A 43,750-nucleotide genomic window follows, 5' to 3' on the forward strand; every position below is an offset into this window, starting at 1 on the left:
CGTCGCGGAGGCGGGCGCGACCGGGACGACCACCGGAAGTGTCCAGGTGGCGACCGGGCCGGTGGTGCCGACGCCGGCGGCGCAGTCCAGGGTGGTGGCCGAGGTGCGGTCGCAGTCGGCGTCGGTGCCGGCGTCGAGGGTGCCGAAGGTGGTGCCGGTGGGCGCCCGCACGGTGACCGGCACGTCGAGGCCGGGAACCGCACCGCCGGTGTTGGCGACGATCGCGATCAGGTCGACGGTGTCGCCGCGCAGGGCGTCACCGGCGGCGGGCACCGGCACGGTCACCCCGAGGGCGTACAGCGGCGGGCCGACCTGGGCCAGGATGCCGCTGACCGCGATGCTCCCGCCGCCCGGCCCGGTCACCGTGATCAGGGGTGCCCAGATGCCGCCGGCCGGTGCGTTCAGCGCCATCGTGACCGGCACCGTGAGCACCGCGCCGCCGTCCAGGTCGTCGCAGGTGATCTCGGTGGCGTCGGCGGTGCAGCCGGGCCCGGGGCCAGCCGTGACCCCGGCCGGCAGGCCGGCCAGCGGCACCACCATCCGCATGTCGTTCACCGGCGGTACCGAGGTCAGCACGATGGTGGCGTCGCCGGTGGCGAACACCGGCGCGGTCTGGACCGCGGCCCGGCGGTCGAACGGCATTTCCATCGGTACGGCGAGCGGAACGTCGGTGGCCGTGCAGGTGCCGTCGTCGTCGAGGTCGACGCAGCCGCCGGTGAGCGGGGCGGTCGGGTCGGCGGTGGCGGAGACCAGGATCGGCAGGATCGGACCGGCGACCCCGGTCGCGCCGTCGGGCACGGTGACCGGGCAGGTGGTGCGGCCGGCGACGCCGGTGGAGCAGCCGGCCGGCCGGGTGCCGAAGGTGACGCCGGCCGGCAGGATCACCCCCACCGGGGCGCCGGTGGCGTCCGACGGCCCGGTGTTGGCCAGCGTGAACGTCACCGTCCCGGTGCCACCGGGCAGGATCGGCGTGATCGGGGCGACGACCGCGCCGAGGGCGATCCGGGCCGGGTCGACGGTGGCGAGCGCCCGGTTGACGGTCAGGTCGCCGGTGCTGTCGGCGGCCCGGATACCGGTCGCGGTCCAGGTGGTTCCGGGCACGGCGCCGGCCGGTACGGAGATCGGCAGGGTGATCCGGCCGAGGGAGGTGGCCGCCCAGGTGCAGTCCACCGTGGTGGCGGTGGTGGTGCAGGTGCCGGCGCCGGAGGCGGTCACCGCGCCGAGGGTGAACCCGGCCGGCGGCAGCGGGACCGCGAGCGTCACCCCGGTGAGGTTGGTCCCGGCCACGGTGACCTCGACGTTCTCGGTGGTGCCGGGGGTGATCGCGGCCGGGACGGCGGCGATCGTGGCGCGCCGGTCGAGCGGCACCTCGAGGACGATGTCGCGGATCGGCGTGCAGCCGGGCGTGCCGGCCGCGGCGACGCAGCCGCCGACCAGGGTGACCAGCGGGTCGGCGCTCGCCGGGACCAGCACCGGCAGGCTGAGGGTGGTGCTGGCCCCGAAGGCGAGGGTGACCGGGCAGCTGACGACCACGCTCGGCACCGCGGCGCAGGGGTTGGCGGCGAAGGTGGTCCCGGCCGGGGCGGTCGCGGTCACCGGGCGGCCGGTCGCGTCGGACGGCCCGTCGTTGCGGACGACCACGTCGACGGTGGCGAGGCCGCCGGCCTTGGCGACGCCGTCGGCCGGGCCGTCCGCGGAGACCACGGTGAGCGCGCTCTGCGGTGCGTCCACGGTGGCCAGGTGGCCGAGCGCGGTGGCCGGGTCGGTGCCGTCGGCCACGTCGACGGTGACCGTCCAGGTGGCCGGCGGCGCGGACGGGAGCGCCGCCAGGCCGATGGTGATGCCGGCCGTGGGCAAGTCGACGTGCGAGCAGACGATCGGGACGGTGGTGGTGCAGGTGCCGCCGGCGACGGTCACGCCGGTCACCGCCAGGCCGGCCGGGAGCGCGGTCGGGACGGTGACGGTCAGGTCGTGCTCGGCGGTGGTCGAGGTGAGGTCGATCCTGGCCGTGCCGGTCGTGCCGGGAACGACGGTGTCCGGGTGGGTGGTGACGGTGAGGCGCTGCTGCAGCGGGATCCCGACGTGGATCGCCGGGATGCTTGTGGCACAGACCCCGGCAAGCTGGACGCAGCCGCCGGTCAGCGTGGCGGCCGGGGTGGCGGCCGGGTCTACGATCACCGGGATCGTGTAGGTCACCGGGGCGGCCGCGACGGTCAGACTGAGCGTGCAGGTGACGTGGGTGGGGTCGGTGCGAGTGCAGCCGGCGGGAGCCGTACCGAAGGAGACGTCGGCCGGGGCAACCACGGTGACCACCGCGGCGACCGCATCGGACGGCCCGGTGTTGTCGACCGTGACCTCCACCTGATCCGTCCCGCCGGGCAGGATCTCGCCGGAGGGCGCCACGACCGCGGCGGTCAGCGCGGACCGGGCCGCGTCCAGCCGGGCCAGATCCCGGTCGACGGCGACCGACTCGCCGCCGGAGGTGGCCCGGATCCCGGTCACCGCCCAGGTCACCGTGCCGGTGGCGCCGGGCGGGGCGGCCACGGTCAGGGTGAGGTCGGTGGTAGCGCCGCCACTCAGCGTGAAGCCGGAGCAGGCGGCCTCGCCGGCGGCCACGGCACAGGTGGCGCCGGCCGGTCCGGAGACGCCGGTGACCGTCAGCGCACCGGGCAGCGCGGCGAGCGGGACGGCGATCCGCAGGTTGACCAGGTTGTCACGCAGGGCGGCGACGTGGACCGTGGCCGTGGCGCTGTCGCCCGGGGTGACGTCGGCGGCCGTGACGGAAATGGCGGCCCGGGCGGCGAACGGCACCTTCAGGTTGACCGCCGGGATCGACACGTCGCCGGCGCCGCAGCCGGGCGTGCCGTTCAGGTCGACGCAGGTGGCCGGGATCGGGGTGTCCGGGTCGGCGTTGGCGGCGACGTTCAGCGGCACGGTGAAACGGCCGGTCGAGGCGCCGGCCAGCAGCGATGTCGTGCAGGTAAGGAGAGACGCAGCGGCCGTGCAGGGCGCCGCGACGGTGCCGAAGCTGGTTCCGGCCGGCGCGACCACGGTGAAGACCGCGGCGGGCGCGTCGGACGGCCCGGTGTTGCGCAGGTCGAGTCCGAGGTCGAGGACGCCGCCGGGTTCGATCGTACGGTCGGCCGGCTGGTCCACCGTGGCGCCGAGCCCGGTCGACACCGGGCCGGCCGAGGCCAGGATCCCGGCCGCGCCCGCAGTCTCGCCGCTGCTCGTGACGGTCATGTCCGGGACGGTCCAGACCAGCGGCGGGGTGACGGCCGGCGCGACGGCAATCGTGAGCGAGACGTCCTTCGGGTTGTTGGCGGCCAGCGCGAAGCCGGAGCAGCTCACCGTGGCCGGGCCGACCGAGCAGGTGCCACCGGGCACCGAGGCACCGGTGACGGTGAAGCCGGTCGGCAGGGCGGACTTCGGGATGTCCACCTGCACGCCGGTGCGGGCCGCCAGCGACGTCAGGGTCACCGTCGCCGTCCCGGACTGGCCGGGGGTGATCGTCGCCGGGCCGGTGACCGTGGTGAGCAGCAAGGCCAGCGGGGTGCCGACGTGGATACCCGGGATGGTGGTGGCACAGACCCCGGCGAGTTGGACGCAACCGCCGGTCAAGGTGGACGCGGGGGTCGCGGCCGGGTCGACGACGAACGGGATCGTGTAGGTGACCGGGGCCGCCGCGACGGTCAGATCGAACGTGCAGGTGACGTGGGTGAGGTCGGGGCGGGTGCAGCCGGCGGGGGCCGTACCGAAGGAGGCGCCGAGCGGGGCGACGGCGGTGACCACCGCGGCGACCGCGTCGGACGGTCCGGTGTTGTCGACGGTGACCACCACGTCGTCGGTCCCGCCGGGCAGGATCTCGCCGGTGGGCGCGACCACCATGGCCGTCAGAGCGGCCTGCGGTGCGGCCAGCCGGGCCAGGTCCCGGTCGACGGCCACCGACTCGCCGCCGGAAGTCGCCCGGATGCCGGTCACCGCCCAGGTCACCGTGCCGGTGGCGGCAGGCGGGGCGGCCAGGGTCAGGGCGAGGTCGGCGGTGCCGCCGCCGGCGAGGGTGAAACCGGAGCAGACCGCCTCACCGGCGACCACCCCGCAGGTGGCACCGGCCGGCCCGGTGACGCCGGTGACCGTCAGCGCGCCGGGCAGCGCGGCGAGCGGGACGGCGATCCGCAGCCCCGTGAGGCTGTCCCGCGGCGCGGTGACCCGGACGGTGGCCACGGCGCTGTCACCGGGGGTGACGTCGGCGACCGTGACGGAAAGAACGGCCCGGGCGGCGAACGGCACCTTGAGAGTGACCGCCGGGACCGCCACGTCGCCGGCGCCGCAGCCGGGCGTGCCGTTCAGGTCGACGCAGGTGGCCGGGATCGGGGTGTCCGGATCGGCGTTCGCGGCAACGTTCAACGGCACCGTGAAACGGCCGGTCGAGGCGCCCGCGACCAGGGACTTCGTGCAGGTGAGCAGGGCGGCGGTGGCGGTGCACGGCGCGGGGGCGGCACCGAAGCTGGTGCCGGTCGGCGCGACCACCGTGAAGACCGCCGCCGGGGCGTCGGACGGCCCGGTGTTGCGCAGGTCGAGCCCGAGGTCAAGGACGCCGCCGGGTTCGATCGTGCCGTCCGCCGGCAGGTCCACGGTGGCGCCGAGTCCGGTCGAGACCGGGCCGGCGACCGCGAGCGTGCCGGCGGCGCCCGCGGTCTCGCCACTGCTCGTGACGGTCATGTCCGGGACGGTCCAGACCAGCGGCGGGGTGACGCTCGAGGCCACGGCGACGGTCAGCGAGACATCCTTCGGCGTGTTCGCGGCCAGCGCGAAACCGGAGCAGGTCACCGTGGTCGGGCCTACCGAGCAGGTGCCACCGGGCACCGAGGCCCCGGTGACGGTGAAGCCGGCCGGCAGGGCGCTCTTGGGAATCTCCACCTGCACCCCGGTGCGGGCCACCAGCGACGTCAGGGTGACCGTCGCAGTGCCGGAATGACCAGGGGTGATCGTGGCCGGGCCGGTAACCGTGGTGAGCAGCAGGGACAGCGGGGTCCCGACGTGGATCCCCGGAATCGTGGTGGCGCAGACCCCGGCGAGTTGGACGCAGCCGCCGGTCAGGGTGGACGCGGGCGTCGCGGCCGGGTCGACGATCACCGGGATCGAGTAGGTCACCGGGGCCGCCGCGACGGTCAGATCGAGGGTGCAGGTGAGGTGGGTGGCGTTGGGGCGGGTGCAGCCGGCCGGAGCCGTACCGAAAGAGGCGCTGCCCGGGGCAACCACGGTAAACACCGCGGCGACCGCGTCCGACGGGCCGGTGTTGTCGACCGTGACGTCCACCTGGTCCGTCCCGCCGGGGAGGATATCGCCGCTGGGCGCGACCACCGCCGCGGTGAGTACCGACCGAGCCGCGGCCAGGCGGGCCAGATCCCGGTCGACGGCCACCGACTCGCCGCCGGAGGTGGCCAGGATCCCGGTCACCGCCCAGGTCACCGTGCCGGTGGCACCGGGCGGGGCGGCCACGGTCAGGACCATGTCGGCGGTGCCGCCGCCAGCCAGCGTGAAACCGGAACAGACCGCCTCCCCCGCGACCACCCCGCAGGTGGCTCCGGCCGGCCCGGTCACGCCGGTGACCGTCAGCGCACCGGGCAGCGCGGCAAGCGGAACGGCGATGCGCAGCCCGGGGAGGCTGTCCCGCAGCGCGGTGACCCGGACCGTAGCCGCGGCGCTGTCACCGGGCGTGACGTCGGCGGTCGTGACCGAGAGGACGGCCCGGGCGGTGAACGGCACCTTCAGGTTGACCGCCGGAACCGACACGTCGCCGCCGGTGCAGCCCGGCGTGCCGTCCAGGTCGACGCACGTGGCCGGGATCGGGATGTCCGGGTCGGCGTTCGCGGCGACGTTCAGCGGCACGGCGAAACGGCCGGTCGAGGCGCCGGTCACCAGCGACGTCGTGCATGTGAGCAGCGACGCGGTGGCCGTGCAGGGCGCCGCGACCGCACCGAAGCTGGTACCGGCCGGCGCGGCCACCATGAAAACCGCGCCCGGGGCATCGGACGGGCCGGTGTTACGCAGGTCGAGGCCCAGGACGAGGACACCGCCCGGCTCGATCATGCGGTCCGCCGACTGATCCACGGTGGCGCCGAGTCCGATCGATACCGGGCCGGCCGAGGCCAGAGTCCCGGCCGCGCCGGCGGTCTCGCCACCGGCCGTGACGGTCATGTCCGGGACGGTCCAGACCAGCGGCGGGGTGACGCTCGAAGCCACGGCGACGGTCAGCGAGACGCTCTTCGGGGTGTTGGCGGCCAGCGCGAAACCGGAACAGGTCACCGTTGTCGGACCGACCGAGCAGGTGCCGCCGGGTACCGAGGCACCGGTGACGGTGAAGCCGGTCGGCAGAGCACTCTTCGGGATGTCCACCTGCACCCCGGTCCGGGCCGCCAGCGACGTCAATGCGACCGTCGCCGTACCCGACTGACCGGGAGTGATCGTGGCCGGGCCGGCAACCGTGGTGAGCAGCAAGGCCAACGGAGTACCGACGTGGATCCCCGGAATCGTGGTGGCACAGACCCCGGCGAACTGGACGCAGCCACCGGTCAGCGTGGCCGCCGGGGTGGCGGCGGCGTCGACGATCACCGGGATCGAGTAGGTCACCGGGGCCGCCGCGACGGTCAGGTTCAGCGTGCAGGTGATGTGCGTGGCATCGGGGCGCGTGCAACCGGCCGGGGCCGTACCGAAGGTGGCGCTGCCCGGGGCAACCACGGTGAACACCGAGGCGACCGCGTCGGACGGCCCGGTGTTGTCGATCGTGACCGCCACCTGGTCCGTGCCGCCGGGCAGGATATCGCCGGTGGGCGCCACCACCGCGGCGGTCAGCGTGGACTGCGGTGCGGCCAGCCGGGCCAGGTCCCGGTCGATGGCCACCGACTCGCCGCCGGAGGTGGCCAGGATCCCGGTCACCGCCCAGGTCACCGTGCCGGTGGCGCCGGCCGGCGCCGCGACGGTCAGGACCATGTCGGCGTGAGCGCCGCCGGTCAGCGTGAAACCGGAGCAAACGGCCTCACCGGCGACCACCCCGCAGGTGGCGCCGGCCGGCCCGGTGACGCCGGTGACGCTGAGCGCGCCGGGCAGCGCGGCCAGCGGGACGGCGATCCGCAGGTTGACCAGGTTGTCCCGGGGCGCGGTGACCCGGACCGTGGCCGCCGCGCTGTCGCCCGGGGTGACGTCGGCGGCCGTGACCGCGATGGTGGCCCGGGCGGTGAAGGGCACCTTCAGGTTGGCCGCCGGAACCGACACGTCGCCGCCGGTGCAGCCCGGCGTGCCGTCCAGGTCGACACAGGTGGCCGGGATCGGGGTGTCCGGGTCGGCGTTCGCCGCGACGTTCAACGGCACCGTGAAACGGCCCGTCGAGGCGCCGGCCAGCAGCGCCGTCGTGCAGGTGAGCAGGGACGCGGTAGCCGTGCAGGGCGCCGCGACCGCACCGAAGGTGGTTCCGGTCGGCGCGGCCACCTTGAAGACCGCCGCCGGGGCGTCAGACGGGCCGGTGTTGCGCAGGTCGAGGCCCAGGACGAGGACACCGGCCGGTTCGATCGTGCGGTCCGCCGACTGATCCACGGTGGCGCCCAGCACGATCGACACCGGCCCGGCCGAGGCCAACGTTCCGGCCGCACCCACCGTCTCGCCACTGGCTGTCACGGTCAGGTCCGGGACGGTCCAGACCAGCGGCGGGGTGACGCTCGACGCGACGGCCACGGTCAGCGAGACGCTCTTCGCCGTGTTCGCGACCAGCGCGAAACCGGAACAGGTCACCGTCGTCGGGCCGACCGAGCAGGTCCCACCCGGCACCGAGGCACCGGTCACGGTGAAGCCGGTCGGCAGGGCACTCTTCGGGATGTCCACCTGCACCCCGGTGCGGGCCGCCAGCGACGTCAACGAGACCGTCGCCGTCCCGGACTGACCGGGAGTGATCGTCGCCGGGCCGGTGGTCGTGGTGAGCAGGGACGCCAGCGGGGTGCGCAGCGTGATGGACGGCAGCGTCGCGTCGCACGTGGTGTTGAGGTCGAGATCGGCGCAGCCGCCGGTGATCGCGACGGCCGGATTGGCCAGGGCCGAGATCACCAGCGGGAACGACAACGCCACGGCCGGTCCGCCGGCGGTCAGATCCACGGTGCAGCGGGCGGTGGTCGCCGACTGGGCCACGCACGGGTTGCCGGTGAGCGATCCCCAGGTCGAGTTGGCCGGCGCGAAGACGTCGAACGCCGTCTGCACGGCGTTCGACGGTCCCAGGTTGTCGACGCTGAGCGCCATGGTCGTGGTCTGGCCGGGCAGCACCGTGCCGGCCGACGGGCCGGTCGCGGTCAGATGCAGGGTGGACTGCGGCGCGGCGGTGACCAGGGTCCCGGTCGCCGTGCCGGTCGAGCCGCCCGCGGTCGCGCTGACCTGGCCGGTCCAGTTCGCGGTGACCGCGGCGGACAGGGTGACCGGCACCGACACCGTCACCGACCCGTTCGCCGGCACGGTCACCCCGGTGCAGCCGGTCGCCGTACACGTGCCGCCGCCGGAGGTGGTCACCGTGCCGACGGTGTAGCCGGCCGGCGCGGCCGGGATCGTGATGGTGGTGGGGTTGGCGGCGATGACACCGAAGTTGGCGACCTGGAACGTCGGCGTCACCTGCGCGCCGCCCGGCGTCGCGGTGGCCGGGGTGAGGGTGACGGTCTTCAGGTAGACGTCCGGGTCGCCGATGGTGAGCAGCCGGCCGCTGCCGGACACGACGGTGCCGTTGAGGCTGGCGGTGACCCCGGTCAGGTCCCAGGTGGTGCCGACGGTCGCGCTGACCGGGGCGGTGGCCTGCACGTCCACCGTCGCCGAGCCGGCGGCCGCGACGGTCACGCCGGTGCAGACGATGTCGGTGGCGCCGACCGTGCACGGCGTGCCGCCGGCCGAGGCCGTGACGGTGATGCCGGCCGGTTTGGCGCCGAGCGGGATGGTGACCGTGGCGGCCGCGTCGGACGGCCCGACGTTGGTGACGGTCACGTTCGTGGTGGCAGTTTTCCCGGCGTACAGCATGGTGGGGGTGATCGTGACCGAACCGCCCGTGCTGGACCGAGGCTGGCCGTTGACCAGCGTGCCGGAGCCGGTGATGGTGATGGTCGGGGCGGTGCCGGTGATCGGCGTGCTTGTGACGTTGATGTCGGCGGCCGTGGCGACCCAGTTCGGCGGGGTGCCGGGCAGGCTGGCCGCCACCTTCACCGGCAGCGAGACCTGCACACTTCCGCCGCCCGGCACGGTCACGTCGGAACAGATGACATAGACCGGGTCCGTCGTGCTGCAGGTGCCGCCGCCGGTCACGGTCGGCGCCGGATCCAGGGTGTACGCCGAGGGCGGCTTCGGGACCTTGATGACGGTGCCGGGCGTCGCGATGTCGCCGGTGTTCGTCACGGTGACCACAGGGGTGCCGGATTGGCCGGGCGCGACCGAGACCGGCGTGGTGGTCGCGGTGCCCAGCTTGGCGATCCCGGAACAGGTGGCCTCGCCCGCCACCACGGAGCCGCTGGCCACCACCGCCAGCCCGCTGAGCAGGTCGATGTCGAGGGCCCGCACGGTGTAGTCGAGGCGCCCGGTGGCCGGGTCCCAGGTGGCGGCGCGTTTGTTGACGGTCGCGGTGAGCACGCCCGGGACGCCGACCGCGAGGCTGATGGCGGGGTTGACGATGCTCTGCCCGCCGATCTTGAGGTTGGCCACGGTGACGCTGGTGCTGATCCCGGCCGACGTCATCTGGCAGGACGCGGACAGCGCGTCGACGGCCACCGCGTTGTTGATCAGCTTGAGGCCGGCGACCTGGGAGTCGGCGCTGCCGCCGCCGGTCGCCGGGGCGGCGGTGGCGGTGATCGCCCCGACGTAGACCAGGTTCGGGAGCAGCGGGGGCAGCAGGTCGACGACGGCGGTGGAGGCGGTGCTCGCGCTGCCGCCGGTGGTCCAGGTCCGCCGCAGCGGGAGGGTGAGGTCGATCGGGATGGCGTTGTTGAGCAGGCCGATGTACACCCGCGCGCCGAGCGCGGACGTCGAGATGGTGCCCACGGCCGCGGGGGCCGCCACCGGGAACAGGGCCAGCGACACGGCCACGACGACTGCGACCGCAAAGGTCACGAATCGGGTGGGCACGGCACTCACGTGACGATTCTTCGCTTTTGCGTCCCCCGGGTCAGACGTTTCGCGAAATCAACCGGGTCTGCTAGCTTGACTTTCAACCGATTAGTTGAAAAGAGGATGGCGATGCCGGCCGACACGCTGTCGAAGGTGTTCGCGGCGCTCGCCGACCCGACCCGCCGCGACATGGTGGCCCGGCTGTCGGTCGCCGACGCCACGGTCAACCAGCTGGCTGAGCCGTACGGAATGAGCCTGCAAGCGGTCTACAAGCACCTGCGAGTCCTGGAGGAGGCGGGCGTGGTGAGCCGAGCGACCGGGCCGCAGCCTCGGCCGGTGCACTTCGAGGCCGGCTCACTGGACCGCATGGACGAGTGGATCGAGCGTTACCGCCGCCAGGCCGACGAGCGCTACCAGCGCCTCGACCGGGTCCTGGCCGACATGGACGAGGAGCAGACATGACGACAGTGCAAGCCGACCCGGACGTTCCGATCATCCGCATCAAGCGCGACTTCCAGGCCTCCCCGGCACAGCTCCTGCGGGCGCACACCGACCCCGAGCTGTTCCGCCGGTGGGTCGGCCCCGACGCCCTGCAGACCCGCATCGACGAGTGGGACGCCCGCTCCGGCGGCAGTTACCGGTACGTCTCGATCAGCGGCGGCACCGAACACGCGTTCCGCGGCTGCTTCCACGAGATCCGGCCGGACCGCATCGTGCAGACCTTCAGTTACGAGGGCAGCCCCGACGATGTGTTCCTGGAGACACTCTGGTTCTCCGACCTCGACGACGGCCGCACCCGGCTGCTCACCCAGTCGCTGATCGAGAGCTTCCAGGCTCGCGACCAGTGGCTCAAGAGCGGCATGGAGGTCGGCGTCAACGAGGGCTACGCCAAGCTGGACGGGATGTTGACCGATGGCACTCTCTGACCTCTCCCCCGCCGAACGCCACCGCGTGATCGGCGGCACGTTCGCCGACCGGGTGGCCGGCGCCAAGAACTGGGCCGCCCCGGCGCCGGTCGCCGGCTGGACCGCCCGCGACGTCGTCCGGCATCTGGTCGAATGGTTTCCGGGTTTCCTGGCCGGCGGCACCGGCATCAAGCTGCCCGGCGGCCCGGCCGTCGACGACGACCCGGCCGGCGCCTGGCAGTCCCAGTACACCGCGGTGCAGGCCCTGCTCGACGACCCGGCGACCACGCAGCTGGTGCTGACCAACCCGCACCTGGGCGAGGTCCCGTTGGACCGGGCGATCGACCAGTTCTACACGTCCGACGTCTTCATGCACACCTGGGACCTGGCCCGCGCCACCGGCCAGGACGACCGCCTCGACGAGGCCTTCAGCGCCATCCTGGTCGGCGGCATGGAGCCGATGGAGGAGGTAATTCGCTCCTCCGGCCAGTACGGCCCGCGGGTGCCCGTCCCGGCCGGCGCCGACGCGCAGACCCGCCTGCTCGGTTTTATCGGCCGCGATCCCTTCTGGACGACGCCTTAGGCACCGGGCCGTCCCGTGTGAGATGTTCGTACGCACGGACAATCGAGGACGGTCATGGCCCGGATCTACGTCTCCTCCACGTTCAGCGACCTGAAGGAGTACCGAGCCCAGGTCAGCCTGGCGCTGCGCCGCCTGGGACACGACGACGTCGCGATGGAGTACTACGTCGCGGAAGACATCCGGCCGCTCGACCGCTGCCTCGCCGACGTCGACTCGTGCGACGTCTACGTGGGCATCTTCGCCTGGCGCTACGGCTTCGTCCCGGCCGGCCAGGAACTCTCCATCACCGAACTGGAGTATCAGCAGGCCCGGGACGGCGGCAAGACCTGCCTGGTCTTCATCCTGTCGGACGACGCGCCGTGGCCCCGCAAGCACATCGACCGCGAGCCGGACCGGATCGAACGGTTCCGGGAGGAGCTGGCCGGCGAACATCGCCTGGTAAACACGTTCGAGAACGCCGACGACCTGGCCCGCAAGGTCAACGAAGCGGTGATCGGCTGGGAGAGACGGTCCGGCCTGGTCGGTGCGAGAGACACCGACTGGTACGCCTACCGGCAGGCCGTACTCTCCCGCCACCGCTGGGTACGCCTGCAGGTCATCGCGGGCGCGAGCAAGGAACGCGACCCACTGCGCATCCCGCTGACCGAGGTCTTCGAGCCGCAGCTGGTGGCCCCCGGGGTCTCCGGCACCGAGGTCCCCGACGAGGTACGCCAGTACCAGCAGGAGATCTACGGCAGCCGAGCTACGTCATCGGAGGACAGCGACGAGGAACTCCTGCTGACCGGTAACCCGGAGCAGGTTCTCGACGTGATCGGGAGGGAACGCGCCCAGGTCGTGCTGGGCGGGCCGGGTTCCGGCAAGAGCACCCTTCTCCAGTACGCCATGCTCCGCGTCTGCGAGCCCGGCGACCACGACGCAACCGCGCCCCAGCACCTGCGTGGTGCTCCGATCCCGTTCCTGGTCGAATTGCGCAGCTACGTGCTGCAGAAGGATCCCGACTTCCTGAGCCACATCGTCCGACGCGCCGAGCAGTACTACGCGACGGTGCTGGACGCCCGCGCCCTGGCCGAGCTGCTGGCCGAGGACCAGGGGGCGGTCATCTTCTTCGATGGTCTCGACGAGGTATTCGACCCCGACGAGCGTCGCCGGGTGGTGGATCAATTCCAGACCTTCATCGACCGCTACCAGGGCGCGCGCATCGTCGTCACGTCCCGCATCGCGGGCTATGACCGAACGGGTCTCGGGCTGGCCGGATTCGACCAATACACGCTGATGCCGCTAACCCTCGGCCACGTCCGCACCTTCGCAGAGCGCTGGTACCGGCACTACACCCTCGAGGGCACCGAACGTACCGCCCAGGGACTGGTCCAGCGGATCGTGGAGAGCCCGCGACTACTCGACCTGGCCGGTAACCCGCTGCTGCTCACCATGATGGCGGTGATCTACAAGAACCGCGATCTGCCGAACGAGCGCTGGCGACTCTACGAACGCTGCGGCGAAACCCTGCTCGAGGACTGGGAGCTGAGCAAGGGAATCGAGGACGAAGACTTCAAGCTCAAGGTACCCATCCGCACTGCCCAGAAGTCCGAGATCCTCCAGCAGGTAGCCATGTACATGCTGGAACACAACCAGTCCGGCACCGAACTGAACGCCATCGCGTACGCCCCCTTGCGCGACATCGTGTCCCAATACCTGAAGGAGAAGTACCAGCTCTCCCCCGGCGAGTCCGAGGCGATCGCGGTCGACATCCTCCGTCACCTGATGGAACGCACCTACGTACTGGCCGGCATCGGTGAGCGAGTGTTCGGCTTCGTCCACCGAACCTTCATGGAGTACTTCGCGGCCTGCCGCCGCCTGGCCCAGTTCAACGCCCGCAAGGCGGACTTCGGCTGGCTGACCCGGGAGGTCTTCGGCGCCCGCTGGAACACCCCCGAATGGGAGGAGGTTCTCCTGCTCCTGATCGCCATGCTGCACGACCAGGGCACCCCGATCCACGAGGTGGTGGATTACCTCCGCACCGAGTGCCCGACCTCTCCCCCGTTCAACCTGGCCTTCGCCGCGCGCTGCCTGGGCGACGCCGGCGACGTCAAGGACCCCGCCTACGGCCAGACCGTTCTGGCCGAACTGGCCCGGGCCATCGTCGAGCAGTCGGCCCTCACCCGCCGGACCGGTGCCCAGGAGTTCATGCAGGCCGCGCTGGGGGCTTTCGCGTCCCTGGCCCCGCTGGTGACGATTCCGGCGGCCGTCCAGGAGGCGATCGCCGAGCTGGACGCGGCCAAGACCGTGGCCGCGCGGACCGCGGCCTGGCAGATGGGTTTCGCCATGCGCTCCCGCAAGGAGCGCCTGGCCTATGCCTTGACGGCATTACAAGACCCCCAAGAGGCCGTACGTCGTGGCGCGATCGCCGCCCTCGAACGAGAATGGCCGGGCCGCCCCGACATCGGTGCCGCCCTGGCCGATGTGGTGAAGAACGACCGGCAGGCACGGGTACGGACGACCGCCCTGTCCACGATGCAACGCTCCTGGCGCACCGAACCGGCAATTCTGGACGCCATCGCCAGCCGAGCCGACCAGGAAACCGCCTACACCTACGTGGTGCGCCTGATCGAATACCTGGCCGCGAACTGGCACGGCAACCCCACCGCCTTCGACCTGGTCGTCCGCCTGAGCCGGCGGCCACAGCGGACAATTCCCTACGAATACGACCACCACAGCGTCATCAAGGCGGCCGTCAGTGCCGTCACCCGGGCCTGGCGCACCGACCCCCGAGCATTCACCAGCATTCGCGACATTGTCGAGAACGATCCCGATTACCGGTGCCGCGAGGCAGCGATCAATGCCATCGCGGGCGGGTGGGCCGAGAATGATCAAGCCTGGGCACTCCTTCGGGGCCACGCGATCGGAGCGGCATCGCCGAGCGATCGCCGGGCCGCCATGCGTGCGATCGTCCGGAGCCGGCCCGCGGACGACGAGGGTCTGGCCTTCGTCCGGGACACGGCTCTGCATGGCGCACCACCCGCACGGGTGGCCGCCGTCGGAGTTCTGGCGGAGCTCCGCGCGAGCGATCCGGAGATGCGGGCACTAATTCAGGATCTCGCTGCGGCAGACGCCGAGCCGCTGGTTCGCAATGCCGCCATCGATGCACTCGCGTCGGTCTGGTACCAAGATCCAGCTACCGTTGACTTTCTCTGCGGCCGGGCGGTCGATGACCACGAGCCGTCGGTGCGCGAGACCGCGCTGGAGGCCATCGGATGGTCGGCGAGGGGCGTCTCGCAGGCGTTGGCATTTCTCCGGAGTCGCCTCGACAAGGACCGGGTGTCCCGAACTCGGGTGACCGCGTTCAAGGTGATCGCCCAACTCGCCCAGGGCCGGTATGGCAGTCATCCCTCGACCGACCTGACGCGAGCAGCTCTCGGCGACGGATTCCGCCACCGCGACGTGGCCGTCCGGCGGGCGGCTATCGGCGCGGCGTTCGATATTCTTGGCTACCGATATGCGGATCTGGGCGAGCGCGTCCGGGAATTCGGTATTGCCGAGTTCCTCCTGGACCGGGCACGCCACGATGACGTCGCGCTGGTCCGGGATGAGGCGACTTCAGCTGTTTTCGGCGCCGCCAGCATGTTCGGCACAGCGCTCATCGACTGGCGCGCCAACCCCGAGGACATGAAGTTTCTGCGGCACCAGGCCGAGACCGCGCCTGATCCTGACGTCCGCGACAGCATCCTCCGCTTGATCGACTAGATCGGCTCGGGGTGCAACGAAACCGGGTCCCGCATACGTCATTGATCCATGGAGGGCGTCTCGGCGTACTTCTACCCGCGGTACCCCTCATCACCTGAGCCGGAAGAGAGTCATGGTTCGGCGACGTAACGTCATTCTCGGCGCTTTGGGCGCCGGAGCCGCTGGTATCGCGGTGGCCGGCTGGGCCACGGCGGGCCATGCGAAGAGCAGCGCCAAGAACGGGCCGATCGGCACCTGGGACACGCCGTCCGCGGCGCCGGTCAACCTGACCGTGACGCCCAAGGCCGGCGCGGCCAAGGTGCTGCCGAACGAAGCCGTCACCGTCTCCGTCGAGGGCGGCACCCTGCAGTCGGTCACGGTGGTCGCCGGGTCCAAGAAGGTCAGTGGCGCGGTCGAGGCCGACGGGCTGACCTGGCGGTCCACCGGCAGCCTGGCCTACGGCACGTCCTACCAGGTGACCGCCTCGGTGAAGGACAGCCTCGGCGCGACCGTGGAGAAGACGTCCACGTTCGCCACGGTCAAGCCGAAGTCGACCGCCGGGATCACCTTTCAGGCCAACGGGATGGGCGTGCTCAAGACCGGGGGCACCTACGGGGTCGGGCAACCGGTCATCGTCGCCTTCAGCAAGTCGGTCACGGACAAGGCCGCGGCGGAGAAGGCGATCACCGTCGAGGCTTCCCCGGCCGTACCCGGCAAATTCTTCTGGGTCAGCAGCACCATCGTGCACTGGCGGCCGGCCAAGTACTGGGCCAAGGGCACCGCGATCAAGGTCAGCGTCAATGCGCTGGGCGTGCATCTCGGCAACGGCGTGTACGGCCGGTCCGACGCGACCACGCATTTCAGCGTGGGGCGGGCGCTTGTCGCGATCAGCGACAACAGCACACACCGGACCAAGGTCTACGTCGACGGCAAAATGGTGCGGGACATGGCTTCCAGCAACGGCCGGGGCGGTTACACCACGATCTCGGACGGCACCCAGATCCATTTCTGGACGCAGAACGGGCCGCACGTGGTGCTGTCCAAGGAGCGGACGCACAGCATGAGCTCGGCCAGTTACGGCCTGAGCGACCCGACCAACCCCAACTATTACGCGCCCGAGATCGTCGAATACTGCACCCGGATCTCGTACTCCGGGGAGTTCCTGCACGCGGCGCCCTGGAACCATTCGCTAGGTAGGGCCAACATCTCGCACGGCTGCGTCAACCTCGGCGTCGCCGACGCGAAGTGGGTCTACGAGAACTTCATGGTCGGCGACGTCGTCGAGGTCAAGAACAGCCCGAAAACCCTGCCGGTCTCGGACGGCCTGGGCGACTGGACAGTCGCCTATGACAAGTACGGTCATTGACCCGCTCAACTCCGGCCACCCGCGGACGATAAGGCTCCTGGCGTGCATCCGAGCGCGCCAGGAGAGGCAAGAGTGACTCCACGGCTCGGCGGCGATGCTCGGTGGGCCCTTGGCCGGGTGCCCTTCGTTCCCGGTTTGATCGGCTACGCCGCCGTCATGTTCCTGGTGACCGAGTGGTTCTACCGCGTCGGCCTGTCCCCGGCCTCGCCCAAGGTAACGACCGCGCTGCTCGTGCTCTTTCTGGCGCTCAGCCACGAGCGTTGGCAACGGCTGCTCGGCGGCGGGCACCTGCACAATCGCCTCGTCCTGCGGCTGGCGGTGGCCAACGCCGGCGCCGCCGCCATCAGCACCTACGCCGGCTGGAGTTTCCTGGCCCCGGGCTGGGCGATCCTCATCGCCGCCGTTCACCTCGGCTGGTCGGGAGCGCGAAGCCGGATCGAGGCCGGGGTGATCACGGCCGTCGTCACGGTCGCGGCGCAGGTGGCCGTGCACGCCCACCTGGCGCCGTCGGTCATCCCCCTGAAGTACGCCGACGGTGCCGCCGTATGGGGGCTGCTGCTGGCGGTGACCGCGCTGCACAACATCGCGGTGTCGGCCGCCCGGGGCGAGGATGCCGCGGAGCGGCTGCGTCACGCGGCCAGCCACGACGGCCTGACCGGCCTGCCGAACCGCACCGAGATGGGCCGGCGCCTGGCGTCCGCGCTGCCGGCGGCCGGCCCGGAGAACCTGGTGGCACTCCTCTACATCGACCTCGACGGGTTCAAGGGAGTCAACGACACGCACGGGCACGCCACCGGCGACGCCCTGCTGGTCGCGGCGGCCGAACGGTTCCGCGAAGGGCTGCGGCCCGGCGACGAACTGTGCCGCCTCGGCGGGGACGAGTTCGCCGTCATCCTGACCGGCATGCCCAGCACCCGATCCGTCGACGACGTGGTCGCCGGGCTCGCCGAGGCTATCCGCCGGCCGTTCACGCTGTCCGGGCGCACGGTGCGGGTCGGCGCGAGCATCGGGTCGGCCACCGCCGACACCCCCGCGGCCGACGCGACGATGCTTGTCGAACGCGCCGACCTGGCGATGTACGCGGTCAAGCACGGCCCGGCCGCCACCGTGCGCTGAGCTACGGGAGCGGTCGCGGGCCGCCGGCCTCCAGCAGGTAGGCGCCGGCGGCAATGCCCAGGATGCTGCGGCCCACGGCTTCCGGGGGCGGTGCGTCCGGCAGGTTGGCCCGGAACTGCTCCTCGGTCCGGCCGGCATTCTTGGCGTACGCCCGAATCGCGGTTTCGCCGACGGTGGTGCCGGGCGTGATTCCGGGCAGCACCGTGGTCATCGCTATGCCGAGGGCGCTCGCCTCCTCGGCCGCGTATTCGGTGATCAGCCGGACGGTGGCCTTCGCGCCGGCGTAGCCGCCGCTGAGCCGGGAACCGCGCAGCGACGCCGCGCTGCCGAACACCACCACCCGCGAACCCGGGGCGAGCGGTAGACGCAGGGCGGCCCGCAGCCAGGTGAAGGCGATCCGCACGTCGCTGTGCCAGTTCACCGAGAACTCCGCCCAGGTGAGCCCGGTCAACGGCCCCATTTCCGGAACCGCCCCGGCGGTGATCACCAGCAGGTCGGGACGCACCCCGGCCAGCACCTTCGCGGCGAAGCCCTCGTCCCGGGCGTCGCCCTGTTCGCCGTCCAGGCCGGCCAGGTCGCGGGCCACCACCGTGACCCGCGCCCCGGACTCCTGCGCCGCGCGGGTGACGCCGAGCCCAAGCCCTCGGCTGCCACCGACTACCACTACGTTCATCGCGTTCTCCTCAGCGTTGATGTCAGCTGTGGAGATCCCGCCCGGCGGCCGGAGTCACCGGCTGCCCGAACATCGGGAACAGCTCCGGCTGCAGGAAGATGTGAATACGCCGGATTCCGCCCCGATCCAGATCGAGGACATTCAGCGCGTGTGCCTGCCCCTCGGCGTACATGGCGAATGTGGGTTGGCCGTTGGCGTTGATCTTCGAGGGAAGCACGGCGAACGATCCCGGCTCACGCAACACGTGGGTGCCGAGGAAGCCGAGCACCGGCTCCCGGCCGGCGAACCAGGTGGCGAGCGGCGGCATCTCCAGGGTGACGTCCTCCCGCAGGACGGCCGCGAGCGCGCCGACGTCGGCCTGTTCGAAGGCGGCCACGTAACGCAGCAGCCGGGATCGCATCTCGGCCGAGTCCGGTTCGGTCATCTCGTCCGGATCGGGCGCCTCCCGTGACATTCGTTCCCGGGCGCGCAGCAGGGCGCTGTTCACCGCGACCGGCGTCGTCCCGAGAGCCTCCGCCACCTCGCCGGCCGGCAGATCCGCGACGTCCCGCAGAATCAGCACCGCCCGCTGCCGGGCCGGCAGATGCTGCAGCGCGGCGACGAACGCCAGCCGTACCTTCTGCCGGGTCTCGGCCGCGTCGGCCGGGTCGACCGGCAGCGGTCCCACCCACCGCGTCTCGGCGGCCGCGGGCCGGTCTTCGTCCGGCCCGCCCAGGTCGGCCGGCAGCACCCGCCTCCCCCGCTGCTCCAGAAAACGCAGGCAGACGTTGGTGGCGATCTGATGCAGCCACGTCCGCACCGAGGCCCGCCCCTCGAACCGGTCGAATCCCCGCCAGGCCCGCAGGTACGTCTCCTGGGCGGCGTCCTCGGCGTCGCCGGCCGAGCCGAGCATCCGGTAGCAGTGCACGACGATCTCCCGCCGCCACGGCCCGGCCGATTCCGCGAACTCCATGGTGTCCGGCACACGCACCTCCTCGTCCAGGATGGATCCGCCGGGCGGGCGGAATTCACCGGCCTGCCGCGATCCGCTGAAAACGATCGGCCAGGAGCGCGAACGCCGCGGTCAGCTCGGGTGGCTCGGCGGCCTCGATGTCGGCGTCGTAGCGGGCGATCGCGGCGGCCAGGCTCGGCCACGACCAGGAGCTGAGGGTCAGCCGGCAGCGTTCGGCGCCGAGCTCCTCGACGACGCCGTCCCGGGTGTACTGGGCGATGGTGGTGGCCGGCTTGCTCAGGATCACCGTGCCCCGGCAGCCGGAACCCAGGAACGTGCCGGTCACGAAGGTCGTGACGTCTCCGCCGGGCAGCTCACGCCGCTCGAAGCGCGGCCCGTTGGGCGTCCGCAGCGTCATTCGGTCGGCGCGGAACGTGCGCCAGTCGGCCCGGTCGAGGTCCCAGGCGACGACGTACCAGCGCCCGTCCCAGGTGATCAGGTGGTGTGGCTCGGCCCGCCGGGTGGGGCCGTTCGAATAGTCGAAGCGCAGCACCTCGCGCGCGTGCACGGCGGCGCTGATCGCCAGCAGCAGTTTGCCGTCGACCGGCGCGGGCGGATGCGTGGCCGGCCGGGAGACCGCGGTGACGTCGATGGCCTCGACGCGGTGCCGCAGCCGGCTCGGCAGGACCTGGCGGATGGTGGTCAGGGCGCGGGCCGCGGCCTCGTCCCGCCCCGCGGCGATCTGCAGGGCGACGACGAGCGCGATGGCCTGCTCGTCGTCGAACAGCAGCGGCGGCAGGTCGGTGCCGGCCCCCAGCCGGTAGCCGCCGTCCGGTCCCTTGACCGCGGCGATCGGATAGCCGAGTTCGCGCAGCCGGTCGACGTCGCGGCGCACGGTGCGCAGGCTGATCTCGAGCCGGTCGGCCAGCGCCGAGCCGGCCCAGTCGCGCCGGGTCTGCAGCAGCGACAGCAGGGCCAGCAGGCGCGCGGAAGTCTTCGGCATGCCGCCGATTCTGCCCGAAATAGGTGCCACATACTGGCACCTACTGCTGCGAGCCTTTGACCATGAACTTGATCGGAATCCTGGTCGGCTTTCTCGCCTTCACCGTGCTCGGTGGCGTGTGGTTCGCGGTGCTCTTCCCGAGGGCGTACAACCGCTCTCTGGGCCGCGACCCGGGCGCCAAGCCGGACCCGTCGCCGCTGTTCTTCGCCGGGCCGGCGCTGACCAGCCTGGTCATCACGATCACCAGCGCGATCCTGATGGACGCCCTGAACATCGACGGTTACGGCGACGCGCTGCTGTTCGGCCTGACCGTCGGCACCGGCTATCTGGCGGCGAACACCGTCAACATCGCCATCAACCCGAACTTCCCCCGCCCGCTGCTGTACGCGGCGATCTCCGGCAGCTACAACATCCTCGGCAGCCTGATCGTCAGCCTGATCCTGCAGGCTTTCGGAGGGCGCTGACGCCGGCCGGCTTTCGGAGGGCGCTGACGCCGGCCAGGAAGATGTCCACGCCGGCCAGGAACTGCGCGCGGTCGTCGTGGTCGCGCAGCAGTGCCGCCGCGTCGGGGTCCTCGCCGGCCCAGGTCGCGGCCAGCGCCTGCAGGTATTCCTGCCGGGCCGCGGCGTCGGGGGCGCGCCGCGCCCCGGCGGCGTGCTGAGCGGCGGCGCCGAGAACGTAGTTGACCAGCGCCGATCCGGCGTCGACCCGGGCCGGCCCGGTGACGCCGAGCCGGGCGAGCTGCGACCCGAGGCTCGTCCAGATCTGCCGGACGGCGGGTTGCCCCGGGTCCCGGGAGAGCTGCGAGCCGATCCACGGGTGCGCGTCCATCGCGGTGAAGATGCCGAGCGCCAGCGCGCGGATGGCAGGCGCCGGGTCTCCGTCGCCGCCGACCTCGGCCAGCACCCGGCCGATGACCCCGTCGGCGGCCGCGGCCAGCAGGTCGTCCTTCGTGGCGACGTGGTGGTAGATCGCGCCACGGCCGGTCGCCAGGTGGGCGGTCAGGGCGCGGACGGTCAGGGCGCTCTCGCCGGCCGTGTCGAGGAGCTCGATGGTCGCCTCGACGATCCGCGCCCGGGAGAGCGCGTCGGTGCGCCTTGTCATGAACGCCATCTTGACACAAATGGACCGCCGGTCCAACCTGGGAATGGACCAGCGGTCCAATCGGCTCCGGAAGGAACATCATGACTCCCATCAGCATCGTCGGCGCCGGCCTGGGCGGGCTCACCCTCGCCCGGGTCCTGCACCGGCACGGCATCCCGGTCACCGTCTACGACGCGGAGGCCACCGCCGGCGCCCGCAGCCAGGGCGGACAGCTCGACCTGCACGAGCACAACGGCCAGCGCGCCCTCGAGATCGCCGGGCTCACCGGCGAGTTCCGCTCGATCATTCACCGGGGCGGCGGGGCGCAGCGGGTCCTCGACCGGCAGGGCCGGGTGCTCGCCGAGATCCCCGACGACGGTTCCCTGACGCGGCCCGAGGCGCTTCGCGGGGACATCCGGCGCATCCTGCTGGACTCCCTGCCGGCCGGCACCGTGCGGTGGGGCCGGAAGCTGGTGTCGGCGATGCCGCTCGGCCGGGGCCGGCACGAGCTGACCTTCGCGGACGGCTCGACGGCCACCACCGACGTGCTGGTGGGCGCCGACGGCACCTGGTCCCGGGTGCGGCCGCTGCTCTCGGACGAGAAGCCGGTCTACGCCGGGATGAGTTACCTCGACACCTACCTGCACGACGTAGACGTACGGCATCCGGCCTCGGCCGAAGCGGTCGGCGCGGGCGCGATGTATGCCCTCGTTCCCGGCAAGGGTTTCCTTGCCCACCGGGAGGTGGGCGACGTCATCCACACCTACGTCGTGCTGAGCCGCCCGGTCGAGTGGTTCGCCGGCGGAGACGTCGCCGCCGAGTTCGCGGGCTGGGCGCCCGAACTGACCGCCCTGCTCACCGACGCCCCGGAGGCACCGGTCCGGCGCAGCATCTACCAGCTGCCGGACGCGCATCGGTGGGCCCGGGTGCCCGGCGTGACCCTGCTCGGCGACGCCGCCCACGTGACCGTCCCCGGCGGCGAGGGAGCGAACACCGCGATGCTCGACGGCGCCGAACTCGGCCTGGCGATCGCCGCCGACCCCGGCGACACCGAGGCCGCGCTGGCCACCTTCGAGGAGGCGATGTTCCGCCGCAGCGAGGCCGAGGCCACCGCCGCCCGGGACACCGTCGAATTGATCTTCGGCAGCGGCGCCCCGGACGCGCTCGTCAAACTATTCGCCGGCTAGGTCAGGCCTCGTTGTGGATGAACCACACGCCGTCGCCCTGGCACTTGCTCTGAGCGGGCAGGCCGCCGTCGTAGTAGAGCCAGACGCAAATGGTCGGGCGGATGGCGACGGCACTCGTGTCCGAGTCGAGGGTGGTCTTCTCGACGAGATAATTCCATTCCTCATGGAGAGCGCTGGTGCACACCAGCGGCACATCCGGAATGCTCCACACCTGACCGGCGGCGTTCATCAACTCACCGGTCATCTTCATGGCACACCGCTGAGCCTCGGTCTTCATGGTGAGGCCCACCATCACACCGACCCGGGCGTCGAGGTGGAGTGTGCTTCCCGACCGCGACCAGAAGATGCTGATCGAGCCCCGGATCTCCTTCGACGGCGAGCCCGATCCCCACAGGGTGTACCAGCGGCTGTAGCTCGGAATCTCGGCCGACGCCGGGCTGGCCGCGCTCACCACCAAAGCCACGACCACCGCTAGAAAACTCAGAATTCTCCGCACACTTCTCCCCGTTCGTCACTGCAGAAGAAACGGCCCCCATATCGGAAGCCGTCGATGACCTTGGACGCTAACAGCCACGAGAGGCACGCAGCGACCCCGGCAAGCCGGCCGGCATCAACAAGAAACCCGCCCGGATCCCTTTTCCGTACGCCCTGATCCACTCCCGTGGCACTCGGTCCCGGCAGGTGCAACTCGCCCTCCGCGCGCCCGCCACGGGCGGTCCCGACCCAAGACCTCAACCCCACCCCAACCGCCGACGCTCACCCCGCCGACCAGGACAAACGCCAGCCGGTTCGACAGTTTGCTCTGCGCACCTATACGCCCTGCTCTGCTCACCTCGGGTAAGCGCCAGGCGGGCCGCTCCAGGCGACAGGGCGTTTTACAGGCTTTTGCCCCTTCCTTGTGGGCCGATTCCGCGTCCAGGCCCTCCCCGCCCGCTCCGACACGCAGACCTTGAAGACCTACTGCTCGCAGCGAACAGAACCCCCGCAAGATCGCGCCGGAATTGCCGCGCTTACCGGAGGTAAGCAGAGCAGGGCGTATTGGTGCGCAAAGCAAAGCTCTCGGAGTGGGTGTCCGGCTGCGCGAGCGGCGCGGCACGTGCCGGTGTTGCACTCCGGTCGCGCGGTCGCGGCGGCCGGGGGTAATTGCGGTTGGCTACGGTGTCGCCCGTACCGGAAAGAGGTTGATTCTCGCGGCCCTGGCCCGGTTTCTAGTTGTGCGTGGCCTGCGTTCGGCTTTACCGAAACTCCAGCGCCTCCGGGATTTCCTCGTACTGCAAGAGGCTGCCGGTCAGCTCAATCAGATGCCGCTTGGCAATGCGTGCACGTCAAAGGTGAACGGCACGGACGCGTCGGCCCCGCTCGCGCCTGGAACGACAAATGGCCATGGCCTGAAGTGGCCCCGACGTCCAGGACGGGCGTCGGGGCGACTCGGCTCAGCTGTACGGGGCTTCGAAGGTGGCCGTCACGGGCTGGCCGGCGACGGTGCCGGTGGCCTTTACGGTTGCGGTGCCGGCGGGGACTGTGGCGGCTCGGGTGTTGAAGGACTGGTAGGCCGTGTGGCCGGGGGCCACATCCGGGACCGTTTTTGAGCCGTATGCCGTGGTCAGCTCGATCGTCAGCGGGACGGTGTCGGTGTTTCGGGCGCTGACCGCCACGTACATCGTCGTGCCGATCTTCTGGGTTTTCGCTGTGGCCTCGACGCTGAGCGTCGCCGGGGGTGACAGCTCGCCGTTTGCCGCTACCGCTGCGGCTACCACCGCGTTCTTCTCCGCGGCAGTGAACACGCCGGCCGTTACGAACGCCGTCGCCGTGTCGGTTACGGCCGTGACGAAACTCTGGTGGGTGGGGAATGGGGCCTGGTCCCAGACCAGGTCCAGGAAGGTTGGGCCGTCGGTGCCGGGTGAGGTGATGCCGGTTACCGGCACGTCGTAGTGCGGCAGGCCGTCGTTGCGTTTGCGGTTGGGCACTCCGCTATCCAGCGAGCCGAACACGATGGCCGGCTCGGTGCGCCGGAAGTACGACGTGGTGGGCTGGTTGTCGCCGATGTAGTACGGGCGCAAGGTCAGGCCGCCGGCCGTGAAGGTCGGGTCGCCGGCCGCGGTTACCGGGCCGGGGAGGATCGCGGCCCGGGCGTAGTCGCCGTCGCGCTTCAGGTCGCGATAGAGGGTCAGTTCGCGCCACGCGGTGCCGGTTCCCAGGATCTGCAGGAGCACCGGGCCCCAGAAGATCGCCTGGGTGTCGGGGCGGTCGATGGCCCGCTCGATGCGGATGCTGAACGGCATCCGGATCTCCACCACGTCGCCGGGGCTCCAGGTGCGGCTCAGCGTGACGTAGGACGACGGCTGGGCGGCCAGGTTCTGCACGACCCCGTTGACGGTGACGGTGAAACCCCGCACCGCCCAGCCGGGCACCCGCAGCTTCAGGTCGAGCGGCCCGCTGCCGTCCACCTTGAGCGAGACCGTGTCCGCGCGCGGGAACGTGGTCTCCTGCGTGACCGTGAAGCCCTTCGCGGCCCAGGTCAGCGTGGACGGCGCGTACAGATTGACCCAGAGCGTGCCGTCGTCGGCCGAACGAAGATAGATGCTCTCCTGGTATTTCGTGTGGTTCTCCAGGCCGGTGCCGCCGCAGCAGGTGCCGGTGTTCCCGTAGCTGCGCACCGTCCCGGAACCCAGCGGCTGGAAGTAGGTGACCTGCGGGTCGCCGGTCGAGGTGGTGTCGGCCCGGGAACCGGCGATCATGTTGAGCATGCCGCGCTCGTAATAATCCATGAAGGCCGGATCGTGTTCGTGCAAGAACAAATTCAAGGCCAACTTCATCAGGTTGTACGTCGTGCAGGTCTCGGCCCCGCTTGTCGCAACCGTGTTGGCGATGTTGTCGCGGTTCTGGAACAGCTCGAGGTTGTTGTTCGAGCCGGGGTAGTTGCCGCTGGTGCCGCCGTTGGCGAACATCCGGTGCGGCACCACCATGCCGTAGAAGTTCTTGGCCGCGGTGTAGTACTCCTGCGCTCCCCCGTGTTCGAAGATGCGCAGGTAACCGATGAACTGCGGCACGTGGGTGTTGGCGTGCAGCCGTTCGGCGCGGCGGCGGCCGGGGCGGTTCGCGGGCGTGACGACCAGGATGTCGCGGTTCTCCACGGTGGCCCCGAAGAGAGATTCGCGGTTGTCGAAGGCCTTGGCGGTCGCCAGGTGTTTCGGGTCGCCGGTGAGCGCGTAGATCTCCGGGAAGTTCTCGTTGGCCCCGCCGAACTCGCCGCCGATGTAGAGGTCCCACATGTAGTTGAGGTCGTCGCGGGTGAGCGGGCCCGGATAGTCGGGGTGGTTCTTGTCGCCGACGGTCAGCGCCAGGCCGGCCCAGTCGGCCATCTTGGTGACGACGTCAAGGGCCTGCGCGTTGCCGGTGTGGTAGTACGCGTCGAGCAGTCCGCGCATGATCTTGTGCTGGGTGTACCAGGGTGCCCAGGTGTTGGTGTCGGCGTTGCCGCCGTAGACCGCCCAGCGCGGCGGCCCGAGCCGCAGCACCGCGTCCTCGGGAATGGCGCCGAGGTAACCGGGGTGAGTCGGGATCCAGTCGGCCGGCCCGGCGGTGGACGCGGCCACCACCCCGGCGTCGCGGCCGTTGGGCGAGGCGTCCTTGAGGGCGGTGCCGCCCTCCTCGTCGAACTTGTACCAGGCGATGTTGCCGCCGTCCGGGCCGCCGTTCATCAGCGCGGTCAGTTCGGTGGCGGACAGCGCCCGGTCGTAGATGTGGAACTCGTCGATGGTCGCGTCCAGGAACGGGTCGCCGTACTGGGAGCGGCCGATCCACCGGTTGCCGGGGTTGCCGAGGTTCGACGGGTTCAGCGTCATGGCGGTGTTGGTGCCGGCCTGCTGGCCGTTGACGTACAGGGTGCCGGTCGAGCCGGACAGCGTCACCGCGACGTGCACCCAGGAACCCACCGGCAGCGCCGACGAGCCGTCGATGCGCTGCTCCGCGCCCGAGCCGCCGACGGTGATGGCGAACCGGGGCACGTTGCCGGTCACCCCGGCCCGCGGGGTGAGGAACATGTTGATGCCGGTGGACTGGCCGAAGTCGAACAGCCGGGTCCAGCTCGCGGTGGTGGCCAGGTTGATCCAGGTGGCGATGGTGAAGCTGGTCAGCTGGTTGATCGCCTCCTGGGGCAGGGTGCAGTACTGCGCTTTGCTCGTGCCGTTCAACCGAAGGGCGCTACCGAACCTGCCCGCGACCCGGCCGATCTCCGGCGCCGGCTCTTCCACGCCGCCACCGGACGACCCCAACCGAGCGGTGATCGCGGCCTGGCACGCGGCCAGTTCGGTGACCATCCAGTCCAGCTTGGTCTTGTAGACGGCCTCGCCCTGATCGGCGTACGCCTGGGCCAGGGCGGTCATGTAGTGCCCGGCCCAGTGGCCGCTGAGCAGGCCGCCGTCCTCCCAGCCACCCGGCACGGCCACGCCGGACGGGTTGGTGCGACCGGCCTGGTTGTTGAACAGCACCAGGAAGCGCCGCTCGTCATAGGTGCGCAGGAACGCCTTGGTGCGGTCGCGCTTGGTCTGCAGCAGCCCGGTGCCGAGGCGTACGTCCTTGAGCGGGAACGGCCGGACCGGAGCGGTGGAGCCCGGTCCGAGGTCGGGCGCGGCGGCCAGGGCGGCGCCGGTGGGCAGCAGCGGGAACAGGCCGGCGGAGGCGGCGCCAAGCGCGGAGAGCTGCAGGAGGTGGCGGCGGTTCACGAGGGGTTGTCCTTTCTCAGGGCTTGCCCTTCTCGCCGGGCGTCGTCGAGCAGACGGGCCAGACGGCGCCGGGAGGCGCGGCGAGTCGCGCGGAGGACGAACAGGAGAGCGACGAGCAGTACCACCGCGATGAGCTGCGGCCAGGGGAGGATCCAGACCGTCACCTCGGTGGGCCCGGCCGGATCGGCCGGGGTGAGCAGGATCCGGGTGTGCACCGGGCCGAGTCCCCAGACACCGTGAACGCGGGCGTCGGCCGGCCGGTTGCCGCCGGGCAGCAGCTCGCCGGCGGTGGCGCCGCCGTCCCGGTGATGCAGGCCGAAGAGCTCCCCCACCGAAACAGAGGTACGAGCGTCGGCCCGGACGTTCCCGGTGTTGGCGACGGTGTAGGCAGCGCGGATCGTGCCGGCCCGGAACGGGTTCCACGACTGTTCGTAGTGGACGGTGACCGCCTGGGCGGCCAGCTGCGACTTCTCGATGCCGCTGGCCCGGAGCATGACCCGGAAGCCGACCCGGCTCTCCACCTGCACGGTGCCCGAGCGGCTGAGCACCGACGCGGCGATCCCGGCCGGGTGGTCGCCGGGGGTCGCACCGGCCGGAACGGTGATGGTGAACGGGACGATCTGGGTCTTGCCCGCGCCGACCGCGACGCTGGACTGGACGGCGATCCAGGTGCCGCCGTCCTTGGACTTCTGGTCCGACGCCAGCATGTTGAAGTGCCCGTTGTCGGTGAGGTAGCCGTCGGCCGCACTCAGCGCGAACACCGCCGGGACGGTGCCGAGGTTGCGCACGGCCAGTCGCTCGGTGACCTGCTGACCGGGGTCGAGGGTGCGCTCGATCCAGCGGCCCCCGTCGGCGGGCTGGACCGTCCAGGTGACCTTGGGGCCGGTGTCGGCGTGCACCGGGGTGGCGGCCAGCAGGACAGCGGCGAGTACCTGAACGATCATGACTGGGGGGTCCTTTCCGAACGGCCGGCGGGCCGGGGTGACCGGCCCGCCGGACCGCGACTACTCGAACAGGGAGAGCGTCAGCTTGGCCTGGTAGGAACCGGCCGAGACGTCGGCCGGGGTGCGCAGGAACAGGTCGGCGTTCACCGAGTACGCGTCGCCGGTGACCGACGCCGAGTCGTAGGTGGACACCAGCAGTTCCTGGTCGGTCAGACCGACGTTGTTGCCGGGCTGAGTCGGCTGGTCGAGCGAGGTGACCACCTCTTCACCCTCGCTGACCTGCCCGTCGCTGTTGCCGCCGTCGACCAGGCGCGGCTTCCAGCCGAGGTGGTCGGCGGTGATCGGGGCCTGGCCGGCGGTGCCGGTGAAGTCGCTCGACGAACCGAGGACCGCCCAGCTCGAGCCGGCCGGGATCTCGTCGGCGGTGCGGGTGTCGGTGACGGTCACCGTCGGCAGGGTGCCGGTGAACTGCCGGACCAGCAGCGTGGAGCCGTTCTCGGTCAGGGTCGCCGCGTTGGCCGCCACGGTCAGGGCCAGCACGCCGGGTTCGACGATCGGCGCGATCTGGACGGTGACGTCGACGTCGGCCGAGTCGCCCGGGTCGGCCATCGCCGCGGTCGGGAAGGCAGCCACGCCGGCCAGCGCCGCGACGGCAACCAGCCGTTTCGGGATGTTCATGAGTGCTCCTGTTCAATTGCAGGTGAGAGCGCCGTAGGCGGCGTTGAGGGTCACGCCGGACACGGTCGCGGTGGCCGTGCCGGCCGGGATCGCGGCGCTGCGCACCGCGAAGGACTGATAGGCGTCGGCTTTGACCCCGGCAAAGGCCTTGCTGCCGTACGGGGTGTCCAGCGTGATGTCGAGGGCGTCGGCGCCGGAGTTGTGCGCGTTCACCGCGAGGTACGCCTTCCCCGCGATGCACCGGGGTGCGGCGGTGACGGTGACCGGCACGACCACCGTTCCGGGGTCGTCGGCGAAGACCCGCCACTCGGTGACCGCGACCGCCGAGTAGGTGGTGCCGTTGGAGTTGGCGTTGATGGTGGCCCGCAGCCGCGAGGTGGTGACCGGCGTGAAGGCGACCGTGTTGAACGCCGTCGAGCTGGTGCCATAGGTGGTCACCCCGGCGACGTCCTGGAACGCGCTGCCGTCCCAGTACTGGAGTTTCCAGCCGTCCGGTTCGGCCACCCCGTCGCCGGTGCCCTTGTTGGAGTCGCGCCAGAACTTCAGCTCGGCCCCGGTGAGCCGGATCGGCCGGGCCCAGTCGTACTGGATCCACTGGGTCGCCGCCCGGGTCCCGGACCAGGTCCCCCAGATCTGCGCCTGGCCGGGGTTGGCCACGTCGGCGTTGTCGTTGAGCGCGGTGACGCTGTTCCAGCCCGCGGTGTAGGAGGCGGTCGGCACCGCGATCGGCCCGACGTTGCCGGACAGCGGCCCGGACAGGTCGGCCGGGATGGTCGCCGTCTTGGCCGTCTCCAGGTTGCCGGCGTTGTCGGTAGCCCGGAAAGACACCGTGTGTTTGTTCGAGTCGGCCGCCGCGATCTTGCCGGAATAGAGAGTCCACGCCCCGCCGTCGATCGCGTATTCGACGCGAGCAACGCCCGACGTGACATCGGTGGCCGCGACCGTGACGGCGCGGTCGGCAACGGAAGAAGTGCTGACCGGCACGGTGGCGTCGATCTTCACCGGAAGCGAGGCCGCGGCCGACTTGTTGCCGGCCCGGTCGGTGGCGGTCGCGGTGACGGTGTGCTGCCCGTCCCCGCTGACCGAAACGTCGGTGTAGCGCACCGAATCCACCGATGCGACAGCACCGCCGTCAACCGCGGTGGCGATAGTCATCCGGCCACCGCGATCGTCCACGGCCGCCGCCCGCACCTTGACCGCCGACCGGTACCAGCCGCTGGTCCCGGCACTGCCGCTCGGCGTGAGCGTCAGCGTCGGCGCGGTCACGTCACCGGCGGTGTCCCCGGGCGAGATGACCGTGACGGTCGCGGTGACCTTCCCGGCCGCGTAGCCGAGCACACTTCCCTGCACCTGGAACGTTCCCGGCGAGTCGGTGACGATCGGATCCCAGTAGACCGGCACCTGCAGGGTCTCGGAGCCGAAGACCACCGGAGTCGTGCCCGGCAGCTCGGTCTCACCGGTCTCCACCACCAGCGACGGCGAGGCGACCGAGGACGGCTGGGCGGCCAGGATCTTCCACTCCTCGACCGCGACGGCCGAGTACGTGCTGCCATTGGTGGACGCGTCGAACGTGGCCCGCACCTGCGTGGTGGTGACCGCGTCGAACGTCGTGTTCTGGAAGCCTGAGGTCGCGGTCGGATAACCGCTCGGGTTGGGCACGTCGGCCCACTGCGCGGTGGCCAGGTTCCAGTACTGGATCTTCCACTTGGCCGGGGCGGCCACGCCGACACCGGTCCCCTGGGCCTGGTCGTTCCAGAAGTCGATCTGCGACCCGGAAATCCGCATCGGCTGGTCCCAGGTGTACTGGACCCACTGCTGCGGCGGGTTGCTACCGGTCCAGGTGCCCCACATGTCCGGCGGCAGCGGGTTGCCGCGGACGATCTCGTCGTTCAGCGACTTCACCCAGTACTGCGTGGGCACCGGGTCGTTGGAGACGGTGACCTTGGCTTCCTGGGCGATGTTGGCCCGCGGCGTCCGGTCGCGCTGCTTGACCGGCGTCTGCACGACCTGCTTCATCCGCGGCGGCGACAGGGTGTCGTCCCACTCCACCTTGTCGATCGCCACCGACCGCCGGAAGTGCCCGCCACCAGCGGCGTCAGCCGTGTGATACGTGATGTACCACTGGCCCTTGTACTGGATGATCCCCGGATGTGACGTCGTCGAGGAGACCGGCGTGAGCACGGTTCCGCGGTAGGTCCACGGCCCCTCGGGCGCGGACGCGGTCGCGTAGGCGATGCACGCGTGATAGTTGGCCGGCGTGCAGGCCGACGTGGGCCCGGCGTTGTTCCCGGCGTACGCCAGGTAGTAGGTGCCGTTCCGTTCGAAGATCCAGGGAGCCTCGAAGAACCCGGTCAGCCCGGTAATGGATTTCTGGGTGCCGACCGGCGTCTTCATGTCCGCCTGATACTCGAGCCAGCGCAGCTGCCCGAACGTTCCCCAGTAGACGAACACCCGCTGGCCGGAGACCAGGATGGTCGGGTCGATGTTCTGGATGTCGTTGGTGCTCGGCACCCGCTGCGAGATCAGCGGCCCGCCGAGGTAGTCGGTCCACGGCCCGGTCGGGCTGTCCGAGACGGCCAGGCCGATCGCGAACTTGTCGGCCGCCGTGGAAACGCGTTCGCTGACCGGCAGGTACCAGTAGTAGCGCCCGTCCGGGCCCTTGACGACCTGTCCGGCGTAGGCGCGACCGGCGGTGGCCCAGCTGAACAGGGTCTCCGGCCGGGCCAGGGACGGGTAGTGGGTCCAGGTGCCGGCGGCGACGTCGGAGGTGCGGAACGCGCCCCACTCGTTCATCTGGAAGTCGTTGGTGGTCGGGCCGGCCTCGTCGTGGCCGGTGTAGATGTACAGCTGGTCGTCGGCGACAAGCGGCGCCGGGTCGGCCGAGTAGTAGGTGCCGTCGGCCAGGATCGGGTTGCCGGCGTGCGTGAAGGTGTACGGGTCAGCAGCCAGGGCGGGCGAAGCGGGCACAGCAATCAGCCCGGCCACGACCATCCCGCAGACCGCCGCGAAGCGGAGCAGTCTCAAGGTGCCGTTCTCCTAAAGCCAAGAGGGGGTGGGGGTGCCCCGCCATGGGCACCCCCACCAGGGGGCGGGTCTAGCTACAGGTGGCCGCGCCGTACGGCGCTTCGATCTCGGTGGTGACCGAACCGCCGGTGACCTTCACGGTCGCGCTGCCGGCGGCCACGAGCGTGGCCCGCGAGTTGAACTGCTGATAGGCGGTCTTCCCAGGGGCAACTGCCAAAACCTTCTTCGAGCCGTACGGCGTAATCAGCTCGATATCCAGCGGGACAGAGTCGGCGTTGACCGCGTTCACGGCGACGTACACCTTGCCGCCGACGCACGAGGTCTTGGCCTGGACCTGGACGTCGAAGGCCGGCTCCGGGGTGCCCGGGACGTCGTAGACCTCCCACTCCTGCACACCGGGAGCGCCCTTGCCCTCCTCGGTGCCGCTGGAGGTGAGCAGCGCCCGCAACTTCGTGGTGGTCACCTTGTCGAAGGTCACCGTGTTCCACGCGGTCGCCGAGGTGCCGTAGGCACTGGCACCCGTGACGTCCTTCCAGGCCGTCCCGTCCCAGTACTGCAGCTTCCAGGAAGCGGGCGGGGCAACCCCGGCGCCGGATTCGTCGATGTCCTGGATGAACCAGACCCGGCTGCGGTCGACGGTTACCGGCGCCGCCCAGTCCAGCTGGATCCACTGCTCGCCGACCTGCGGCCAGGTGTTCCAGACATCGGTGTTCGGTCCGACCGGCCCGGTCGGCTGGACGCCGTCGGCGATGTTGTCGGCGGTGAGCCAGCCCGGCGTGTACGACGCGGACGCCGTGCCGGTGCGGGCCACGTTGACCGGCGCCTGCCCGGCCGCGACTTCGAGGGTCCCGGTGACCGACGTGTTGCCGGCCTTGTCGACCGCGCGATAGTCCACAGTGGTGGCCGACGACCCGATCGGCACCGGGGCACCGGCGGTGGTCCAGTCCTGGGTGACCGCGCCGCCGACGGTGAGGCGGTACTGCACCGCCGCCACGCCGGAGCCGGTGTCCGCGCCGGTGATGACCACCGAGCGGCTGGCCGCGACGAGCGATGCGGCCGCCGTCGGAACGGTCTTGTCGATGCCGACCTCGACCTGGGTGACCGGCGAGACGTTGCCGGCCTTGTCGGTGGCCCGCGCCTTGACCACGGTCGAGCCCTCGGCGGTGATCGTGATCGGTGCGGTGTACGCCGCGAAGGCGCCCGACCCGACCGCGATCTCGATCTTCGGGCTGCTGTCCTGGTTGTCGGTGGCGTTCGCGGTCACCTTGACGTTGCTGAACGTCCAGCCGGTCGGCAGCGCCGGGTCGGTGGACAGCACGGTGATCGGCGGAGCCTCGTCCTTCGGACCGCCGTCGCCGACCACCACGGTCGCGGTGGCGGTCTTGTCGGTGCCGGCCACCTGGCCGGTCACGTCGAAGGTCCCGGACTTTTCCAGAGACGCCGGGTCGATCGCGGCCCAGGTGACGCCGATGCCGCTCTGCCGGGAACCGTCGTTGTAGCCGACGGTGACCCCGCTCGGCAGCGCCGGTGCGACGCCGACCTTGGTGGTGACGGTGACCGGGTCGATCGTGTTGATCTGCACCGGATCGCTGCCCCGGACCCACACGTGGGCGGTGGCGTTCAGCGTGGTGCCGTTGACGAAGCCGGAGACCGTGAAGTCACCGACCGCCGCCACCTTGGCCGCGTCGACCTGACCCCAGGCCACCGCGACCGGCAGGGTGCTGCCGTCCGCGTAGGTCACCTGGACCGTGGCCGGCAGGGTGGGCAGCACGCCGACCTGGGTGCGGGCGTCCACGCCGTGGATCGAGCCGGCCGCGGCCGCGAAGACCCGCCATTCCGAAACCCCGACCGCCGAGTACGCCGTGCCGGCCGCATTGGGCAGCGCGTTGAAGGTGGCGCGCAGCCGCGTGGTGGTGACCGCGTCGAACGACACCTTGTTGGTGCTGCCGCGGACCGCCGGGTCGAAACCGGTCGCCCCGGTCACGTCCTTGAACGCGGTCCCGTCCCAGTACTGCACCTTCCAGGACTTCGGTACGGCTACGCCGCTGCCGCCGGTGGTGGAGTCCGACCAGAAATCAATGGAAGCCTTGTCCACCCGTACGGCCGAGGGGAAGTCGTATTGCAACCAGCGGGTGGCCGGCTCGCTGCCGGTCCAGGTCCCCCAGAGGTCGGTCTGGGCACCGCCGGTGAACAACGACGGCTTGCCGTCGTTGACCGCGGCCACCGCGTTCCAGCCGGCCGTGAAGCTGGCCGTCGGGGTCGCCGTCGAGGCGACGTTGATCTCGCCCTCGCTCAGCGCGGTCGCCTGCACCACGACGTCCTTGGTCGCGGTCGCCGTGCCGTTGCTGACGGTCAGCCGCAGCGTGTAGCGGCCGGACTTGGTGAACCGGGCCACCGTGCTGGGCGCGTTGGCCGGTTCGAAGGCGGCCGAGCCGCCGTCCGGCGCGTCCACCACGGTCCACACCGAGGTGAGCGCGGTGCCGGGGTTGCCGTCGTCCTGCGCGGTGCCGAGCAGCCGGACCGAACCGGCCTGGCTGTACGACGAGTCCAGCCACGCGTCGGCCAGCGGCGGCGCGTTGACCGCCGCCGGCGCGGCCACCCCGCTGTCGTAGGCCTGGACCTCCTTGATCGCGGTCTTGAAGCCGGGCGCGTGCTGCACGGTGATCCGCAGCTTCGTGGCGTCGAGCGAGGGGAACCGGACCTGGTTGAGGTTGCCGCGCGGGTAGGCCGGCACCCGGGTCTGACTCGGGATCGTCTTCCAGCCGTCACCGTTGTCGTACTGCACGGTGAACTGCGAGGGCGCCGAGTAACCGGCGACGGTCGCGGTGGTGGAGGACTTGTAGAAGTAGACGCGGACGTCGTCGATCTTCTTCGAACCGCCCAGGTCGATGTCGATCGAGTCGGACGCGTTCGGCGATCCCACCGTGCCCCAGAAGGGCTCGTTGACGGTGGTGCCGTCGACCGCGCCGGCCGGGCCGCGACCGCTCGCCGAGAAGGAAGCGGTGGCCGCCTTGCCCTGCGCGACGTCGGGCTTGCCGGTGACGATCTCGGCGCCGGCCTTGGCCATCACGTCCACGATCCGGGCGTCGGCCGGGAACCGGACGTCCTGCGGCGCCTGAATTTCGTTCTGCGCGTGGGTAAGCAACGTGACACCGGGTGCCGCCTCGACGGTGCCGGTCGCCGGGTCGTACACGAGCTTGCCGAGCTTGTTCGCGGTGAAGGCCAGCTGGCCGTCGAGGTAGACCGAGTAACCCTCGGGCACGTCGGCGCCGTAGTACTTGGTGCCACCGGGCGCGTCCCAGACGACCGTCAGGTCCTTGTCGCGGTAGCGGATGTTGTTGGCGGTGAAGTGGTCCCAGCCGATGTCGATCGGGTCGAGCTCCACCTTCGCGTCGTCGCGGGGGCGCAGGCCCATCGCGTCCTCGATGACGGTGAAGTTGGTGGCACCCAGGATCGTGTGGTGGATCCACGAGCGGTAGTTGATCGCGCCGCCGCCGGCGGTGGTGCCGTCGGCCCAGAACTCGTTCTGGTCCGGGTACCGGTTGTCGCCGCCCTGGTAGTGCGCGAACGCGTTCCAGTACAGCAGCTTCTTGTAGTAGTCGGCGTTGAGGTACTGCGACGGGTAGTTGCGCAGCGCCGAGGACAGCATCCGGAACGTCACCGTCGAGTTGATGACGGAGAAGTTGTTGCTGCCCGGGTCCCCCGCCGCCGCCGCGGCGGCCTTGTCGGCCTGGTTAGCGGTAGTGAACGGGAAGATCGGGTACTGGGTGTCGTCGGCGAACAGGCGCAGCGCCTCGACGTACGGCTGGGTGTAGTCCGCGTCGCCCGGCTTCGGCATCAGGCCCACGGCGTACGGGTAATAGTTGTTGATCTCTTTCCACGGCACCTTCTCGTTGCCGTTGACCAGGCTGTGCTTGAGAAGGTTGCCCTTGAGGCCCATGACGTCCGGGGTGGACTGGGCCGGCTCCCACAGGTACTGCAGCACGGCGGCCTTGATGTTGGCGGCGAACTGCTCCATCTCGGCGGCCTTGGCGGTGTTGCCGACCGTCCGGTACGCGGCGGCCGAGGCCTTCGCGTTGGAGTACAGGTACGCGTTCTCGGCCCGGTCCATGTTGCCGGACTTCCAGTCGAACGACACCGCGTCGGCGTCGTTGCCGGTCATCGCGCCCCAGTTGTACTCGATGAGGCCGTTGCCGTTGGTGTCGTACGCCTGCTGGAGGCCCTTGACGTCGTTCTCGGCGTACTTCGCGAGGTTGCCCGCGATCGCCGCCGGCCCGCCATGTAGCTGGTACGAGCGCCAGGCCGCCTCGGAGATGTACTCGGTGTAGCTGTTCGACCAGTTGGCCGGGTCGCCCGGGTTGTCGACGTACTTCGAGCTCTTGGCGACCTCACCGGCGGAAACCCACGGACCGTACGAGTAGACCGGGTCCCGGAAGTACTTGAGGTCGTCGACGAACATGCCGACGGTCAGCACGATGGCGTTGTTGTAGCCGAGCACGCCCTCCATCGACGTCGGGAACTGGTAGTCGTTACCCGGCAGGTCGGCGTCGAGGAAGTTGTACCGCATCAGCCACCAGCGGTAGAACAGCGTCTTGTCGATGTTGTTCTCGGGCGTGTCCAGGTAGGGCACGTTGTCGGCCCACCACTTGTTGTACGTGGTGACCTGCTCGGTGTAGGCCGCTGCTGGGCTCAGACCTTTGTAATGCGCGTACTCCGTCGTGGAAGCCGGCTGCTCCTTGGTGGTGAAGCCCAACTGCAGCTTGGTCTTCGCCGCCCCACTGGCCGGCACCGCCATCGTCTGCTTGAGGGTGCCGTCGACCGGCGCGAAGCCGTCGCCGGAGAACCGCGGGAAGATCGTGGTGAGCTGGTTGAACGCGCGCACCGAGCCAGTCAGCTCGCCGCTGTCGTCGGCCACCGTCTTGGCGAACGCCGAGGTGGCGGTCAGCACCACGTTCTTGGCCGAGCCGTTGGTGCTGGACACGTCCAGGTTGGTCACCGCGACGTTGGCGTCGGTGATGAATTTGGTCTCGACGATCCGCAGGCCGTTCGCGGTGTTGTTGAAGACCCCGCGGAAGTAACTGGGGGTCTGCTTCCGCGACGCGGTGTCCTCGGTGAGGGTGACGTCGGTGCCGTTGATCGAGGCGGTGACCGTGTAGGCGCCCTGCCCACCGGAGATCGACTCGATGTAGGCGACCTCGCCGCCGAAGCCGAGCACGCCGGGGCTGTGCGTCTTCATGAACACGGCTTTGCCCCGGCTGAACAGGTACTGGTTCGCGTCGCCGTTCGAGCCACCCGGCAGGTTGCCGGTGCGGGCCAGCAACTTGTCGAACCAGAAGTCCTTGTCGGTGCCCGACCCGGCGCCGGCCGCGACGTCCGCGTCGAAGATGGCCTGGAGCTGGTTGCGGACGTGGTAGCCGGTTCCTTCGGCCGGCACCGGGTCGGTGTCGCCCTTGAACGTCGGGTACGGGGTGTCGGCGGTGGGTGCGGCGTGGGCAGCCGGGGGTAACAGGAATGTCGCGAGGACGGTCGCGACGATCCCTATGGGAGCGAATCTCACTTACTCGGTCCTTCCGTCGGCAAGAGGGAGCCAGACGCGCATGGTCGAGGGCCCGCGGCGGGCCCAGCGGTGGTAAGGACGCAGCGGGACGTCGACGGTCCCGGTGATGGCGGGTTCAAGCGCGATGCCGTACGGCCAGCCGTGTGCCGGCGGCTGGACGGTACGGCCGGTGACGACGACGGCACCGTCGCGTTCCTCGGCGTGCGGGAGTACCCGCAGGGCGTTCAGATCGACGCCCTCGGGCAGGTCAACGGACTCGGCGCAGAGCACGATCGGTCCGCGTTCGACGGCGACACAGCCGCGGATGGCATCGATGCGCGGGTCAGGCGCGGTGATGCGGGGTTGTACGGGAAGGTCGAGCACCACCACGTCGCCCGGTGCGAACTGGCGGTGCAGGTGGGCCCAGCCGGGTTCGACCGGCCGGCCGTCGAGGGTCGCGCCGGTGGCCCAGTGCGGGATTCGGAGGCTGAGGGTCCACGGGGAATCGGGCGCTTCGGTGATGCGTACAGCGATGCGCCCTTGATCGGGGTATTGGGTTTCGATCTCGCAGCCGAACCGGTCGGTGTTGATGGTGGCGGCGGCGTACTGGTGGATCTGGAGTCCGTCGTCGTCGACGGTGGCCAGGTAGGCGGCCAGGCTCGCGTAGGTGCGGGCCAGGTTGGTCGGGCAGCAGGACACCGCGAACCAGGGCGCACGCAGGCTGGACGCGGCCCGCGGGACCAGGACGTCCGGTTCCGGTTCGGTGCCGGGAGTCCGCTGGTGCAGGGTGTTGGTGTAGAAGAAGCCGCGGCCGTCGTCGGCCGGCGAGGTCGCGATGACGTTGAACAGGGTCCGCTCGATCAGGTCGCCGTATGCTGCATCGCCGTGCGCCAGCAAAAGGCGCCAGCTGAGCATCACCGACCCGATCGCGGCGCAGGTCTCCGAGTACGCCCGGTCGGGCGGCAGCATGAAGTCCTCGCCGAACGCCTCGTCCTGATGCCGGGAGCCCATGCCCCCGGTCAGGTACGTGCGCCGGGCCACCGTGTTGTGCCACTGCCGGGTCACGGCGTCGAGCAGCTCGGTGTCCCCGGTCTCCACGGCCACGTCCACGGTGCCGGCGGCCAGGTAGGTGGCCCGCACCGCGTGTCCGCGCAAGACCTCCGCCTCCCGCGTGGGCACGTCGTCCTGGAAGTAGGAGCGGCCGAACTCGATGTCGGCGAGCACCTGGGTCCCGCGGCGCTCCACGAACAGCTGGGCCTGTTCCAGGTAGCGGCGTTCGCCGGTGACCCGGTAGAGCTCGACCAGGGCAGGCTCGATCTCCGGGTGCCCGCACACCGCGACGATCCCGTCCGGCCCGAACATCTCGCAGACGTGGTCGGCGGCGCGCACGGCCACCCGGACCAGCTCGTCGTCGAGGCCGGCCACCCGGGCCCGGGCCACCGCGGCCTGGATCAGGTGCCCGTACGAGTAGATCTCGTGGCCCCACTCCAGGTCGCTGTAGCGCGGGGCCTGGCCGGACCGGCCGAAGTTGGTGTTCAGGTAGCCGTCCGGCTCCTGGGCGGCGGCGACCCGGCGCACGATGTCCTTGTACCGCATCTCCAGGTCGGCGTCGCCGGTCCGGCCGTACTCCCAGGACATCGCCTCGAGCAGCTTGTAGATCTCGGTGTCGGAGAACTCGCGGCCGCGGCGGGCGGCCGGCCCGACCTCGAAGTTGGCCAGCCAGCCGGCCTTCTCCAGCCAGTGTTCGATGTGGTCGAGGGATGCCGTCCGGTTGGTTTCCTGGCGCTGCTGCCAGAAACCGGGCTTCAGGGTGACCTCGCGTACGCCTAGAGGACGCAGCCGGCCGACGCTGGGGACAGTTGGGGTGGCGATGTTCTTCACGTGTGTCAACCCTTGAGTGCGCCGGACATGAACCCGCGGACGTAGTGCCGCTGGAGGGCGAGGAAGAGCACGATGCAGGGCAGGGCCAGCACGACCACGCCGGCTTCGGTGGCGCCGTAATCGACGATCCCCATCACCTGCTGCCGCATGTTGGCCACGGCCAGCGGCAGGGGCAGCTTCTCCGAGTCGCTGATCAGGACCAGCGGAGTGATGAAGTCGTTCCAGGCGGCCAGGAAGGCGAAGATGCCGACCGTCACCAGGCCGGGCCGGACGGCCGGCAGCAGGATGTGCCGCAGGGCCCGGAAGTTGCCGCAGCCGTCGATAAGCGCCGACTCGCGCAGCTCCCCCGGGATCGCCTCGAACGAGATGCGCATCATGAACACCGCGAACGGCAGCTGGAACATGGTCAGCACCAGCGACAACCCGATCAGCGAGTTCTGCAAGCCCAGGTCGTTGAGCAGCACGTACAGCGGGATCAGCAGGGTCGCGTACGGCACCATCAGGATCGCCAGGGTGACCAGGAACAGCGCGTTCTTGCCGGGGAACTTGAACATCCCGAACGCGTAGCCGCCGAACGCGGACACCGCGAGGGTGAACGCGACGGTCATCAGCGACACCGCGGTCGAGTTCAGCAGGTACTGCCCGATGCCGGCCTGATAGTTGGCCAGCGTCTGGTAGTTGCCGAAGCCCCAGCCGTGGATCTGTTTGGTGCCGGCCTGCGGGCTGACCGACGCCACCGCGGCCCAGACGAGCGGAAAAAGGAACAGCAGAGCCAGCGCGCCGGTCAGGACGCGCGAGGGGGTACGCAGCATCAGTTCTCCTTGCCGCGAAGGCCTCGGAACTGCACGACATTGATGATCAGCAGGGCGCCCAGCACCAGGATCGACAGCGCGGCCGCCCGGCCGAGGTCGTTGCGCCCCTGGAACGCCGAGTTGTAGACCAGCTGGACGATGGTGATGGTGCTGTTGTCCGGGCCGCCCTTGGTGAGGATGTAGAACTGGTCGAAGGCCAGCAGCGAGCCGGTGACGCACATGATCGTGCTGAGCGCCAGGGACGGCCGCAGCAGCGGCAGGGTGATCCGGCGGAACGTCTGCCAGCGGTTGGCGCCGTCCAGGGTGGCCGCCTCGTACACGTCGCCGGAAATGCTCTGCAGGCCGACCAGTAACAACAGCATGTAGAAGCCGGCGTACCGCCAGACGATCAGCGCCACGCTCGACCAGAGCGCCGACATCGGCGTACCCAGGAAGGAAATGGGTTTGTCGGTGAAGCCGAGCAGCGGGCTGCTCTGCGGCGAATAGAGGGCGTAGAACAGCAGCGAGGCGGAGGCCAGGCCGAGCGCCGACGGGATCAGGAAGGACGTACGCAGGAAGCCGGTCCAGCGGCTCGACTCCTGCACCAGCAGCGCCAGCCCGAGGGCCAGCACCAGCAGGATGACCGTGGTGACGACGGTGTACTTGACGGTGAACCACACCGCCGGCCACAGCAGCCGGTCATCGAGAGCGGACTGGAAGTTCTTCCCGGAGTTCCAGCCCTGGTCGCCGGTGAACAGCTTCCAGTCGGACACCGACATCCGGGCCACGATCCCGATCGGGATGACGAAGAAGATCAGGACGAAGGCGGCGGTGGGGGCGGCGTACCCCCACCCCGCCAGCGACGACGACCAGCGCCGCCGCCGGCTGGGGTGGGACTCCGCCGCGATCGCGGGGAGGCTGCGCACGGTCACTGCTGGCCGAGGGCCTGGGTGACGGCGTCGTTGTCCTTGTCCAGGTTGGCTCCATCGCCGTACACCTGGTTGCGGAAGAGGGTGACCCACGGGCTGCCCGGCGCGTTGAACGCCTGCTGGAAGTTGATCGCTACCGGGGTCTTGCTCTGCGCGTTGCCGGCCACCTCGTTGATCAGCGCGACCCGGGGGTCCTTGGCCGAGAAACTGTTGCTGGCCAGGTCGCTGCGGGCGACCGAGGTGTTGTTCGCGGCCAGCACGTCGACCTGGGCCTTCTCCGACATCAGCCAGGCCAGGAAGTTCCAGGACTGCGACGACTTCTTGGAATCCTTGGAGACACCGATGCCGTCACCACCGACGAAGGTGGAACCGCCGCCGCTGACACCCGGGATCGGGGCCACGCCGACCTTGACGGTCTTGTCCGCGGTGGGCAGCAGCGTCGCCGGGTACGGCATCACGCCGATCTTGCCCTCCTGGAAGGACGCGACCCAGGTGGCACCGGTCTCGTCCTTGGAGCCCGGGGCGATGGCGCCGGCCGCCTGCAGGTCGTGCCAGGTGCGGTAGACCTCCTTGGCCGCGGTGCCGTTGAGCAGCGACTTGGTGCCGTCGGAGTTCATCACGTCCTCGCCGCTGGCCCAGACCATCGGGAACCAGGTGAAGACGTTGCAGCCGCCGCAGTTGCCGCCGAAGTAGGTGCCGTTGACGCCCGGCTTGTTCAGCTTCTGCACGGCGAGCGCCTGGTCCTTGAATTCCTTCAAAGTGGTCGGCCCCTTCTCCGGGTCGAGACCGGCCTCGGAGTAGAGGTCCTTGTTCCAGAACATCACCGACAGATCAAGAACAAACGGCAGGACATACTTCTTGCTCTCGTACGTGCCGGCGTCCAGATGCGCCTTGTTGATCTTGTCGGCGTACGGGAGTGCGGCGATGCTGCCGGTCAGGTCGGCGAACAGTCCCGCCTTTGCCCAGTTGGGCACGTAGACGATGTCGGCCGCGAACAGATCGGGCAGATCGCCGCTGCCGGCCGCCGCACCCACCTTGGCGACGTAGTCGTCATTAGGGACGATCGTTAGCTTGACCTGGTTCTTGTGACTGGCGTTGTACGCCTCGACCAGAGCCTTGGCCTGCAGTTCCAGCGGCGCCCGGGTCCACAGCGTCAGCTCCGAGCCGTCGTCGACGCCATCGACGCCGGCCGCGGCCGGGGCGGCGCCCGAGCCCTTGTCGTCGTCGCCCCCGCCGCACGCGGTGAGGGCGGTCATGGCCAGTGCGGAGACGGCGATCCCGGCGATCGCCCTACGGATGGTGGTGGATATGTCGAACCGCACGATGTCCTCCGAAAGAAGATTTTCGGGCCGTTTCGGTGTTGACGTCTCGCCAGGTACTCTCATGAGCAGCTGAGGGGCGTTCCCGGGGGAGTTTGCGGAAGACCGAAAAGGTTTTCAGGAACGTAATACGGAGGAAAAACTGTTGTCAAGAGGCCCGATGGAGCCGGCATCCAGTGCGGACGGTCCACGCACGACCGGCCGATCTACGCTGCGTGACGTCGCCAAGCTCGCAGGCGTCTCGATCGCGACCGCGTCGAAGGCGCTCAACAACCAGCCGCAGGTCCGCGCCGAGACCCGTGCCAAGGTCATTCAGGCCGCCGAGCAGCTGTCCTTCTCACCGAACACCCTCGCGCAGGGCTTGATCACGCAGCGCAGCGGAACGGTCGGGCTGTTGACCTCCGACCTTGAGGGCCGTTTCTCCATTCCGATCCTGATGGGAGCCGAAGATGCCTTCGGTTCCGACCAGACGTCCGTCTTCCTGTGCGACGCCCGAGGAGATACCCTCCGCGAGCGCCACCACCTGCGGGCTCTGCTGTCCCGCCGGGTCGACGGGCTGATCGTGGTGGGGGCCCGGCCTGATGCGCGGCCGTCCCTCGGGCGCGACCTTCCGGTGCCGGTGATCTACGCGTACTCACCCTCGGACGATCCGGCCGATCTGTCTCTCGTCACCGACAACGTGGGGGGTGGGCGTCTGGCTGTTGACCATTTGATTCGGCATGGGCGGCGGCGGATCGCTCACATCTCTGGGGATCCGTCCTATGGGGCCGCTCAGGATCGGGCTCGGGGGGCGCTTGATCGGCTTGGTGAGGAAGGGCTGCCGCTCGCCGGCGACCAGGTTTGGTTCGGGGCATGGTCTGAGGCTTGGGGGCGGGGGGCTACTCGCATGCTGCTGCAGCGGGATCCGGATATTGATGCGATCTTCGCTGGGTCGGATGAGATTGCCCGGGGGGTGTTGGACGTGCTGCACCAGGAGAAACTCGCGGTGCCTACTCAGGTGGCAGTGATCGGCTTCGACAACTGGAACATCCTCGCCGTCAATGCTCGGCCGCCGTTGACCACTATCGACATGAACCTTGAGGCTCTGGGGCGTCTTGCTGCTCAGCGCCTTTTTTCGGCTATTGACGGGACTCTCGGCTCTGGGGTTGAGACTGTCGCTCCTCGGCTGATCACTCGGGAGTCGACTGCGCCGCTTGACTGAGGCCTTGGCTCTCTTGCGCTGGGACGATTTGGGG

Annotated in this window: 24 protein-coding genes (1 of these 24 only partly in view); 9 read left to right on the forward strand and 15 right to left on the reverse strand. The window is 70.4% G+C overall.

Features of this window, described 5'->3' with window-relative positions; translation table 11 throughout:
• On the reverse strand, positions 1-10,149 hold the 5' portion of the coding sequence (locus Ate02nite_RS32270; protein WP_203811624.1) for a hypothetical protein. 4,158 nt of this gene lie to the left of the window's left edge; 10,149 of the gene's 14,307 nt are visible here — the first part of the coding sequence; the start codon lies at positions 10,147-10,149; the stop codon falls past the left edge of the window.
• A 102-nt stretch (positions 10,150-10,251) separates the two neighbouring features.
• Between Ate02nite_RS32270 and Ate02nite_RS32280 the strand changes: the two genes are divergently transcribed.
• From Ate02nite_RS32280 to Ate02nite_RS32305, 6 genes are all read left to right on the forward strand, one after another.
• Positions 10,252-10,584: an ArsR/SmtB family transcription factor gene (locus Ate02nite_RS32280; protein WP_203811672.1), complete on the forward strand. Its 333-nt coding sequence runs from the start codon at positions 10,252-10,254 to the stop codon at positions 10,582-10,584.
• Positions 10,581-11,048: an SRPBCC family protein gene (locus Ate02nite_RS32285; RefSeq protein ID WP_203811626.1), complete on the forward strand. Its 468-nt coding sequence runs from the start codon at positions 10,581-10,583 to the stop codon at positions 11,046-11,048. The genes Ate02nite_RS32280 and Ate02nite_RS32285 overlap by 4 nt, the downstream gene beginning before the upstream one ends.
• A complete protein-coding gene (locus Ate02nite_RS32290; protein ID WP_203811627.1) occupies positions 11,035-11,610 on the forward strand; it encodes a TIGR03086 family metal-binding protein in 576 nt (191 codons plus the stop codon). The genes Ate02nite_RS32285 and Ate02nite_RS32290 overlap by 14 nt, the downstream gene beginning before the upstream one ends.
• A 54-nt stretch (positions 11,611-11,664) precedes the next feature.
• Positions 11,665-15,351 carry a DUF4062 domain-containing protein gene (locus tag Ate02nite_RS32295; protein ID WP_203811628.1) on the forward strand — a complete coding sequence of 1,229 codons (3,687 nt, stop codon included), beginning with the start codon at positions 11,665-11,667 and terminating at the stop codon, positions 15,349-15,351.
• A 112-nt stretch (positions 15,352-15,463) separates the two neighbouring features.
• Positions 15,464-16,696, forward strand: a complete 1,233-nt coding sequence (locus Ate02nite_RS32300) for a L,D-transpeptidase (RefSeq protein WP_203811629.1) — start codon at positions 15,464-15,466, stop codon at positions 16,694-16,696.
• Between the two features lie 117 nt (positions 16,697-16,813).
• A complete protein-coding gene (locus Ate02nite_RS32305; protein ID WP_203811630.1) occupies positions 16,814-17,812 on the forward strand; it encodes a GGDEF domain-containing protein in 999 nt (332 codons plus the stop codon).
• A 1-nt stretch (position 17,813) separates the two neighbouring features.
• Here the strand turns inward: Ate02nite_RS32305 and Ate02nite_RS32310 are convergent, their stop codons facing one another.
• Genes Ate02nite_RS32310 through Ate02nite_RS32320 form a run of 3 tightly spaced genes read right to left on the reverse strand, consistent with a single transcriptional unit; the run spans position 17,814 to position 20,419 of the window.
• On the reverse strand, positions 17,814-18,485 hold the full coding sequence (locus Ate02nite_RS32310; RefSeq protein ID WP_203811631.1) for an SDR family NAD(P)-dependent oxidoreductase: 672 nt from the start codon (positions 18,483-18,485) through the stop codon (positions 17,814-17,816).
• 22 nt (positions 18,486-18,507) lie between these two features.
• On the reverse strand, positions 18,508-19,449 hold the full coding sequence (locus Ate02nite_RS32315; protein ID WP_239147854.1) for an RNA polymerase subunit sigma-70: 942 nt from the start codon (positions 19,447-19,449) through the stop codon (positions 18,508-18,510).
• Between the two features lie 43 nt (positions 19,450-19,492).
• Positions 19,493-20,419, reverse strand: coding sequence for a helix-turn-helix transcriptional regulator (locus Ate02nite_RS32320; RefSeq protein ID WP_203811632.1), 927 nt, complete (start codon positions 20,417-20,419; stop codon positions 19,493-19,495).
• Between the two features lie 62 nt (positions 20,420-20,481).
• On the opposite strand from Ate02nite_RS32320, the gene Ate02nite_RS32325 reads away from it, so the two are divergent.
• Complete coding sequence (locus Ate02nite_RS32325) at positions 20,482-20,883, forward strand: DUF1761 domain-containing protein (protein ID WP_203811633.1); 402 nt, start codon at positions 20,482-20,484, stop codon at positions 20,881-20,883.
• Here the strand turns inward: Ate02nite_RS32325 and Ate02nite_RS32330 are convergent.
• The gene (locus Ate02nite_RS32330; protein ID WP_239147855.1) at positions 20,849-21,523 is read right to left on the reverse strand and encodes a TetR/AcrR family transcriptional regulator; all 675 of its coding nucleotides are present in this window, start codon (positions 21,521-21,523) and stop codon (positions 20,849-20,851) included. The two genes, Ate02nite_RS32325 and Ate02nite_RS32330, sit on opposite strands and share 35 nt — an antisense overlap.
• Positions 21,524-21,603: 80 nt before the next feature.
• Between Ate02nite_RS32330 and Ate02nite_RS32335 the strand changes: the two genes are divergently transcribed.
• Positions 21,604-22,689, forward strand: coding sequence for an FAD-dependent oxidoreductase (locus Ate02nite_RS32335; RefSeq protein WP_203811635.1), 1,086 nt, complete (start codon positions 21,604-21,606; stop codon positions 22,687-22,689).
• A gap of 1 nt (position 22,690) precedes the next feature.
• Here Ate02nite_RS32335 and Ate02nite_RS32340 read toward each other — a convergent pair whose 3' ends face one another.
• From Ate02nite_RS32340 to Ate02nite_RS32385, 10 genes are all read right to left on the reverse strand, one after another.
• Positions 22,691-23,158: a hypothetical protein gene (locus Ate02nite_RS32340; RefSeq protein WP_203811636.1), complete on the reverse strand. Its 468-nt coding sequence runs from the start codon at positions 23,156-23,158 to the stop codon at positions 22,691-22,693.
• A gap of 964 nt (positions 23,159-24,122) precedes the next feature.
• Positions 24,123-27,413 carry a beta-L-arabinofuranosidase domain-containing protein gene (locus Ate02nite_RS32345; protein WP_203811637.1) on the reverse strand — a complete coding sequence of 1,097 codons (3,291 nt, stop codon included), beginning with the start codon at positions 27,411-27,413 and terminating at the stop codon, positions 24,123-24,125.
• Positions 27,410-28,357, reverse strand: coding sequence for a COG1470 family protein (locus Ate02nite_RS32350; protein ID WP_203811638.1), 948 nt, complete (start codon positions 28,355-28,357; stop codon positions 27,410-27,412). The genes Ate02nite_RS32345 and Ate02nite_RS32350 overlap by 4 nt, the downstream gene beginning before the upstream one ends.
• A 60-nt stretch (positions 28,358-28,417) precedes the next feature.
• Complete coding sequence (locus tag Ate02nite_RS32355; protein ID WP_203811639.1) at positions 28,418-29,035, reverse strand: hypothetical protein; 618 nt, start codon at positions 29,033-29,035, stop codon at positions 28,418-28,420.
• 12 nt (positions 29,036-29,047) lie between these two features.
• Positions 29,048-32,059 carry a family 43 glycosylhydrolase gene (locus Ate02nite_RS32360; protein WP_239147856.1) on the reverse strand — a complete coding sequence of 1,004 codons (3,012 nt, stop codon included), beginning with the start codon at positions 32,057-32,059 and terminating at the stop codon, positions 29,048-29,050.
• Positions 32,060-32,129: 70 nt separating this feature from the next.
• Positions 32,130-37,616 (reverse strand): OmpL47-type beta-barrel domain-containing protein, encoded by a 5,487-nt coding sequence (locus tag Ate02nite_RS32365; RefSeq protein ID WP_203811640.1) that lies wholly within the window; start codon positions 37,614-37,616, stop codon positions 32,130-32,132.
• Positions 37,617-39,476, reverse strand: coding sequence for a glycoside hydrolase family 127 protein (locus tag Ate02nite_RS32370; RefSeq protein WP_239147857.1), 1,860 nt, complete (start codon positions 39,474-39,476; stop codon positions 37,617-37,619).
• 5 nt (positions 39,477-39,481) lie between these two features.
• Positions 39,482-40,288: a carbohydrate ABC transporter permease gene (locus tag Ate02nite_RS32375; RefSeq protein WP_203811642.1), complete on the reverse strand. Its 807-nt coding sequence runs from the start codon at positions 40,286-40,288 to the stop codon at positions 39,482-39,484.
• Complete coding sequence (locus Ate02nite_RS32380) at positions 40,288-41,193, reverse strand: carbohydrate ABC transporter permease (RefSeq protein ID WP_239147858.1); 906 nt, start codon at positions 41,191-41,193, stop codon at positions 40,288-40,290. Before Ate02nite_RS32380 ends, Ate02nite_RS32375 begins: the two co-directional genes overlap by 1 nt.
• A gap of 2 nt (positions 41,194-41,195) precedes the next feature.
• Positions 41,196-42,518, reverse strand: a complete 1,323-nt coding sequence (locus tag Ate02nite_RS32385) for an ABC transporter substrate-binding protein (RefSeq protein ID WP_239147859.1) — start codon at positions 42,516-42,518, stop codon at positions 41,196-41,198.
• A gap of 157 nt (positions 42,519-42,675) precedes the next feature.
• Between Ate02nite_RS32385 and Ate02nite_RS32390 the strand changes: the two genes are divergently transcribed.
• Complete coding sequence (locus Ate02nite_RS32390; RefSeq protein WP_203811644.1) at positions 42,676-43,716, forward strand: LacI family DNA-binding transcriptional regulator; 1,041 nt, start codon at positions 42,676-42,678, stop codon at positions 43,714-43,716.
• Positions 43,717-43,750: the final 34 nt, after the last annotated feature.

It is taken from the genome of Paractinoplanes tereljensis, assembly GCF_016862435.1.
Classification (GTDB): Bacteria; Actinomycetota; Actinomycetes; order Mycobacteriales; family Micromonosporaceae; genus Actinoplanes; species Actinoplanes tereljensis.

What these genes read in the sequence shown, in the direction of transcription:
- Ate02nite_RS32300 (WP_203811629.1), top strand. Translation starts at nt 15,464, where the DNA reads ATGGTTCGGCGACGTAACGTCATTCTCGGCGCTTTGGGCGCCGGAGCC.
- Ate02nite_RS32335 (WP_203811635.1), top strand. Translation starts at nt 21,604, where the DNA reads ATGACTCCCATCAGCATCGTCGGCGCCGGCCTGGGCGGGCTCACCCTC.
- Ate02nite_RS32330 (WP_239147855.1), bottom strand. Translation starts at nt 21,523, where the DNA reads ATGACAAGGCGCACCGACGCGCTCTCCCGGGCGCGGATCGTCGAGGCG.
- Ate02nite_RS32280 (WP_203811672.1), top strand. Translation starts at nt 10,252, where the DNA reads ATGCCGGCCGACACGCTGTCGAAGGTGTTCGCGGCGCTCGCCGACCCG.
- Ate02nite_RS32290 (WP_203811627.1), top strand. Translation starts at nt 11,035, where the DNA reads ATGGCACTCTCTGACCTCTCCCCCGCCGAACGCCACCGCGTGATCGGC.
- Ate02nite_RS32285 (WP_203811626.1), top strand. Translation starts at nt 10,581, where the DNA reads ATGACGACAGTGCAAGCCGACCCGGACGTTCCGATCATCCGCATCAAG.
- Ate02nite_RS32310 (WP_203811631.1), bottom strand. Translation starts at nt 18,485, where the DNA reads ATGAACGTAGTGGTAGTCGGTGGCAGCCGAGGGCTTGGGCTCGGCGTC.
- Ate02nite_RS32390 (WP_203811644.1), top strand. Translation starts at nt 42,676, where the DNA reads ATGGAGCCGGCATCCAGTGCGGACGGTCCACGCACGACCGGCCGATCT.
- Ate02nite_RS32350 (WP_203811638.1), bottom strand. Translation starts at nt 28,357, where the DNA reads ATGATCGTTCAGGTACTCGCCGCTGTCCTGCTGGCCGCCACCCCGGTG.
- Ate02nite_RS32325 (WP_203811633.1), top strand. Translation starts at nt 20,482, where the DNA reads ATGAACTTGATCGGAATCCTGGTCGGCTTTCTCGCCTTCACCGTGCTC.
- Ate02nite_RS32320 (WP_203811632.1), bottom strand. Translation starts at nt 20,419, where the DNA reads ATGCCGAAGACTTCCGCGCGCCTGCTGGCCCTGCTGTCGCTGCTGCAG.
- Ate02nite_RS32375 (WP_203811642.1), bottom strand. Translation starts at nt 40,288, where the DNA reads ATGCTGCGTACCCCCTCGCGCGTCCTGACCGGCGCGCTGGCTCTGCTG.
- Ate02nite_RS32295 (WP_203811628.1), top strand. Translation starts at nt 11,665, where the DNA reads ATGGCCCGGATCTACGTCTCCTCCACGTTCAGCGACCTGAAGGAGTAC.
- Ate02nite_RS32355 (WP_203811639.1), bottom strand. Translation starts at nt 29,035, where the DNA reads ATGAACATCCCGAAACGGCTGGTTGCCGTCGCGGCGCTGGCCGGCGTG.